Annotated in this window: 60 protein-coding genes, 5 tRNA genes and 2 pseudogenes (2 of these 67 only partly in view); 61 read left to right on the plus strand and 6 right to left on the minus strand. The window is 67.3% G+C overall.

Features of this window, described 5'->3' with window-relative positions:
* A protein-coding gene (locus Sdi02f_RS32160) for a DUF6531 domain-containing protein (RefSeq protein ID WP_108934471.1) crosses the window boundary here: on the minus strand, positions 1-1,106 show its 5' portion. The gene continues 3,424 nt to the left of window position 1, outside the view; the window shows 1,106 of its 4,530 coding nt (coding positions 1-1,106); the start codon lies at positions 1,104-1,106; its stop codon lies off the left edge, out of view.
* 64 nt (positions 1,107-1,170) lie between these two features.
* Between Sdi02f_RS32160 and Sdi02f_RS32165 the strand changes: the two genes are divergently transcribed.
* On the plus strand, positions 1,171-2,361 hold the full coding sequence (locus tag Sdi02f_RS32165; protein ID WP_108934472.1) for a DUF6183 family protein: 1,191 nt from the start codon (positions 1,171-1,173) through the stop codon (positions 2,359-2,361).
* Positions 2,362-2,737: 376 nt separating this feature from the next.
* On the opposite strand, the gene Sdi02f_RS32170 is transcribed toward Sdi02f_RS32165, so the two are convergent.
* A complete protein-coding gene (locus Sdi02f_RS32170; RefSeq protein WP_030404418.1) occupies positions 2,738-4,267 on the minus strand; it encodes a helix-turn-helix domain-containing protein in 1,530 nt (509 codons plus the stop codon).
* Positions 4,268-4,353: 86 nt separating this feature from the next.
* Positions 4,354-4,551, minus strand: a complete 198-nt coding sequence (locus Sdi02f_RS32175; protein WP_076976921.1) for a DUF4236 domain-containing protein — start codon at positions 4,549-4,551, stop codon at positions 4,354-4,356.
* Positions 4,552-4,856: 305 nt separating this feature from the next.
* Between Sdi02f_RS32175 and acnA the strand changes: the two genes are divergently transcribed.
* A complete protein-coding gene (acnA, locus tag Sdi02f_RS32180) occupies positions 4,857-7,571 on the plus strand; it encodes an aconitate hydratase AcnA (protein ID WP_030404417.1) in 2,715 nt (904 codons plus the stop codon).
* Between the two features lie 87 nt (positions 7,572-7,658).
* Here the strand turns inward: acnA and Sdi02f_RS32185 are convergent, their stop codons facing one another.
* Together Sdi02f_RS32185 and Sdi02f_RS32190 are read right to left on the minus strand one after the other, a co-directional pair.
* Entirely contained in the window at positions 7,659-8,588 is a 930-nt protein-coding gene (locus tag Sdi02f_RS32185) for an FG-GAP repeat domain-containing protein (RefSeq protein ID WP_245962256.1), read from the minus strand.
* Between the two features lie 231 nt (positions 8,589-8,819).
* Positions 8,820-9,845, minus strand: a pseudogene (locus Sdi02f_RS32190) (glycoside hydrolase domain-containing protein); the annotation flags it as partial.
* Between the two features lie 23 nt (positions 9,846-9,868).
* On the opposite strand from Sdi02f_RS32190, the gene Sdi02f_RS35725 reads away from it, so the two are divergent.
* The 58 genes from Sdi02f_RS35725 (at position 9,869) to Sdi02f_RS32470 (ending at position 52,337) form a co-directional block, all read left to right on the plus strand.
* Positions 9,869-11,608, plus strand: coding sequence for a recombinase family protein (locus Sdi02f_RS35725; RefSeq protein ID WP_159107676.1), 1,740 nt, complete (start codon positions 9,869-9,871; stop codon positions 11,606-11,608).
* A 342-nt stretch (positions 11,609-11,950) separates the two neighbouring features.
* A complete protein-coding gene (locus tag Sdi02f_RS32205) occupies positions 11,951-12,499 on the plus strand; it encodes a hypothetical protein (RefSeq protein WP_108934475.1) in 549 nt (182 codons plus the stop codon).
* Between the two features lie 116 nt (positions 12,500-12,615).
* A tRNA-Lys gene (locus Sdi02f_RS32210) sits at positions 12,616-12,688 on the plus strand.
* Between the two features lie 96 nt (positions 12,689-12,784).
* Positions 12,785-12,856, plus strand: a tRNA-Asn gene (locus Sdi02f_RS32215).
* A gap of 138 nt (positions 12,857-12,994) precedes the next feature.
* Positions 12,995-13,074 (plus strand) — tRNA-Met (locus Sdi02f_RS32220).
* An 88-nt stretch (positions 13,075-13,162) separates the two neighbouring features.
* A tRNA-Arg gene (locus tag Sdi02f_RS32225) sits at positions 13,163-13,237 on the plus strand.
* 125 nt (positions 13,238-13,362) lie between these two features.
* Positions 13,363-13,438 (plus strand) — tRNA-Asp (locus Sdi02f_RS32230).
* A 160-nt stretch (positions 13,439-13,598) separates the two neighbouring features.
* The gene (locus Sdi02f_RS36785) at positions 13,599-13,892 is read left to right on the plus strand and encodes an HNH endonuclease (protein WP_108934476.1); all 294 of its coding nucleotides are present in this window, start codon (positions 13,599-13,601) and stop codon (positions 13,890-13,892) included.
* Positions 13,893-14,002: 110 nt separating this feature from the next.
* Positions 14,003-14,407 carry a DUF8602 domain-containing protein gene (locus Sdi02f_RS37035; RefSeq protein WP_108934477.1) on the plus strand — a complete coding sequence of 135 codons (405 nt, stop codon included), beginning with the start codon at positions 14,003-14,005 and terminating at the stop codon, positions 14,405-14,407.
* Between the two features lie 194 nt (positions 14,408-14,601).
* Positions 14,602-15,090, plus strand: a complete 489-nt coding sequence (locus Sdi02f_RS32245; protein ID WP_159107677.1) for a P27 family phage terminase small subunit — start codon at positions 14,602-14,604, stop codon at positions 15,088-15,090.
* On the plus strand, positions 15,071-16,789 hold the full coding sequence (locus Sdi02f_RS32250) for a terminase large subunit (protein WP_245962258.1): 1,719 nt from the start codon (positions 15,071-15,073) through the stop codon (positions 16,787-16,789). Before Sdi02f_RS32245 ends, Sdi02f_RS32250 begins: the two co-directional genes overlap by 20 nt.
* A 26-nt stretch (positions 16,790-16,815) precedes the next feature.
* Positions 16,816-18,225: a phage portal protein gene (locus tag Sdi02f_RS32255; protein WP_108934479.1), complete on the plus strand. Its 1,410-nt coding sequence runs from the start codon at positions 16,816-16,818 to the stop codon at positions 18,223-18,225.
* A 10-nt stretch (positions 18,226-18,235) separates the two neighbouring features.
* Positions 18,236-19,282 carry a VG15 protein gene (locus Sdi02f_RS32260; protein WP_245962259.1) on the plus strand — a complete coding sequence of 349 codons (1,047 nt, stop codon included), beginning with the start codon at positions 18,236-18,238 and terminating at the stop codon, positions 19,280-19,282.
* 14 nt (positions 19,283-19,296) lie between these two features.
* On the plus strand, positions 19,297-19,917 hold the full coding sequence (locus Sdi02f_RS32265) for a hypothetical protein (protein ID WP_108934480.1): 621 nt from the start codon (positions 19,297-19,299) through the stop codon (positions 19,915-19,917).
* 54 nt (positions 19,918-19,971) lie between these two features.
* Positions 19,972-20,916 carry a major capsid protein gene (locus Sdi02f_RS32270; protein ID WP_108934481.1) on the plus strand — a complete coding sequence of 315 codons (945 nt, stop codon included), beginning with the start codon at positions 19,972-19,974 and terminating at the stop codon, positions 20,914-20,916.
* Between the two features lie 10 nt (positions 20,917-20,926).
* Complete coding sequence (locus Sdi02f_RS35730) at positions 20,927-21,085, plus strand: hypothetical protein (RefSeq protein WP_159107678.1); 159 nt, start codon at positions 20,927-20,929, stop codon at positions 21,083-21,085.
* A 12-nt stretch (positions 21,086-21,097) separates the two neighbouring features.
* On the plus strand, positions 21,098-21,631 hold the full coding sequence (locus Sdi02f_RS32275) for a hypothetical protein (RefSeq protein WP_108934482.1): 534 nt from the start codon (positions 21,098-21,100) through the stop codon (positions 21,629-21,631).
* A complete protein-coding gene (locus Sdi02f_RS32280; protein WP_108934483.1) occupies positions 21,628-21,969 on the plus strand; it encodes a hypothetical protein in 342 nt (113 codons plus the stop codon). Before Sdi02f_RS32275 ends, Sdi02f_RS32280 begins: the two co-directional genes overlap by 4 nt.
* Positions 21,969-22,205 (plus strand): hypothetical protein, encoded by a 237-nt coding sequence (locus tag Sdi02f_RS32285; protein ID WP_030599766.1) that lies wholly within the window; start codon positions 21,969-21,971, stop codon positions 22,203-22,205. The genes Sdi02f_RS32280 and Sdi02f_RS32285 overlap by 1 nt, the downstream gene beginning before the upstream one ends.
* 5 nt (positions 22,206-22,210) lie before the next feature.
* A complete protein-coding gene (locus Sdi02f_RS37040; protein ID WP_108934484.1) occupies positions 22,211-22,606 on the plus strand; it encodes a phage tail termination protein in 396 nt (131 codons plus the stop codon).
* A complete protein-coding gene (locus Sdi02f_RS32295; protein ID WP_108934485.1) occupies positions 22,596-23,168 on the plus strand; it encodes a phage tail tube protein in 573 nt (190 codons plus the stop codon). Before Sdi02f_RS37040 ends, Sdi02f_RS32295 begins: the two co-directional genes overlap by 11 nt.
* 103 nt (positions 23,169-23,271) lie before the next feature.
* Positions 23,272-23,535: a hypothetical protein gene (locus Sdi02f_RS32300; protein WP_108934486.1), complete on the plus strand. Its 264-nt coding sequence runs from the start codon at positions 23,272-23,274 to the stop codon at positions 23,533-23,535.
* A 35-nt stretch (positions 23,536-23,570) separates the two neighbouring features.
* Entirely contained in the window at positions 23,571-23,915 is a 345-nt protein-coding gene (locus tag Sdi02f_RS32305) for a hypothetical protein (protein WP_108934487.1), read from the plus strand.
* 3 nt (positions 23,916-23,918) lie between these two features.
* On the plus strand, positions 23,919-27,056 hold the full coding sequence (locus Sdi02f_RS32310) for a phage tail tape measure protein (protein WP_108934488.1): 3,138 nt from the start codon (positions 23,919-23,921) through the stop codon (positions 27,054-27,056).
* Positions 27,057-27,263 carry a hypothetical protein gene (locus Sdi02f_RS32315; protein WP_108934489.1) on the plus strand — a complete coding sequence of 69 codons (207 nt, stop codon included), beginning with the start codon at positions 27,057-27,059 and terminating at the stop codon, positions 27,261-27,263.
* Positions 27,264-27,322: 59 nt separating this feature from the next.
* Complete coding sequence (locus Sdi02f_RS32320; RefSeq protein WP_108934490.1) at positions 27,323-29,581, plus strand: hypothetical protein; 2,259 nt, start codon at positions 27,323-27,325, stop codon at positions 29,579-29,581.
* Positions 29,582-29,652: 71 nt separating this feature from the next.
* Complete coding sequence (locus tag Sdi02f_RS32325) at positions 29,653-30,717, plus strand: DUF5047 domain-containing protein (RefSeq protein ID WP_159107679.1); 1,065 nt, start codon at positions 29,653-29,655, stop codon at positions 30,715-30,717.
* Positions 30,714-30,971, plus strand: coding sequence for a hypothetical protein (locus Sdi02f_RS32330; protein WP_108934492.1), 258 nt, complete (start codon positions 30,714-30,716; stop codon positions 30,969-30,971). Before Sdi02f_RS32325 ends, Sdi02f_RS32330 begins: the two co-directional genes overlap by 4 nt.
* A 70-nt stretch (positions 30,972-31,041) precedes the next feature.
* A complete protein-coding gene (locus Sdi02f_RS32335; RefSeq protein ID WP_159107680.1) occupies positions 31,042-31,617 on the plus strand; it encodes a hypothetical protein in 576 nt (191 codons plus the stop codon).
* A gap of 68 nt (positions 31,618-31,685) precedes the next feature.
* Positions 31,686-32,519, plus strand: coding sequence for a CHAP domain-containing protein (locus tag Sdi02f_RS32340; RefSeq protein WP_108934494.1), 834 nt, complete (start codon positions 31,686-31,688; stop codon positions 32,517-32,519).
* Entirely contained in the window at positions 32,516-32,767 is a 252-nt protein-coding gene (locus tag Sdi02f_RS32345; RefSeq protein WP_108934495.1) for a hypothetical protein, read from the plus strand. Before Sdi02f_RS32340 ends, Sdi02f_RS32345 begins: the two co-directional genes overlap by 4 nt.
* Before the next feature lie 45 nt (positions 32,768-32,812).
* A complete protein-coding gene (locus Sdi02f_RS32350) occupies positions 32,813-33,025 on the plus strand; it encodes a hypothetical protein (RefSeq protein ID WP_030599679.1) in 213 nt (70 codons plus the stop codon).
* A 54-nt stretch (positions 33,026-33,079) separates the two neighbouring features.
* A complete protein-coding gene (locus tag Sdi02f_RS32355; RefSeq protein WP_174843427.1) occupies positions 33,080-33,676 on the plus strand; it encodes a deoxynucleotide monophosphate kinase family protein in 597 nt (198 codons plus the stop codon).
* A gap of 393 nt (positions 33,677-34,069) precedes the next feature.
* On the plus strand, positions 34,070-34,444 hold the full coding sequence (locus Sdi02f_RS32360; RefSeq protein ID WP_108934496.1) for a hypothetical protein: 375 nt from the start codon (positions 34,070-34,072) through the stop codon (positions 34,442-34,444).
* Positions 34,445-34,609: 165 nt separating this feature from the next.
* Complete coding sequence (locus Sdi02f_RS32365) at positions 34,610-35,701, plus strand: hypothetical protein (RefSeq protein ID WP_108934497.1); 1,092 nt, start codon at positions 34,610-34,612, stop codon at positions 35,699-35,701.
* A 65-nt stretch (positions 35,702-35,766) separates the two neighbouring features.
* Entirely contained in the window at positions 35,767-36,063 is a 297-nt protein-coding gene (locus tag Sdi02f_RS32370; RefSeq protein WP_108934498.1) for a hypothetical protein, read from the plus strand.
* Positions 36,064-36,526: 463 nt separating this feature from the next.
* Positions 36,527-37,405, plus strand: a complete 879-nt coding sequence (locus Sdi02f_RS32375) for a hypothetical protein (RefSeq protein ID WP_108934499.1) — start codon at positions 36,527-36,529, stop codon at positions 37,403-37,405.
* Between the two features lie 103 nt (positions 37,406-37,508).
* Positions 37,509-37,640 carry a hypothetical protein gene (locus Sdi02f_RS36790; protein ID WP_281262868.1) on the plus strand — a complete coding sequence of 44 codons (132 nt, stop codon included), beginning with the start codon at positions 37,509-37,511 and terminating at the stop codon, positions 37,638-37,640.
* Positions 37,637-37,978, plus strand: coding sequence for a hypothetical protein (locus tag Sdi02f_RS32380; RefSeq protein ID WP_108934500.1), 342 nt, complete (start codon positions 37,637-37,639; stop codon positions 37,976-37,978). Before Sdi02f_RS36790 ends, Sdi02f_RS32380 begins: the two co-directional genes overlap by 4 nt.
* 107 nt (positions 37,979-38,085) lie before the next feature.
* Positions 38,086-38,835, plus strand: coding sequence for a recombination directionality factor (locus Sdi02f_RS32385; RefSeq protein WP_108934501.1), 750 nt, complete (start codon positions 38,086-38,088; stop codon positions 38,833-38,835).
* A gap of 120 nt (positions 38,836-38,955) precedes the next feature.
* Positions 38,956-39,183: a hypothetical protein gene (locus tag Sdi02f_RS32390; protein ID WP_108934502.1), complete on the plus strand. Its 228-nt coding sequence runs from the start codon at positions 38,956-38,958 to the stop codon at positions 39,181-39,183.
* Positions 39,180-39,365, plus strand: coding sequence for a hypothetical protein (locus tag Sdi02f_RS32395; protein WP_108934503.1), 186 nt, complete (start codon positions 39,180-39,182; stop codon positions 39,363-39,365). The genes Sdi02f_RS32390 and Sdi02f_RS32395 overlap by 4 nt, the downstream gene beginning before the upstream one ends.
* Before the next feature lie 83 nt (positions 39,366-39,448).
* Positions 39,449-39,625 carry a hypothetical protein gene (locus Sdi02f_RS35735; RefSeq protein ID WP_159107681.1) on the plus strand — a complete coding sequence of 59 codons (177 nt, stop codon included), beginning with the start codon at positions 39,449-39,451 and terminating at the stop codon, positions 39,623-39,625.
* Positions 39,625-39,933, plus strand: a complete 309-nt coding sequence (locus Sdi02f_RS32400; protein ID WP_108934504.1) for a hypothetical protein — start codon at positions 39,625-39,627, stop codon at positions 39,931-39,933. Before Sdi02f_RS35735 ends, Sdi02f_RS32400 begins: the two co-directional genes overlap by 1 nt.
* Before the next feature lie 8 nt (positions 39,934-39,941).
* Positions 39,942-40,514 (plus strand): phiSA1p31-related protein, encoded by a 573-nt coding sequence (locus Sdi02f_RS32405; RefSeq protein WP_108934505.1) that lies wholly within the window; start codon positions 39,942-39,944, stop codon positions 40,512-40,514.
* 66 nt (positions 40,515-40,580) lie between these two features.
* A complete protein-coding gene (locus Sdi02f_RS32410) occupies positions 40,581-40,775 on the plus strand; it encodes a hypothetical protein (protein WP_030599708.1) in 195 nt (64 codons plus the stop codon).
* Between the two features lie 146 nt (positions 40,776-40,921).
* Positions 40,922-41,461, plus strand: coding sequence for a hypothetical protein (locus Sdi02f_RS32415; protein WP_108934506.1), 540 nt, complete (start codon positions 40,922-40,924; stop codon positions 41,459-41,461).
* A 33-nt stretch (positions 41,462-41,494) separates the two neighbouring features.
* A complete protein-coding gene (locus tag Sdi02f_RS32420; protein ID WP_108934507.1) occupies positions 41,495-43,954 on the plus strand; it encodes a phage/plasmid primase, P4 family in 2,460 nt (819 codons plus the stop codon).
* A 3-nt stretch (positions 43,955-43,957) separates the two neighbouring features.
* On the plus strand, positions 43,958-44,134 hold the full coding sequence (locus Sdi02f_RS35740; RefSeq protein ID WP_159107682.1) for a hypothetical protein: 177 nt from the start codon (positions 43,958-43,960) through the stop codon (positions 44,132-44,134).
* Positions 44,135-44,191: 57 nt separating this feature from the next.
* Positions 44,192-44,851 carry a DNA cytosine methyltransferase gene (locus Sdi02f_RS32425; protein ID WP_108934508.1) on the plus strand — a complete coding sequence of 220 codons (660 nt, stop codon included), beginning with the start codon at positions 44,192-44,194 and terminating at the stop codon, positions 44,849-44,851.
* A 175-nt stretch (positions 44,852-45,026) separates the two neighbouring features.
* Positions 45,027-46,784: a DNA polymerase gene (locus tag Sdi02f_RS32430; protein ID WP_245962260.1), complete on the plus strand. Its 1,758-nt coding sequence runs from the start codon at positions 45,027-45,029 to the stop codon at positions 46,782-46,784.
* Positions 46,785-47,263: 479 nt separating this feature from the next.
* Positions 47,264-48,124, plus strand: a complete 861-nt coding sequence (locus tag Sdi02f_RS32435; protein ID WP_108934510.1) for a sigma-70 family RNA polymerase sigma factor — start codon at positions 47,264-47,266, stop codon at positions 48,122-48,124.
* 46 nt (positions 48,125-48,170) lie between these two features.
* Positions 48,171-48,359 carry a hypothetical protein gene (locus Sdi02f_RS32440; RefSeq protein ID WP_108934511.1) on the plus strand — a complete coding sequence of 63 codons (189 nt, stop codon included), beginning with the start codon at positions 48,171-48,173 and terminating at the stop codon, positions 48,357-48,359.
* Positions 48,360-48,472: 113 nt separating this feature from the next.
* Positions 48,473-48,916: a hypothetical protein gene (locus Sdi02f_RS32445; RefSeq protein ID WP_159107683.1), complete on the plus strand. Its 444-nt coding sequence runs from the start codon at positions 48,473-48,475 to the stop codon at positions 48,914-48,916.
* Between the two features lie 102 nt (positions 48,917-49,018).
* Positions 49,019-49,252 carry a hypothetical protein gene (locus tag Sdi02f_RS32450; RefSeq protein ID WP_108934513.1) on the plus strand — a complete coding sequence of 78 codons (234 nt, stop codon included), beginning with the start codon at positions 49,019-49,021 and terminating at the stop codon, positions 49,250-49,252.
* A 138-nt stretch (positions 49,253-49,390) separates the two neighbouring features.
* Positions 49,391-50,713 carry a hypothetical protein gene (locus Sdi02f_RS32455; protein WP_108934514.1) on the plus strand — a complete coding sequence of 441 codons (1,323 nt, stop codon included), beginning with the start codon at positions 49,391-49,393 and terminating at the stop codon, positions 50,711-50,713.
* Positions 50,714-51,511: 798 nt separating this feature from the next.
* Positions 51,512-51,769: a hypothetical protein gene (locus Sdi02f_RS32465; RefSeq protein WP_159107684.1), complete on the plus strand. Its 258-nt coding sequence runs from the start codon at positions 51,512-51,514 to the stop codon at positions 51,767-51,769.
* Between the two features lie 28 nt (positions 51,770-51,797).
* Positions 51,798-52,337, plus strand: a complete 540-nt coding sequence (locus Sdi02f_RS32470) for an ATP-binding protein (protein WP_108934573.1) — start codon at positions 51,798-51,800, stop codon at positions 52,335-52,337.
* 412 nt (positions 52,338-52,749) lie between these two features.
* On the opposite strand, the pseudogene Sdi02f_RS32480 reads toward Sdi02f_RS32470, so the two are convergent.
* Positions 52,750-55,548 (minus strand): annotated as a pseudogene (locus Sdi02f_RS32480) (GH92 family glycosyl hydrolase); the annotation flags it as partial.
* A gap of 455 nt (positions 55,549-56,003) precedes the next feature.
* On the opposite strand from Sdi02f_RS32480, the gene ngcE reads away from it, so the two are divergent.
* Positions 56,004-56,176, plus strand: partial view of an N-acetylglucosamine/diacetylchitobiose ABC transporter substrate-binding protein gene (gene ngcE / locus Sdi02f_RS32485; protein ID WP_030404414.1) — the 5' end (the start) only. Its footprint extends 1,276 nt past the window's final position; only the first 173 of its 1,449 coding nucleotides appear in the window; its start codon is at positions 56,004-56,006; the stop codon falls past the right edge of the window.

Consider the following 56,176-nt stretch of genomic DNA (forward strand, 5'->3'; position numbering starts at 1 on the left):
TCGACGGGGTCGCCGTTCTTGCAGCGCCCCTTGGCCTGTTTGCTCTTGCCGACCGCGTCGTCGGCTCCCTTGCGCAGGCCTCGTCCCAGGCCCTTGGCCATCGCCTTGAGGCCACCCTTGCCCAGGGCTTTCGCTCCTGTCGCGAGCTTGCCGAGCGTGGTGATGCCCTTGCCGCCGGGGATGCAGTCCAGGGCCGCGAATCCCACGTCCCACAGGGACGCTTGGCCTTTGCGGTATTTGTTGAGTGTGTCGGCGAGGACGACGAGGGCGGCCACGACGACGATCGCGGCCAGGATCGGTCCGCCGATGATCATCGCGATGACGCCGACCACGGTCACGACGATCTTGCAGACCGCGACGATGGTGTCCCAGTTGTCCGAGACCCAGTCGCCGATGTCCTCCCACCACGATCGGTTCTGGATGCCGGCATCGGACGCCTCGTCGATCTTGTTCTTGGCCTCGCGAGCGGCGTCCTCGCGCATTTGGCGGGCGTCTTCGGCCATCTTCTTCGCCGTGTCCAGGGCACTCTGGGCGTCATAGACGGCCGACTGCGCGTTCGTCTGCGCCGTCTTGGCGTGCTGGATGTCCCGGGTGGCCGCCCGCACCTTCGCTTCATCCGGCTTGTCGGCGTCCGACTTGCTGCCGGTCGGGTCGTCCTCGTACTTGTCGGCCTCCTTGGACGCCCGGGTCACCCAGGAGTCGGCCGAGGAGAGCTTCGACTGTGCCGAGGAAAGGTCGGCACGGGCTTCGCGCGCCTTCACCAGCGCCTTGTCCGCCAGAGCCTGGGCGCGCTCCAGCTTCGGCCAGAAGTCCGAGAGGGCGTCGCCGCACATCCCGTACGACTTCTCCAGCTTCTTCAGGTTCTTCGGGACGCCCGAGAACTCCTCCTTGAAGACCGTGGCCGACTTGCCCGCCCACTCCGCGAGTGTGCTCTCGCCAGCCATGTTCTTGACCAGGCGCAGGGCGTCGGACACGTCGTCGGCGAAGTCGTGCAGGACTTTCGCCAGCCTGCGCACTCGTTGCGGATCGCCGGGGGCCGGGTCCTTGTCCAGATCAAGGACATGCCAGTCCGTTGGCCGGTTTCCCACGTACTTCCCCCGTCGCATGGCTCCAGTCAAGGCACGTATGCCTCAGCAAAGTTACTTGATCTCCAGCTCTTAGACTCGGGGCGTGAGCCACAACGAAGAGACACCCGGCGTCGGCGCTTCCGACGGACGGCAAGGGGAGCGGCCCGGGCGGGAGTCGCAGCATCCGGCTGAGCTCGGACCAAGGGGAATGTACGAAGCGGCGGAGAAGCTGTGCCGGACGCCTACCGGCGATGGCCTCCCCCTTGAAGCCTCGGCGGCGCGAGCTGTCGGGCGGATCGCCGAGACTCTGGCCGACACGCGTTCCCGGGACAGTGTGACGTTCGCTGTGGACCTCGTGAGCCGGCTGCTGCTGTCCGAAGGGGCCATGCCTCCCGGCGAAGACGATCGGCTGCTGCGTTCCGTGGCCGCGAAGCTGGCCAAGGCTCAGCATCTGCGCGACATCGAGCCTCTGTTCGGTGAGGTGCCGGAAGCGATTCAGGATCCGGCAGTCGAGCTACGGGCCTGTCTCCTCGGAGAGCTGGCGCTGATCGGCTCGGGGGCCGGTCGCCGCTCCCTGGAGGCGTACGCCGAGAAGCTGCGTGAGCTGGGGCATCCGCTGGCTCGGCTGCCAGGGGCGCGACTGGACATCGAGCACCGTTTCGCCGTTCGTGTCCGGGGGCTGGGGTCGATCAAGACCGCGAAGCAGCTACGGTCGCGTTTCCCGGAGGCTTCCTCGACCGGCTCCGGCGCCGTCGTCGGCCGTGGGGCCGAGGACGCCCGGGACGACGGTCGGGCGAGCGCGGCCGCCCGACCGTTCACGGCCGGCGGCTGGGCCCGTGAGCCCGAGGCACGGTTCTTCACGCTGCCGAGCCCGCTCAGCCCCGACGACTTCGGCATCTCCTTCATCAAGGAACTGCCCTTGCGCTGTCTGGCGGGTGAGGGCAGCCGCCGGGGGAGTGCGCTCGCCTGCGTGACGACACCCGACGATGTGCTCAACGAACTGTTCTCGGCTTCGTACGTCGGCGGAGTGAACGGCCAGGGGCAGGGCGGTGCGTACGCGCGGCTGTATGCCTGGGAGAGTCTCTACGCGCTCATGGGGTTGCCCACCGGTGTACCCCTCTTGGAAGCGGTGCGGCGCGCGGCGGATCACCGGTGGTTGCGTTTCATGGCGTTCACGGACTGGTTCCACCACGACACCTCGGACCTGGCTTTCGCCGTGCTCGATCCCACCCGGACTCGGGTCGTGGTGCTGGCGGCAACCGATACCGATGTCCACCGCGATGCTCTCGGATAGCGGGAAGTCGTCCCCGGCACCTTCTTCGCCTTTGTCGTCAGAATGGTCCGAGAGCCTTCCGGCCCTGTGAAGAATGACGTGGGCGTCACCAGCACCGTGCTGCGGACCCGCCGCCGGATTCCGGCCGCGGGGGTTCGGATACCACGCTGCTCTGGCCGGACGTAACGCTTGGGGGTCTTCGGGCGAGGCGCTCGGAGCCTCGGCCTCTTCGCGCTGGCCTGCGGCTGTATCACCTGGCCCCTGGTGAAAACCGTTGTCAATGAACGAACACGTGGCGTTGCATGTCCCAGAGAAGTCCCAGGGGCAACTGCGAGTCCCCCCTGCCTCGCATCTGTACAGGTCAGGAGGGGTTTCGCGCTGCTTTTCCTCAGACCCTTCAGATGTCCCGGAAGATCTCGATCTGCGCCCCGATCGAGTTCAGGCGCTCCGCGAGGTCCTCGTAACCGCGGTTGATGACGTACACGTTGCGCAGCACCGACGTGCCCTCGGCGGCCATCATCGCCAGGAGGACGACGACCGCGGGGCGCAGGGCCGGCGGGCACATCATCTCGGCGGCGCGCCAGCGGGTGGGGCCCTCGACCAGGACGCGGTGGGGGTCCAGGAGCTGGAGGCGGCCGCCGAGGCGGTTCAGGTCGGTGAGGTAGATGGCGCGGTTGTCGTAGACCCAGTCGTGGATGAGGGTCTGGCCCTGCGCCGAGGCCGCGATGGCCGCGAAGAAGGGGACGTTGTCGATGTTCAGCCCGGGGAAGGGCATCGGGTGGATCTTGTCGATCGGGGCTTCGAGCTTGGAGGGGCGGACGGTCAGGTCGACCAGGCGGGTGCGGCCGTTGTCGGCGAAGTACTCCGGGGTGCGGTCGTGGTCGAGGCCCATCTCCTCCAGGACCGCCAGCTCGATCTCCAGGAACTCGATCGGGACGCGACGGACCGTCAGCTCCGACTCCGTGACCACCGCGGCGGCCAGCAGGCTCATCGCCTCGACCGGGTCCTCGGAGGGGGAGTAGTCCACGTCGGCATCGATGACCGGCATGCCGTGCACGGTGAGGGTCGTGGTGCCGATGCCCTCGACGCGGACGCCCAGGGCCTCCAGGAAGAAGCACAGGTCCTGGACCATGTAGTTGGAGGAGGCGTTGCGGATGACGGTGACGCCGTCGTGGCGGGCGGCGGCCAGCAGCGCGTTCTCCGTGACCGTGTCGCCCCGTTCGGTCAGGACGATCGGGCGGTCGGGGCGGACGGTGCGGTCGACCACCGCGTGGTAGTGGCCCTCGGTGGCGGCGACGTCCAGGCCGAAGCGGCGCAGCGCGATCATGTGCGGCTCGATGGTGCGGGTGCCGAGGTCGCAGCCGCCGGCGTAGGGCAGCCGGAAGCGGTCCATGCGGTGCAGCAGCGGGCCGAGGAACATGATGATGGAGCGGGTGCGGACGGCCGCCTCGGCGTCGATGGCCTCCATGTCCAGCTCGGCGGGCGGCACGATCTCCAGGTCGGTGCCGTCGTTGACCCAGCGGGTGCGCACGCCGATGGAGTTGAGCACCTCCAGGAGGCGGTAGACCTCCTCGATGCGGGCGACCCGGCGCAGCACCGTGCGGCCCTTGTTGAGCAGCGAGGCGCACAGCAGGGCCACGCAGGCGTTCTTGCTGGTCTTGACGTCGATCGCGCCGGACAGCCGTCGGCCGCCGACCACGCGCAGGTGCATCGGACCCGAGTAGCCCAGGGAGACGATCTCGCTGTCCAGCGCTTCGCCGATGCGGGCGATCATCTCAAGACTGATGTTCTGGTTGCCGCGCTCGATGCGGTTGACGGCACTCTGACTGGTGTTGAGCGCCTCCGCAAGCTGGGACTGTGTCCAGCCGCGGTGCTGCCGGGCGTCACGGATGAGTCGGCCGATGCGTACGAGGTAGTCGTCTGCCATGAGGTTGAGGCTATCTCAGATATGAGATTGCGCCTCTCGGGGGGTCCGTTCGGGTGATGTGACGTCAAGTAACCCCCGGTCACGCCTCAGCGGCGCCTGCTCGTCGTCGTGCGACGCCACCCGAAAGGTCCCGGCAAATCCATCGATGTCGTACGACGTCCGGTGCTGCTGCGGGTGTGGCGCGGGCCGTTGCGGCCTCCGGTCGTGATGGACCACGAGCGTTTGTTGATGTTCAGCCGCACTCCGGGGAGGATCCGGAAACTCTTGCGGAACGTGAGCGGCATCGTGCCCCCTTCCGTGTCGCGCCGGGTCGGTCCGGTACGCATCGGATACCCCCGTCCGGCGTAGTGATGGCCGCGCGGGTCACCCGGAGTGGGGCGCACGCCACACGGTGCCCGGACATGACCGGACCGCCCCCATGTACTAGAGTTATCTCGACATCGAGATATCTGCCGAGGCGTGCCGCAGTCGCGCGCCGCTGCCGGTCTGGCGGTAAGGGTTACCTAACTTAGCCTTACCTTAGCGGATCGGCCGGAGTGGCGTGGCGGCAGGATGCGGTGGTACGCGCACATGAATGAAGGAGACTGTCGTGTCGGCGAACAGCTTCGACGCCCGCAGCACGCTGCAGGTGGGCGACGAGTCGTACGAGATCTTCCGGCTGGACAAGGTCGAGGGCTCCGCGCGCCTTCCCTACAGCCTGAAGGTGCTGCTGGAGAACCTGCTCCGTACCGAGGACGGCGCGAACATCACCGCCGACCACATCCGCGCCCTCGGCGGCTGGGACTCGCAGGCCCAGCCGTCGCAGGAGATCCAGTTCACGCCGGCCCGCGTGATCATGCAGGACTTCACCGGCGTGCCCTGTGTCGTCGACCTCGCCACCATGCGTGAGGCCGTCAAGGAGCTCGGCGGCGACGCCGCGAAGATCAACCCGTTGGCCCCGGCCGAGCTGGTCATCGACCACTCCGTCATCGCCGACAAGTTCGGCACCAACGACGCGTTCAAGCAGAACGTCGACCTGGAGTACGGCCGCAACCGCGAGCGCTACCAGTTCCTGCGCTGGGGCCAGACCGCCTTCGACGAGTTCAAGGTCGTCCCGCCCGGCACCGGCATCGTCCACCAGGTGAACATCGAGCACCTGGCCCGCGTCGTCATGACCCGTGACGGCAAGGCCTACCCCGACACCCTGGTCGGCACCGACTCGCACACCACCATGGTCAACGGCCTCGGCGTCCTCGGCTGGGGCGTCGGCGGCATCGAGGCCGAGGCCGCGATGCTCGGCCAGCCGGTCTCCATGCTGATCCCGCGTGTCGTCGGCTTCAAGCTCACCGGCGAGCTCCAGGCCGGCACCACCGCCACCGACCTGGTGCTCACCATCACCGAGATGCTGCGCAAGCACGGCGTCGTCGGCAAGTTCGTCGAGTTCTACGGCGAGGGCGTGGCGGCCACCAGCCTCGCCAACCGCGCCACCATCGGCAACATGTCGCCGGAGTTCGGCTCCACCGCCGCGATCTTCCCGGTCGACGACGAGACGCTGAACTACATGCGCCTGACCGGCCGCAGCGAGCAGCAGGTCGCGCTGGTCGAGGCGTACGCCAAGGAGCAGGGACTCTGGCTGGACCCGAAGGCCGAGCCGGACTTCTCCGAGAAGCTGGAGCTCGACCTCTCCACGGTCGTGCCCTCCATCGCCGGCCCGAAGCGCCCGCAGGACCGCATCGTCCTCGCCAACGCCGCCCAGCAGTTCAAGGCGGACGTCCTCAACTACGTGGACGTCGTGGACGAGGCGGGCAAGGAGTCCTTCCCGGCCTCCGACTCCCCGGCCGTCACCAACGGCGCCCCGTCCAACCCGGTCCGCGTGACCGCCCCCGACGGCACCTCCTACGAGCTGGACCACGGTGCGGTGACGGTCGCGGCCATCACCTCCTGCACCAACACCTCCAACCCGTACGTCATGGTCGCCGCCGCCCTGGTGGCCAAGAAGGCGGTCGAGAAGGGTCTGACCCGCAAGCCCTGGGTCAAGACCACCCTCGCCCCGGGCTCCAAGGTCGTCACCGACTACTTCGAGAAGGCGGGCCTGACCCCCTACCTCGACAAGGTCGGCTTCAACCTCGTCGGCTACGGCTGCACCACCTGCATCGGCAACTCGGGCCCGCTGCCCGACGAGGTCTCCAAGGCCGTCAACGAGCACGACCTGGCCGTCACCTCGGTGCTCTCCGGCAACCGCAACTTCGAGGGCCGGATCAACCCCGACGTCAAGATGAACTACCTGGCGTCCCCGCCGCTGGTCGTCGCCTACGCGCTCGCGGGCTCCATGAAGGTGGACATCACCAAGGACGCCCTGGGCACCGACCAGGACGGCAACCCCGTCTTCCTCAAGGACATCTGGCCCTCCGAGGCCGAGGTCAACGACGTCGTCGCCAACGCCATCGGCGAGGACATGTTCGCCAAGTCCTACAGCGACGTCTTCGCGGGCGACGCCCAGTGGCAGGCGCTGCCGATCCCCACCGGCGACACCTTCGAGTGGGACGCCGAGTCCACCTACGTGCGCAAGCCCCCGTACTTCGAGGGCATGGCCATGGAGCCGGCCCCGGTCGAGGACATCTCCGGCGCCCGCGTGCTCGCCAAGCTGGGCGACTCGGTGACGACGGACCACATCTCGCCCGCCGGTGCCATCAAGGCCGACACCCCGGCCGGCAAGTACCTCACGGAGCACGGCGTCGAGCGCCGCGACTTCAACAGCTACGGCTCGCGCCGCGGCAACCACGAGATCATGATCCGCGGCACCTTCGCCAACATCCGCCTGCGCAACCAGATCGCGCCGGGCACCGAGGGCGGCTACACCCGCGACTTCACCCAGGACGGCGGTCCGGTGTCGTTCATCTACGACGCCTCCCGCAACTACATCGAGCAGAACATCCCGCTCGTCGTCCTGGCCGGCAAGGAGTACGGTTCCGGCTCGTCCCGCGACTGGGCCGCCAAGGGCACCGCGCTCCTGGGCGTCAAGGCCGTCATCGCCGAGTCCTACGAGCGCATCCACCGCTCGAACCTCATCGGCATGGGCGTCCTGCCGCTGCAGTTCCCGGAGGGCCAGACCGCCGAGTCCCTCGGCCTGACCGGCGAGGAGTCCTTCTCCGTCTCCGGCGTGACCGAGCTGAACGAGGGCACCACCCCGCGCACGGTGAAGGTCACCACCGACACCGGCGTCGAGTTCGACGCGGTCGTCCGCATCGACACCCCGGGTGAGGCGGACTACTACCGCAACGGCGGCATCCTGCAGTACGTGCTGCGCAGCCTGATCCGCAAGTAGGCGGCGGCGCACAACGGTTGAGGGCCGCATCCCCGGTGACGGGGGTGCGGCCCTCGCGCTTGCCCCTCACGAGGGGCCGCGTACGGCTCAGAACAGGATGCGGTACGTGTTCCAGCCGCCGCTGCCGATCTTCACGCGGGACTTGTACGGGGCGGCGGCCCTGCCGGTGCCCTTGTACACGTACAGCGCGCCGTCCTTGTCGCGTGCGACCAGGTCGGTGATGCCGTCGATGTCGATGTCGCCGACGGTCACGAGGTTGTTGTACGTGTTCCAGCCGCCGCCGATGCGGGTGCGGGAGGTGAACGGCGCCTTGTAGTTGCCGGTGCCCTTGTAGAGCCACAGCACGCCGGACTTGTCCTTGGCGACGATGTCGTCCTTGCCGTCACCGGTCAGGTCGCCCTTGCCGGCGATGTGGGTGTACGTGTTCCAGCCGCCGCCGACCTTGTAGCGCTGGGTCAGCGTGCCGTTGCCGTAGCCGAGGTACAGCCACAGGACGCCGGACTTGTCCCGTGCGATCAGGTCGTCCGCGGCGGCACCGCCGAGGTTGCCGGCCGACAGGAGCCGGTCGTAGATGCCCCAGCCCTTGCCGACGAGCGTCGAGCCGGTGGTGTTCCACTTCAGGTAGTGGAGCTGGCCGTCGACCACGATCCACAGTCCGTCGGACTCGCCGTCGGCGTTGTGGTCCACCTGCGTGATGAACTTGGTGTCCGGGGAGACCTGGCCCGCGTTGGAGCGTCCGGTGAGCCCACCGTACCCGTCGGGGGCGTAACTGCTCAGGTATCCGCCGCTGTTCATGCCGTACAGGCCGTTGATCGGCGCGTAGCCCTGCACGTCGGCCGTGCTGAACTTCGACGCGTCCGACGGCTTCACGTCGAGCGGCGCCTTCGACGCGGAAGGCACGGGCGCGTCCGCGGCGACGGCGCTGCCCGCGCCGGTCGCCACCAGTGCGGCGGTGAGCGCCGCGGCCGTGGCACGTGCCAGGACGCGACGCGTGTTCAGGCCGGAGGTTTTGGCCACGTGGGTCCTCCATTGGGTCATGCGGAAGGGACCACGGACGGGTAAGTCCGCAAGATCCCGGGATACTTCGTGATCCTTACACACGTCGTTCACAGGTCAACCAGATTTACGGCCGGGGACGAGAGCGGTACAGAACAGGTACGCAAGCGCAACGCGGAACGTGGAACCATGTGCGGGGTACGCCGGTCACCCGGCGTACCCCGCCATGTCATTCCGTGCCCGCCCTCAGGTTCAGGCCAGCAGCTCCACCTCCGCCAGCGTGTGCGCGCCGTCCAGGACCAGCCGGTACTTGGCGTACGAGCCCGGCGACTTCACCGAGAACGCCCGGGTCTGCCGGTCCCAGGCGAAGGATTCGCCCGAGCGCTCGTCCAGCGTCCGCCAGGTGGTGCCGTCGGCCGAGCCCTGGAGTTTCCAGCCGGCCGGGGCCTTCGTGCGGTCCGCCGACGAGGTCAGCGTGTACTGGACCGCCTTGACGCCCTTGCCGGACACGGGCAGGTCCACGGAGGTCACGCTCGCGTCCGTTCCCGACGTGTTGTCGAACAGCGCGCCCGCGCCGGTGATCGCGTCGGCGCGCGGGGTCGCCACCTCGTCGCCCTCGGTGATCGACGCGGGCGCCGCGTCCTTGCCGGTGCCCCACGAGGAGGGCTTCGCGCCCATGTCGAACTCCAGGACGCCGCCCTTGGCGAGCAGCGAGTGGGGGAGCGAAGTGGAGGTCCAGCGCTTGCCGTTGACCTTCAGACCCTGCACGTAGACGTTCTTCGTGCTGTTCTTCGGCGCCTTGACGACCAGGTCGCGGCCGTTCTCCAGGTGGACCGTGGCCTTGGTGAACAGCGGGGACCCGACGGCGTACTCGCCGCTGCCCATCACCAGCGGGTAGAAGCCGAGCGAGGAGAAGAGGAACCAGGCCGACTGCTCGCCGTTGTCCTCGTCGCCGTGGTAGCCCTGGCCGATGTCGCTGCCGGTGTACAGGCGCTGGAGCACCTCGCGGATGTTCTTCTGCGTCTTGTAGGGCTGTCCGGCCGCGTCGTACATGTACAGGGCGTGGTGGGCGACCTGGTTGGAGTGCCCGTACATGCCCATGCGGACGTCCCGGGCCTCGACCATCTCGTGGATGACGCCGTTGTAGGAGCCCTTCAGCTCCGGCGAGGCCGTCTCCGGGGTCGAGAGGTAGGCGTCGAGCTTGTCGCCGAGGCCGTCCCGGCCGCCGTACAGGTTGGCCAGGCCGCGGCTGTCCTGCGGCGCGGTGAAGGCGTATCCCCCACGGGGGCTACACTCGCCCCATGACACTAGGAGTCGTGACCGGTATGGACACCCACGCCGGAGTGTACGGTCGACAGTCCGCCCGACGGGCCAACAAATCAGAGGTCTCTACAGAGGACCAGCTAAAAGAGGGCGTGGCCCGCGCACGTCAGATGGGCGCGACCAAGATTGCCACCTATGAGGACCTGGGCATCAGCGCGTTCTCCGGGGATGAGCGTCCGGACTTTGACCGCCTGATCGCCGACTGCCGAGCCGGCCGAATCAACCTGGTCATCGTGTACTACGTGAGCCGGTTCTCCCGACTGGAGGTCGCGGACGCTCTCCCCGTGTGTCAGGAGCTGTTGAACCTGGGCGTGACCATCGTGAGCCTCACGGAGGGCACGTTCAAGCGGGACAACATCATGGACCTGATCCACCTCATCTTCCGCCTGGACGCTGCCCACCAGGAATCCAAGAACAAGTCCGTAGCTGTGAAGCGGGCCAAGGCTACGTCCAAGGAGTTGGGGGGCTGGAGCGGGCCGGCCCCCTACGGGTTTGAGACCTATGAGGACACCGTGACCCGCACCGGAGAAGACGGACGCACCCGCACGCTGGTAATCAAGCGCCTCCGCCCGAACAAGACGGAGTGCGACGTCGTGTCCACGCACATCTTCCCGCCCATCCTGGAGCACATGGGAAAGCCCTACGCCTCCGGGTACATGAAATTCCACCCGGGCTCCATTTCCGGCGTCACGACCACCATGAACCGCAAGCCCATTCCCACCCGAGGCGCAAAAACCGGCAAGGAACGGAAAGCCTCCCAATGGGACCGGAAGACCGTCACCCGCATCCTCATGGACCCCCGTTTCGCCGGTTACGCCGCTGAAGCTGTCTACAACAAAGAGGGCCGTGGCCGGAAGATCACCGGTTACCGCATCCTCCGGGACGAGGACGGCCAACCCATTCCCACCCCGTGGCCGCCCATTATCAACCCCGCCGACTGGTGGCGAGTCCAGGAGTGGCTCCAGGGCCGCAAGGACTCCAACCCCAACAACAAGGGCGACTCGTTGCTGTCCGGCCTGGGCATCATGCGCTGTACGTGTACAGCCACGTGGAAAGCCACCCGGTACCCAGCGACCAAGGACCACCCGGAGGGGCAGCGTGCCTACCGGTGCAACATCGGACAGCGCACCACGACGGCCCACACGGGAACCCCCACCATCACCATGGACGCCCTGGACAACTACGTGGCGAACCGGATCTTCGGACTGATCCGGGCAGCGGAGGACGATGAGGACACCCTCCTCATCCTCATGGAGGTCACGCGCCGCTACGGGAGGCTCAGGGAGGCCCCGGAGACGGCCGGCGAACGGGACCAGATCCTCACGGAGAGGGCGGAGGTCCGGGACGGCCTGGCGAGCCTGTTCGATGACCGGGATGCGGGACTGTTCCGCACGGAGTTCGCCCTGGCCCGGTTCCGGAAGTCCGCTTCAGCCCTTCAGGACCGGCTGGAGGCCCTGGACGCCCGCCTGGCGGCCCTGGAGGAGGCCAGCGCACCCAAGTTGCCGCTGGCGCAGTGGCAGGCGTGGGACCAGGACCCGACCGGGCCGGGGAGCTGGTGGGCCAGGAGGACGCTGGAGGAGCGGCGGGAGTTCGTGAAACTGTTCGTCAAGCGCATCACGATCCGTCCGCTGAGGCGGGCCCGGGTGGCAGAGCCGTTGCACCAGCGGGTGACCATCGAGTGGCACCGGCCCACGGAGGAGTTGGACATGGTGGCCTAGGTCACGTTCACATACGAGAGGGTCTCTGCTCACCTGAGCGGGGGCCCTTTCTTTCTGACCTTTAGGTCACGAAACGGTAACGGCCCCGTGGGTCCGGGTGACGTTCGGCGGGGCCGATGACGTTCAGCGGGCGGGGACGGGGCGTCCGCACCCCCTCTGACCTGCATGAATGGTGGTAGTGACGTTTGAGGTAGTGATCTCAGTACCACATAAGAAAACCTATAGGCATCCCGGGATGACGGCCACGTTCGTCACTCCGTCACTCGGCCCTCCGGCCCCCGCACGCTGGGCCGCCGGCCCCGGATCACCAGGCGCACACACGCGAACCCCTGGAGGTCCCCAATGCGCGTCTTCCGCGTCTGCCACCGTTGGCACGACCGCTCCGGCCACGGCATCGGCACCGGTCCCTACGCGTTCGGCTACACGTCGTTCCCGGAGTACGCGGCCAACCTGGTCGACCCCATGCGCTGGTGCCACCAGGGCGGGACACACCCCTCGCCGTGGGTGGACGGCATCGAGGACTACGAGCGTCACGACGTCTGCGGGTTCCTCTCCATGGAGGACCTGAACACCTGGTTCGAGCACCACTGGCGCCTCCGCCTCCACCAGGCGGGGTTCCGGACCACGGAGTTCGAGGTCCCGGAGGAGGCCGTGAAGCGAGGCGGCTTCCAGATCATGTTCGACGCCCGCAAGGCCGTGGCCAAGCGCCACCACACGCTGGCCCACGGCTGCGACCTCCTGCACGAGGGGAGCGACCTCAAGGCGGAGGACCAGATGTGCACGTCCACGTTCCACCTTGCTGGAGGGCGGGACCGGGACCTGCGCCCCGGTCCGGAGGACGTCCAGATGCGCATCCCCCGTCGGCCTCGCCCGGTGGCCTCGCTGGTCTGATCCCAGGCCGCTGACACCAGACAACTACTCAGAGGGAGCCGGGGGCTTGATCGCCACCCGATGGCCCTCCGCCCCCAGGCTCCCCGCCTCTCTCCCGGGTTGAGCCTGGGGGCCTCGCATCCGTAGCTCAGTTGGTAGAGCACTGGATTCTTAATCCATGCGTCGCTGGTTCGAGTCCAGCCGGATGCACGCTGGGAAGACACGCATCGGTCCGTGGACCAGGGCGCAAGCCCGTAAGTGGCAGACGGGGCGTGTCATGGGGGCGGGTGGTTACCGTCCCTGCCATGGCTTGTGGCGCAACGGCAGCGCACCGGGTTGTTACCCCGGGGGTTCCTGGTTCGAATCCAGGCAAGCCAGCAAGGCTCCGCCGGACCGGCCCTTGACCGGGAAGCAACGCGGAGCCCAGGGGGTACTCATGAGGAGTCCGTCCCTAGTACGTCGCCTAGTCAGCGACCGAACCGGAGGGCTAGCCGGTAAGAGTCCGGCCCCCCGCCTACCTCCGTAGCTCAGTTGGCAGAGCGGCCCCCTCATAAGGGGTGACGGTTGATGCGCTGGTTCGAGTCCAGCCGGAGGTACGGAGCAACCAGCGAACCCTCACGGGTCAACGATCGGCACGCACTCCGATGTCCGGGACCAGGGAACTGGACCGGGGCCTGGTTGCAACCCTCTTCTAGCTCAGTAGGTCAGAGCGCCGGGCAACGTACCCGGAGGTCGCTGGTTCGATTCCGGCGGGAGGGACTGGAGCGGACGGAGCGATCCGGACGCTTGCACGGTAGCTGGTTGGCGCAGCGCTGGCCCCCAGGGATGGCCTTGGGCTTGCCGGGACGGGGGTTCGAGTCCCCACCGTGACGCCCGCTCCTCATGCTCCGTTCGCCCAGTCTGGCCCAGGGCGCCGCCTTGTCATGGCGGAGGTCACCGGTTCGAATCCGGTACGGAGCGCTGGAGGCAGCGTGCGCAGTGTGCTGGCTATGTTTCGGCGCGACCAGCGGGGACGCAATCCCCAACCCCTGAGGGGGTGCCGGTTCGAATCCGGATCGCACGCTGTCTCCGCTTACCACCTACTCACGTGAGGTGGTGCCCCGGAGAGAGGACCCGCAGCATGGCCACGCGCAACACGCGCTCACAACGTAGACGACGCGATGTCATCGCGCACGGGCCTAACGCTGCGGCCCTCCTCCGGAGGCACATCCGTGAGGAGTACGCCAAGCATGGCCGGCGCCCTCAGTGCGCACGCTGTCCCGCACAACCGTTGCCCTCGCTGGTGGACGTGGACCACGTGGTCCCGATCCACAAGGGCGGTACGGACACGAGCGACAACGTACAGGTGCTGTGCAAGCCGTGCCACCGGGTGAAGACCCACCGGGACTGCGGGTACTCCACCCCCCTGTTCTGATACCCCCTGGGTGGCCGTGTGCCACCCCCCTAGCTCCCCCTCCCCTGTACGGCCCCCACATGCCACCCCGGTGGTATCACTGGTCCAGGGGAGGGGTTGAGGCGTACACCATGCCTGCACGTCCACGCAAGCCATGCTCACAACCCGGGTGCTCAGAGCTGACACCAAGCGGTGGTCCATGTGCTGAGCACAAGAGGCAGCGTGAGAAGCTGAGGGCTGAAGCTGGTAACGCTGTGTACTCCACGACACGATGGCAGCGAGTACGCAAGCGGTTCCTCTACTTGAACCCTTGGTGTTCGCTGTGCGCACGCCAAGCGACCGTAGCCGACCATTGGCCAGTGTCCAGGCGCGACCTGGTTCGGCAGCAGGTTGACAACCCCGACGCGCACAAGCACTTGCGTCCGCTGTGCACGCTCTGTCACAACAAGGAGACGGCCCGTTTGCAGCCTGGTGGCTTCATCGCTGCCAACGCGCGACCGGTCGTCCGCCTGCCGGCCTCGCCCCCTGGGGGGTGACCCCCGCCCGTGCCCGAGACCACTCGGCAGGGAGGGCGGCGTACGACATGGCCGATCGGAGCGTTCCTGCGGGAACCTCGCCCTTCTGAGCATCGCCCCAGGTAGGCGACTCGGCACCCCATCTGACCAGGCAAGACGGCACCCCACCTTGCCCCGGTATGTCCGCCGCTCCCACCGCACGCAAGGAGGCGTCCATGAGCGTCTCCGGCGCCAAGCCTATGCCTCACCTCCAGGCCGTCCGTGAGGGGTCCTTCCGTCCCGACCGCCAGAACGAGGGTGCCCGGTTCGCCCCGGTGGACCCCGTGGAGCCGGCGTGGGACGACGTGTTCCCCGGGCGGACCAAGGACGTCAAGGAGACCCGCGCGTACGCCGCTGCCCTCTGGGCGCGCATCGTGCCGGCCCTGGTGGTGTCCACCGGGCTGACGGAGACCCAGCGGGAGACCGTGACGGACTACGTGGTGACCGCTACCCGCATCTGGCAGGGGGAGCGCGCGCTGTCCCTCCAGGGCCTGGTGGTCCAGACGGAGCGGGGCATGGTCAAGAACCCTTGGACCTCCATTCTCAACGCGTACCGCTCGCACTTCCGTTCCCTGACTGGCGAACTGGGTCTGTCTCCGTCGGCGGCCTCCCGCATTGCGGCCCCCGACACAACAGGAGACGACGATGACGACACCTTCGACTGACAGCCTGGGCCTCTGGAAGCAGGATCTTCCCGTCCCGTACGCCTCGCTCCTGGAGCTAGGCATGACGGAGGAGGAGATCCTGGACGGGTGGGAGCGCCGGCCGCTCCACTGGACGTGCCAGGCCCCCGAGCACCCGGGCGCCTACTTCTCTGTTGAGCACGCTGCGCGGGCCCTCAGGGCGGTGGAGTCCTTCAAGCACACCAAGGGCCGATGGGGCGGTACGCCGCTCCGGCTTCAGACCTGGCAAAAGGTCTGGGTGATCTTCCCCATCTTCGGGTGGGTCTACTTTGACACGGAGATCCAGCGCGTCCTCCGGGTGATCCGCTCCGCGTGGGTGGAGATCCCCCGCAAGGCCGGCAAGTCCACGCTGTCCTCCGGCATCGCCCTCACGCTCCTCCTGGCCGACCGGGAAATGGGTGCGGAGGTCTACGCCGCTGCGGGCTCGCTCGAACAGGCCGGCCGAGTCGCTGAGGACTGCAAGCGCATGGCGATGACGTCCAAGGCCGTACGTGGTCGCGTGGACGTCCTCCGCAACGTCATCCGGGTGCCCCGTACCGGTGGCCTCTTCAGACCACTGTCCAAGGTGGCAGAGACGGCCCACGGACTGAACGTCTCCGGTGCCATCGTGGATGAGGTCCACGTTCACAAGTCCCGAGACCTCATCGACGCTATCGAGACCGGTGTAGGTGCCCGTGACCAGCCGCTGATTGTGTACATCACCACGGCTGATGAGGGCGTGGAGGGCTCCATTTACGACGAGAAGCACACGTACACCCTCCGGTGTGCTGAGCGTGTCGTCACGGACACCCAGCAGTATGGCGTTGTATGGGCCGCCGCTGCGGACGCTGACCCGTTCGCGGAGGAGACCTGGCGCAGGGCCAACCCTGGCCTGGGCGTCTCGCCCTCGCTGGCGTACATCCAGCGCGAGGCCAACAAGGCCAAGGCGACACCTTCGTACCTCCCGACGTTCCTCCGCCTCTCGCTCAACCGGCGCATGCGCGCGGCCACCCGCTGGTTGCCGCAACCGCTCTGGGACGCGAACGCCGGCACCGTGGACGACAAGCGGTTCCGCTACCGGCGCGCGTGGGGAGGAGTGGACCTCTCCGCCGTGTCCGACCTCTCCGCCTGGGTCCTCGCTGTCGAGTCCCGACAGAAGGGCGTGGAGCTGGAGCTGGTGGCCCGGTTCTGGCTACCGGAGGAGCGACTGGACGAACTGGAGGCACAACTCCACGTCCCGCTCCGCCAGTGGGCCAAGGAGGGATGGCTGACTCTCACGGAGGGCGACGCCATCGACTACACGGCTATCGAGAAGCAGATCATCGCTGATTGCCGCCGGCTGGACGTCCAGCGCGTTTCATACGACCGCATGTTCGCTGGCCAGATGGTCCAGCGTCTGGAGTCCAAGACCCGGGGCGTGGACGTAGTGCCCGTGGCGCAGACCTACTTGGGCATGTCCCCAGGCTCCAAGGAGCTGGAGCGACTCCTCCGCGAGGGCCAGGTCCGTCACGGCGGAAACCCCATCCTCCGCTGGAACGCCCTCTGCTGCGAGGTCTACACGGACGGAAACGACAACATCCGTCCCGTGAAGCCGGACCGCAACAAGTCATCGTCCCGCATCGACGGCATCGCGGCCTCCGTGATGGCCCTGGACGGATACGTCCGTCGTCCGATCCGCAAGGCCAGAGCGGCCAGCGCGTAACCCTACTCATCCCCCTGGAGGTGACCATGGCGGAAACGCCCCTGGCAACCGTCCGGCGCCTCCACGCCAAGCTGGTGAAGCGCAAGGCGTACGCGGACAAGTGGTCCAGTTACTACGAGGGGCAGCGTCCCCTACTGTTCGCGTCCCCTGAGTTCTCCCAGATGTCCGGGGGCCTGTTCAACGGGTTCTCTGACAACTGGTGCCAGGTGGTCCCGGACGCCATGGTGGAGCGCCTCCGACCGGTGGGGTTCCGCCTGGAGGACGGCACGCTGGACAAGGCGGCGTGGAAGGCATGGCGCGCGAACGAGTGCGACGTGGAGTTCGGACTGGCCGCCCTGGAGGCCCTCCTGGCCGGACGCTCTTTCGTCATGGTCTGGAAGCCGGACGGCATCAACACTGAGATCACGTTCGAGCATGCCTCCCAGGCCATCGTGGACTACATCCCCGGTCGCCGGCGGGCACGCCGCGCAGCGCTGAAGGTCTGGACGGACGGCACGCTGGACTACGCCGTATTGATCACGCCCACGGTCGTGTACCGGTACGAACGTCTCGCGAACGGAACGGACGAGTGGAAACCCCGCCGCACCGGACTCGCCCCCAAGGAGACGGCCCACCTGGCCAACCCGATGGGCGAGGTCTTCATGGTGGAACTCCCGAACCGGTCCCGCCTCCGGGGGAAGCCGCGCAGCGAAATCGAGTCTGTGGCCCCTCTCCAGGACGCCATCAACACTCTGTGGGCCCACCTCCTCACCGCTGCTGACAACCTGGCCGTGCCGGCCCGTGCCGTCCTGGGCATGGACCGGCCTACCCGGGAGATCACGGATGAGGAGGGCGAGGTCATCGGGGAGGAAGACCTCCCCATCGCGCCGTTCCGTCGTGACCGTCTCCTGTGGCTGGAGAGTCAGAACGCCTCCATTGCCGAGTTCTCCGCAGCGGACCTCACGAACTACACGAACGTCATTGAGGTTGCGGTCCGTCACGTTGCCGCACAGACACGTACCCCCGCTTCGTACCTCACGGGGGAGATCAGCAACGTCTCCGCCGACACGCTGACAGCCACGGAATCCGGCCTGGTGGCCAAGGTCCAGGAGGTCCAGCGCCACCTAGGGGCCGCCCTCAGGGAGGTCATGCGCCTGGAGGCCCTGGCCGCCGGAGACGTGGCCCGTGCTGAGGCCCTGGCCCTGGGTGACGTCGTGTGGCGTGACGCCCAGTTCCGTTCGGACGCGCAGTACGCGGACGCGCTCACCAAGTACAAGGCCATCGGTGTTCCCGATGAGGCGCTCTGGGAGCGCATGCCGGACGTTACGCCGGACACGGTGGAGCGCTGGAAGTCCATGAGGACCGACCAGGCTGCGGCCATCGTCGGCGGGGACCTGGCCTCCATGTTCGGCGCCAAGCAGGAGTCCGGTGAGGAGGACGTCCCTCCCGCTGAGTAGGGAGTGACGGGTGGCTGACGAACGCGACCTGGCGGGACTCACCATGAGTACCGCCAGGGAGACCTCACCGGCCCGCTCACGGGCTCTGGCGGAGGCAAGGTACCGACAGGTCCAGAACCTCGTGCGGGGCGTCCTGGAGGCCGTACAGGCGCTCTGGACAAGCGCTACCCCGGACCGAATCCTGGCCGCCATGGCGGGGGAGGTTGGCGCGGGGATTCTGAGCGCCGTTGTAGCGGGTCAGCTTGCCGTCGCCCAGGGAGCTAGCGCCTTCGTGGCCAACGCGATGTTGGCGCAGGGTGCCTCTCCCGCTGCGGCGGGACTGCTGGTCCCCGGGCAACTCGCAGGGTACGCGGCCGATGGTCGGTCCCTGGCCACGCTCCTGTACCTCCCAGCGCTCACCACCGCCCGTGCACTGGCCGCCGGCATGGCGGCCCAGGCGGCCTCCGTGCTGGGCCTGAGCCAAATGGCACGTCTGGTATCCACCACTCTCACGGACACGGCTCGGACAGCTACCACGGTCGCGATGACCGCATCGGAGCGTTGCGTGTCGTACGTGCGAGTGGTGAAGCTGCCAGCGTGTGACCGGTGCATCATCCTCGCTGGCCGGCAGTACAGCTACAGCGAGGGATTCAAGCGCCACCCAGGGTGTGACTGCGGCATGGAGCCGATGACCGACCGGGAGTGGAAGGCATCGGACGGCCCAGAGGAACTCTACGCAGCCATGTCACCGGAGGAGCGAGTCCGCCGGTTCGGCAAGGACGCCGTGGAGGCCATGGACGCCGGCGCGGACATGGCCCAGGTCGTCAACGTGACTGGCCGCAAGGGTGGCGTGTCCACCGTGGAGATGTTCGGAAAGAAAGTGCAGGTGACCCGAGAGGGCACCACCAAGCGTGGACTTGCCGCAAGTTCCATGCGAGAAAGCTTCGTGAAGGTCCAGGGAGAGCGCTACACGCGCACGAAAGCCCCCCGGCTCACCCCTTCGGAGATCCTCCGCCAAGCCAAGGGCGACCGCGAACACCAGGTCCGCCTACTGACCAAGTACGGATACATCCAATAAGGAGCGATTCCAGGATGACCACGAACCCGAACCCCAACGGCCCGACCGACCAGGGCACCAAGGACGGAGACCCGGCCAAGGACGGCCAGGGTAACCCGAACCCCAACGGCCCGGACGCCTCCAAGGACGGGGACCCCGCCAAGGACGGCCAGGACGGCAAGGGCAAGGACGATGCGCTGGGGGAGGGTGGGCTCAAGGCCCTCCAGGCCGAACGTGCGGCCCGCAAGGAGGCGGAGACCAAGCTCTCGGAGCTGGAGGCTGAGGTCAAGCGGCTCCAGCGGTCGAACGCTGCGGTCAAGGGTCATGACCTGGAGGCCATCCGGACCGAGATCCGGGCCGAGTTCCAGACTCAGCTTCTGGAGTCGGAGATCCGCGTGGAGGCTACCGGCAAGGTCGTGGAGGCCAGCGAGGTCGCCAAGCGCTACCCGGAGTACTTCAAGGACGTGAAGGCCGGTGACGCCGACGGGATCGGTAAGGCCGTGGCGCAGCTCCTGGAGGACAAGCCCTACCTGGCCGCCAAGACGGACGACAACCCCGCGTGGGGTGACGTCGGTGGGGGTCAGCGTGAGCCCGTGGAGGACGAACCGGCCTCCCCCACGGACCGCCTCCGCCGCGCGTACGGCGCCAGCAAGTAACCACTCGCCACCTCCTCACGTGAGGTGGTGGTCCCATCTCATGAGGAGTAACACATGGCACTGACCCTCCCGGAGGCGGCCAAGCTCTCCCAGGACGACCTCCAGCGAGGCGTCCTGGAGGTCTTCGTCCAGGAGTCCAGCATCCTGGACCGCATCCCGTTCCTCACTATCGAGGGCAACGCGTACGCGTACAACGAGGAGGACAGCCTCCCGGGCGTGGAGTTCCGTTCGGTGAACGAGGGCTACGCGGAGTCCACCGGCACGGTCAACCCCAAGTCGGAGCGGCTGGTGATCCTCGGTGGTGACGCCGACGTGGACACCTTCATCGTCAAGACCCGGGGCAACCTCAACGACCAGCGGGCCATCCAGACCCGTATGAAGGTCAAGGCCGTTTCGTACAAGTTCCAGGACCACTTCTTCAACGGTGACACGGAGGTGGACCCGAAGGGGTTCGACGGCCTCAAGAAGCGTCTCACTGGTGCCCAGGTCCTGGCCGCCGACGCCAACGGCATGGGTCCCGTGGCCGGCGGGCACGACTTCATGGACGCGCTGGACGCCCTCATCGCCTCCGTTCCCGGCCTCAACGGCTCGAACGGCGCCCTCTACGCGAACCGCTCGGTGATCGCCAAGATCAAGTCCAGCGCTCGGCGCCTGGGTGGCGTGGAGTTCATCAAGGAGGCCATGACCTCCAAGATGGTCGCCACGTACAACGGCATCGCCCTCCTGGACCCGGGCCAGACCCCCGCCGGCGCGGACATCCTCCCGATGACCGAGACCCAGGGCACGGCGGAGGACGCCTCCAGCATCTACGCCGTGAAGTTCGGCCAGGACGAGACCGACCAGGCCGTGACCGGCCTCACCAACGGTGGCGTGACCGTGCGCGACCTGGGGGAGCTGGACTCCAAGCCTGTGTACCGCACCCGCCTGGAGTTCTTCACCGGCCTCGCGGTGTTCGGCGGCAAGGGTGCCGCGCGCCTCACCGGCGTCCAGGCCAAGTAAGGAGGAGGGCATGGCAACGGCACGCAAGCCCAAGTCTGCCCTCCCCGACCCGCACGGCGACACCAAGTGCGACACCCCCAGGCTGGAGGGCTACAAGGCCGTCCGGCCCGGGGGTGAGCCGGTGTCCGTCGTGCGCTGTCAGGAGTGCGGCGCACAGAACGTCAAGTAAGGAGGCCGGGGAATGGCTCTGCCTCCTCTCGCCACTCCGGAGCAACTGGCCGCCTGGATGCAAACCGACGTGGCAAGCCTCCCCGGTGACCCCGCGCTGGTCCTGGCCGTGGCCTCCCAGGTCGTGCGCAAGCGTGCGCGCCAGTGGTTCACGGTCGGGACCACCTCTCCGGAGCTGTACCCCCGGGACGGCTACGTGGAGCCCCCGCAGCGTCCAGTGCGGTCCGTCGCGTCCGTAGTGGACGCCGACACGGGCGCCGCGCTGAAGTGGAAGCTGCGCAGGGGCCGCGTGTACGTCGGCCCCGGTGTGGAGGCCGTGCGGCTCACCTACACGCACGGGTATGCGGATGTGCCGGCGGATGTCCTGGGCGTCGTCCTGGGCGCAGCCTCCCGGGCGATGAGTAACCCGGACAACCTCCGCCAGGAGACCGTGGGGAGTATCTCCCTCACGTACTCCGTGGAGACCCTGGACGCCTCGCTGTCCGAGCGTGACCGGGACCTCCTGGACGCGTACCGGCGCGGGGTTTCGGTGGTGAGCACCGGATGAACGCGTACCTGGACTCAGCGGTTCGCCTCCGGGCTCCGCTGGTCACGAACAAGTACGGGGACACCACGACTGACCGGGACTGGTCCCGCGCGGAGCGGTACCAGATCACGGACGTCTCCATCCAGCCCGACGGCTCATCGGAGACGAACGGTGACCGTGAGCTGGTCCTCACGGGCTGGAAGCTGTACACCCGGCGGGGCCGTGACCTGGACCTGGTGAAGACGGACCGGGTGGAGTGGGACGGAATGACCCTGGAGGTTGACGGCGAGGTCGCTCGCTGGCGCTGGGGAGGCCGTGTCCACCACGTGGAGATCCGACTCAAGAGGGTGACGGGCTAATGGCAAACCGAATCCGTGTCAACTGGGACGCTGTCCATGATCTCCTCAAGAACCAGGGGACCCAGGACGTGATCCGGGAGCACACGCGCCGGATCGACCAGGCCGTCACTGGCCAGTCCCGCGTGGACTTCAGCGCGGAGGGAGAGCGAGCCCGTGGCGCCGTGATCGCCGGCTACGAGCCGGGGGCTACGGCGGAGTCCACGCGCGCACAGCTCCTCCAGGCGCTGGACGGGTGAAGCCGATGCCCCGTCCAGTAGCCCGGTTCCCGGATGCCGTCCTGGTGGTCGTGGAGTACCTCCGTGCGGCCCTCTCCGGGCCTCACGTGGGCGCCAGGGTCCCAGACCCCATGCCGGGTGAGTTCGTCCGTGTACAGCGCATCGGTGGCCTCCGTGGCCCCATCACGGACCGGCCCCGGGTGGACATCCAAGCCTGGGCAACGACGGAAGACGATGCCTGGGCCCTCTGCGAGGACGCCAGGGCGTACGTCATGGCGATGGCAGGCAAGCGGGGCGAGACGACCGTATCCCACGTCTCGGAAGTAAGCGGCCCCATGTGGCTGCCCGACGCCTCCACCGGCCGACCCAAGTACGCGTTCGCCGTGGAGTTCACAACAAGAGGAGTTCAGTATGGCCGGTGACATCGCAAACCCCCGCCTCTGGGAGGGTGCGGACCTCTGGACGGCCCCGGTGGGCACACTGCTTCCCACCGATCTGTCCACGGACATGACCGACGTCGCAGCCTGGAAGGCCGTCGGCCTTCTGTCGGAGGACGGGGCCAGCGAGGGCCGAGACGAGGACACGTCCGATTTCTACGCCTGGGGCGGAAAGCTGATCCGGGTCCGGCGCTCCAAGCACAAGCGCACCATCACGGTGACGTGCCTGGAGGACAACCTGGTGGTGTTCGGGCTGGTGAACCCGGGCTCCAGCGTGTCCACGGCCAACGGCGTCAACACGCGGAAGATCCGCATTCCCAAGTCGGAGCGAGTCTCGTTCTGCCTGGAGCTGATGGACGGGGACATCACGCGTCGGCGGTTCATCCGCCAGGGCGAGGTCACCGCCGTGGGTGAGGTCGCGCTGAGTGACTCGGCCCTCCAGGCGTTCGAGCTGACCATCACCATCTACCCGGATGCGGACAACGTCCTTTACGAGGACATCGACAACGACCCGCAGGGGGCGGCCCCGGAGGCCCCCGCCGGCTGACCTCCACCTCCTCACGTGAGGAGGTGGTCCCCGTAGGGCCCGTGTTCTGGGTGGGACACGGGCCCTACGTATCCACCCACGCCACCCGACCAAGGAGACCATCATGGCCGCGAACGCCAAGAAGAACGACGCCACCGGCACCCCGACCCCGGTCGAGTTCAACGGAGAGACCTACACCGTGCCGCCGGCGGATGACTGGGACATCGACGTGTTGGAGGCGATCGATGACCAGCGCATCACTCACGCGCTGAAGGCCCTCCTGGGCGAGGACCAGTACGCGACGTTTCGCAAGCACAACCGCAAGGTGACCGCGCTGGGTGACTTCATGAACGCCGCCCAGGAGGCCGTGAAGGCGGGAAACTCCTAGGTCTCCTCCCGCTCCTGGAGGAGTACGGGGATGAGGTGGAGGCAGACCTGGCATTCCGCCAGGTAGACCTCCTGGACCTCTGGCGGGGGAAGATCACGCCACGGAAGTTGGACGTGATGATCCGGGGTCTTCCCCCCGATTCCGCTACCCGTATCGCCATGAATGGCAAGGAGCCTCTGTGGTCCCGCACGGATTACATCCTGGCGGACCTCATCGACAGCAACAACGCGGTGGCGTGGCTGGTGGCTAACCAGGACGTACCCGCAACCAGGAAGAGCACCTTCCCGGACCCGTACCCCCGTCCGGGGGACCAACCCCGTAAGCGGGAGATCACAGCGGCGGACCTCCAGGCGTTCCGCGAACGAACCACTAAGAGGTGACCGATGCCCGCCCCCGAAATCGCAGTAGCGTACGTCTCCATTGTCCCCTCTCTCCAGGGGTTCCAGGGAGACCTCCGGCGCCAGGTCGTGGGCCCGACCCAGGACGTTGGCCAGGAGGCGGGGGCCGGGTTCGGTGGAAAGCTGAAGGCCGGCATCGTGGCCGGGGCCATCGCTGCCGGCGCCGTGGCCGCCAAGGCGCTCACCGACGCGTTCGCACAGGCGGACGTGACCAAGAGGCTCCAGGCACAGCTAGGGGCGACCGGCAAGGACGCTGCCCGGTACGGCAAGGTGGCCGGGCGCCTGTACTCCCAGGGCGTGGTGGATACGTTCGAGGAGGGTGCGGAGGCCATCCGGGCCACGGTCCAGGGCGGCCTCGTCCCGCCGGACGCCACGAACGCCCAACTGGAATCGATCGCGACCAAGATGTCCGACGTCTCCACGACGTTCGGCACGGACATGAGCATGCAGACACAGGCCGTGTCAGCCATGCTCAAGAACAAGTTGGCGCCCGATGCTGAGTCAGCGCTGGACGTCATCGCGTACGGGTTCCAGAAGCTGGGCCCCAACGCGGAGGACCTCCTGGAGACGTTCCAGGAGTACTCCATCCAGCTCCGGAAGCTGGGCATCGATAGCCACACTGCTCTTGGCCTGTTCCAGCAGGGCCTCCAGGGTGGCGCGCGGGACACGGACATCGTGGCCGATGCGCTGAAGGAATTCTCCATTCGGTCCATCGACATGAGCGACAGCTCCCGCGAGGCGTACAAGGCCCTGGGGATGGACGCCAAGGCCATGGAGTCCCTGATTGGCAAGGGTGGCGAGTCTGCCACCAAGGGGCTGGATATGGTCCTGGACAGACTCCGGGGCATGAAGGACCCCGTGGAGCGCGAGGCCGCAGCGGTCGGACTTTTTGGCACCCAGGCTGAGGATCTCGGCAAGGCGCTCTTTGCCCTGGACCCGTCCACGGCGGTGTCCACGCTGGGCAAGGTAGGAGGTTCTGCCAAGCAGATGGGGGACACGCTCCGCAGCGGCCCCCTGTACGAACTCCAGACGCTCAAGCGTGAGCTACAGCAGGGCCTTGTGGAGGCCCTGGGGTCCTACGCCATTCCGGCACTGAAGGACGGCATCCAGGCCGTCAAGGACATGGCCGCCTGGGGTAAGGACGCGTTCACCTGGGCCCGGGATGCCTCCCCGTGGCTGCTTCCGCTGGCTATCGCCATCGGTGGCGTAGCGTTCGCGCTGAATGCCCAGGCCATCGCCGGCGCCCTCGCGATGGGCGTGATGGGGCTGTACGGAGCGGCCATGCGTGGCGTGACCCTGGTCACCCAGGGGTGGGCCGCCGCACAGGCGCTCCTCAACGCGGTCATGGCCCTTAACCCGTTCGTGCTGGTGGCCATCGCCGTAGCGGCGTTCGTCGCAGCGGTGGTCGTGGCGTACAACAAGGTCGGGTGGTTCCGGGATCTGGTGGACGCGGCTTTCCGCGCTATCGGAGACGTCGCCATGTGGCTCTGGAAGGTGGCCATCCAGCCTACCTTCAAGCTCATCGGCAACATCTTCATGTGGCTGTACACGCTGGTGGCAGTCATCGTGATCGCGCCCCTCATGCTGGCCGTGAAGGCCCTGGGGTTGCTATTCGGGTGGCTGTACAAGTCGGCGGTTAAGCCGGCCGTGGACGCCATCGTGGCCGCAGCCAAATGGATGTGGGAAAAGGCCCTCAAGCCCACGTGGGGCTACATCCAGGCGGGTATCTCCACCCTGGGCGGAGTCGTCAAGTGGCTGTACGACAAGGCGTTCAAGCCTGCCATGGACTCCATCGCTGCCACCGGCAAGTGGGTGTGGGACAAGGCGCTGAAGCCCACGTTCGGGTACATGCGCAGCGGCGTGGAGGCCATCGCCCAGTCCTTCAAGGACGGCAAGGACCTCATTGCCAAGCAGTGGCACAAGCTGGAGGACATCGCCAAGGCGCCCGTTGAGTTCGTGATCGATACCGTCTACAACAAGGGAATCGTCCCCCTCTGGAACAAGGTGGCCGGTGTCGTTGGCGGTAAGAAGCTGGGTGAGTTCAAGGGGTTTGCGCGAGGCGGCATCCTGCCCGGCACGTCCTCCTGGCGCGATGGGGACGACCAGCTTGTCCCCATGCGCAAGGGCGAGGGCGTCTACGTCTCGGAAGCCATGAAGGACCCGTACGAGCGGGCCCGCCTCCACGCCGTGAACCAGGCGGCCATGCGCGGGCAGTCGCTGGCCAAGTACCAGGGCGGCCAGGGCTACGCGCTGGGCGGCATCATCGGCTCTGTCAAGGGACTGGTGTCCAGCGCCTGGGACTGGGGCAAGGACACCGTGGGCGGGTTCCTCTCCAAGGGGTTCAACAAGGTGACCGGCGCCCTGGACGGCATCCCCGGTGCCAACACCGGGTGGGGCAGCCTCATCAAGGACGTCCCGCTGTCCTGGGTCAAGAGCCTTACCTCTCTGGGCAAGGACAAGGAGAAGAACCTCACCGGGGGCCCTGGTGTTCAGGCTGCACTCGCCTGGGCCAAGACCCAGGCCGGCAAGCCGTACCAGTGGGGCGGAGCGGGCAACCCTTCGTGGGACTGCTCCGGCTTCATGGCCGGTATCCAGAAGAAGATCATGGGGCAGAACCCCAATGGTCGTCTGTGGGCTACCGGCGCGTTCCGTGGGGACACGGCCCCTGCCGGGTGGGTGCGCAACCTCAAGTCACCGTTCATGATCGGCATTACCAACGCCAACAAGGGCCACACGGCCGGCACCCTCGCGGGTGTCAACGTGGAGTCACGCGGAGGCGCGGGTGTGGTGGTCGGGTCCGGTGCCCGGGGGTACAACTCCAGCCTGTTCACCGACGTCTACGGATTCGCTCCGGCCAAGAAGTACGACAACGGCGGGTGGCTCATGCCCGGCGCCCGGCAGACCCGGAACGAGACTGGCAAGCCTGAGCCCGTGTTCACGGCCTCCCAGTGGTCCAGTATCCACACGCTGGCCTCCCGGGGGGCGTCGAACGGCCTCACCGACGGCGCACGGCTGGTCCTGGTGACGGAGGGCGGGACGTTCGAAGCATACGTTGACTCGCGCGCCGATGGGCGCATTCACAAGGGTCTGGTGGAACCAGCCGACCTGGGAAGGAACCTGTAAGTGAGTACACCCGACGAGGGGTCCATCGTCATCACGGACCCGTACGAGATCCCCCGCACGGAGGAGACCGTCAATGAGAACGGGGAGACCGTGATCATCGGCTACCCGTCGGACGGGGCCATCCCGGTGAGCACAGAGGGCGACACATCCGGCGATGAGGTCCCGGGGCCCGTGCCCGGAGACGGCAGTGAGCCGATCGGGGTCTGAGTCTCCAGCCTGGCCACCTCCTCACGTGAGGAGGTGGCCCCTACCTTGAGGGGAAGCTAGTGGCGTTCGCCAATCCCAACCTGCTGCCGGTGGACGCCTCCACCTTCGAAGGAACCGCGCACGCGTGGATCGATCCCGTCAACGCCACGCTGGCCGTCGTAACCAACACGTTCCTGTCGGGCGCCAAGTCCCTCAGGCTCACGGCCACCGCTGCGGGCACGATGAGCGCGTCCACGCCCTACGTGACCAGCACGGTGCAGGCGGGTAAGACGTACGTCTCCAGAGTCCCGCTAAGAGTCAACACCGCCAGCGCGGGCAAGACGGCCACGGCCCGCATGGCGTTCTACGGGGACGGAAGTACGGTCCTTGGCTCTACGGACGTGGTTGTCAACCTGCACGCCACCAGCACCGGATGGGTCACCAACAACTTCCCCACGGTGTCCATGGTGGCCCCCGCCGGCGCCACGCGGGTACGGGTGATCCTGACCATCACCGGCCTCGCTGCTGGCGAGATCATCAACGTTGATGACGTGTACCTGGGGGAGGCCCCGGTCATCCCGGGCAACCTCTACCCGTACACGGTCCAGTCGATGGAAACCGGCGTGTCCGACTGGGTATCCAGCGGCTCCACGTACGCCACGCTGACATGGGGGTCCGGTACGCGGAGCGACGGGTACCGGTGCCTGGGCATCACGGCCAACACCGTGGGATTCCAGTACGCCCGGACCGTCAACCAGGTCCCGGTCACCCCCGGCAAGGAGTACGTGGGGGAGTTCTGGTTGTACTCAGCGGTGGCCACCAGCGTGGATCTGCTCATCCTGTGGTCGGACGCCTCGGGTGCGGAGGTCGGTCGCCTCACAGTAAGCCGGCCGGCAAGCGGGGGCGCCTGGGCGTACCTGGTGGGTGTGGGGACTGCTCCCAGCAACGCCACCCAGGCACGCCTCTGGTGCCGTCCCACCTCCACCGCCGTGGGTGACACGTTCTACCTGGATGAGGTCGCCCTCAAGCCGTCCCCCAGTCCCGCCAACAACCTGTTGACGTACGACGAATACTCCACGGAATCCACGCTGCCCCCGTGGACCTGGAGCGGGGGCACGAACGAGCGGAGCTACTTCACGTCCAACCTCACGGACGGCAAGTACGTGCACCGTATCAACCCGGACGGTCCTGGCGTCATCACGGGCACCATGGATCGCCTGGTCCCCGTGACGGAGGGCGAGACGTACCAGCTCCGCACGCTGGTGCTCCACCGGAACAACACCGGCCAGGTCACCAACCTGACAGCGCGCGTGCATATCGACTGGTACGCCGAAGACGGGACCATGGTCCAGGCGGACAGCCCGGATCAGTACGTCACGGTCTCGTCGGCAGACCAGTACTACGGGGTGCTTCTGGGGGAGACTCGGACATGCCCGAAGGGGGCCACCCGGGCCCGCCTGGGGGTGGACATCGACCACCGGAACACGGTGGCAGAGTACTACCTCCTGGACAAGTTCGAGTTCTTCGCGTCTGACTCGCTGTACTCCATCACGGTGAGCGACGACAAGGGCTCTGTGGTCCTCCAGATCGGCCATTCGCCGGCGGGGGCGGCCACCCTCTCCATCCAGCGCGTGGACGAGGACGGCTCCATCACGTTCATCCGTGGCTACGGGCAGGAGTACAACCGGGCCCCGTTCGCGGCACCCACTCTCGCGGAGGACCATGAGGTCCCGCTGGGTAGCCGCGTCTGGTACCTCCTGGAGTGGTTCAACGCGTCGGGGTCGATGGTCAGCCGGATTCTCACCCAGACCATCACGGGCCCCGTCCTGGGGGACGGGGATTACGTGTGGTTCAAGTCGCCAGGGCTGCCGGCGCTGAACGTCACCGTGATGATGGAGGACGCTCCCACGTGGGAGCGTGCCGCCCGCAAGACGTCGCTGGCCATCGTGGGGCGCCGTAACCCGGTGGACATCAGCGACGTGCGCGGGGGCCGGACCGGGAGTCTGTCCGTGCTGGTGTGGGACGAGTCCAGCAACACCATGTTTGACCAGCTCCTGGACTCGGGCCTCCCGGTGCTCATCCAGGCCATGCCCGGGTACGGCATCCCGGGGAACCTCTACCTCTCCATCAACGACGTCTCAGCGGCCAACGTCCTGGGTGTCGCGAATGAGGAGGGGTGGCGCTGGACCCTGGCCGTCAACGAAATCGATCGGCCGGAGGGTGGTCTCCAGGGGTCTGCCACGCGCACGTGGCAGGACGTCATGGACAGTAACGCCGACTGGGCCGCCGTGGACGCCAAGTACCCGTCATGGGCGGGGGTCCTTACCAACAACATCTGATCCGGAGGGCACTGATGCTTCCCACCTCCAGCCGCTGGGCTCCAGCCCTCACCGGGGCCCACGGCCTGGCCGTGAAGGTCAGTGCCCTCTTGGGCGGTGTTGTCACCAAGGAGTCCATCCGGTTCTCAGACGGCTCCGTGAAGGTGGACCGGGGCAGCGAGACGCGCCGTTCGCTCACCCTCACCGTGCCCAACCCGCGAGACTTCCCCGTGAGCCCCACGGACACTTTCGGGGTGTACGGGCAACAGCTCTACGTGGAGAGGGGCGTCCGGTACCTGGACGGCACTGAGGAGCGCGTCCCGCTCGGCGTGTTCGTCATCACGGCCGTATCCGGCAACGTCCATGAGGGCCCGCTGACCATCGCGGGGGCCGGCATGGAGGTCCTGGTCCGTCGCTCCAAGTACGAGACCGCAGCGAGCACCGGAGGCCGCACGGCCACCCAGTTCGTCCAGGCGGCCCTCCAGGAGGCCATCCCGGGCGCCTCGCTGGTGTCCACGGCATCGCGAGGTTCGTCCTCGCTGGCCACCAAGACGTGGGACCCGGACACCGATCGCTGGACGGCCATTCGCGAGGTCGCGACCTCCATCGGAGCGGAGGTCTACTGCGACGCCTACGGCACGTTCCGCATGGTGGACATCCCGGACCCCGACGTCCTTGGTTCTCCCGTGTGGAACGTGAACGCCGGCCCCAGGGGCGTCATGGTCTCAGCGGAGATTGCGCTGTCCAGTGATGACGTCTTCAACAAGGTGATCGTGACGGGGGAGAACTCCTCCGACAACACGCCCCCCGTGATGGGTACGGCCACCATCACGGACGCCACGGACCCACTCCGGTACGGAGGGGCGTTCGGCAAGGTCACCAAGCGCGTGTCCTCCAGCCTGGTAACCACGGCAGTCCAGGCCACGAACATGGCCAACTCGCTCCTTCGCAAGTACCGGCAAGCGAACCGGTCCGTCACCCTTCGGGCCGTACCGAACCCCGCCCTGGACGCCGGCGACTGGATTCGCGCTGACTACGGTCCCGTACTCCCTCCCGAACTCCACCTTGTCCAGTCGTTCGAAATCCCGCTGTCTGTGAACGGAGGGGCGTCCACCATCGCCACCGTGAGCGGGCGCACTGACCAGGGGGCCACGTGACCACCCAGTTTGACCGCATCGTGACCGCCGTACTCCGGGCCGTGAGGACCTCCGGCCTCCTGGAGGCCAACACCCTCTCAGCGGTCGTGTCCGTCGTGAACTCGGACGGCACCGTAGACGTCACCCGGAACGACAGCACCTACCCACGGGTCCGGCGCCTCTCCGGCTACTCATCGCCCTCCGTCGGCCAGCGCGTGATCATCCAGAAGACCTCCGCCGGCTGGGTGTGCCTGGGCGCGTACCTCACCTCTTGACCACCTACCACCCGGGAGTGCTTCCGTGGCTCTGACAGACCCGTACGGCCAGAACGTCCCATACTCCACCATGACCGACCAGGCGAACGCTCAGACGCTGGGCCAGGGCCTGGTGGAGAACATCGTGCCCCGCACCGTGATGCGGTTCCCGTCCGCCAACGTGCGCGGGGCAACCATCTTGAAGCCTGTCGCCGGCATGCTGTCCTGGCTCCAGGACGTCCGGAAGCTGGAGGTCTACGACGGCACCGGCTGGTCCACCGTGACCGCCGGCACATCAGCGTGGAAGACCATTACTCCGGCCGCTGACATCTACACCCACAACGGCAACTCGCAGGGGACGTTCCAGTACCGGCTTGTGAACCTGTTCGGGGAGTTGGGTCTCATGTTCCGTGGGGGCCTGAACGTGTCCTACCCGACCCCGAACGGAGTGCTCCCCGGCGGTGGCCGGTTGAACCAGGCGGTTCTCCCCGTGGAGGCACGTCCGGCTTCCCTCCGCACGGTGGTCGTGCCGTGCTCCGACGTCAACTCCACCCGCATCACGCTGAAGCTGGACATCACCAAGGACGGCATCCTCAACCTCGTTGGTACGGACTCAAACAGTAAGCCGCCGTGGGTGGGCTTCAACGGCGTTTTCACCTCACTCTGACCTACCCCCACACCCGCACGCCCTGGTCCAGTCGGCCAGGGCTTTCTCATGCCCAGGGAGGGCCACCCATGAGCAACGCTTCGAAGATAGTCAGCATCGCCAAGGGAGAGGTTGGCTACCGGGAGGGCAAGACCGGTTCCAGCTACAACAACAAGCAGAAGTACTCCGGCCAGGTCCCGGGCCTGGAGTGGTCGAACTTCCAGCCGTGGTGTGCCACGTTCGTCTCCTGGGCGGCCATGAAGGCCGGCGTGGAGTCGCTGTACCCGCGCACGGCCTCCTGCCTGGTCGGTGCTGCCTGGTTCAAGAAGCTGGGCCGCTGGAGTGAGTACCCTGCCGTCGGCGCCCAGGTCTTCTACGGACCGAACGGTGGGACCCACACCGGCCTGGTCTACGACTACGACGCCACGTACGTCTACACCGTGGAGGGCAACACCAACGACTCCGGCAGCGCGGAGGGCAACGGCGTGTACCTCAAGAAGCGTCGGCGCCGGGACGCGTACGTGTACGGCTACGGCTACCCCAAGTTCTCCGACGGCATCAAGTCGGCGGACCCCAAGTACGCCAAGGAGGCCCCCAAGGCTCCGGCCAAGCCCAAGCCGGCGTCCAAGCCGTCCGTGTCGCTGGCCCACATCAAGGCAGCGCGCGCCAAGGACATGCCGGCCAAGACCGGCCACACCACCTACCCGGCGGAGGTCAAGCTGGTGGAGGCCGCGCTGAAGGCGGAGGGCCTCATGGCCGGCACCTACGCCAATGACGGCTCCTGGGGCACTACGACCCAGAACGCGTACGACACGTTCCGGCGCCGGGTGATGGGCCTCACGGGCAAGGATGCCGTGGGTGAGCCCGGCATGGCCTCGCTGTCCAAGCTGGGCAGCCGTCACGGATTCACGGTGAAGGCGTGACCGAACGCGAACCCCAGGACCCGCTTGGCGTACACATTGGCGCCCGTGAGATCTACGACCAGTTGGTAGGGATGCGTGAGGACGTGCGCTCCCTGGTCCAGGACCGGGAAGACACGGACCGCACGCTGGCCGATCATGAGGAACGCATCCGCAAGGTGGAGCGCCTCCAGTACGCGGCGCCCGTGGGGGCCATCACCGGCCTCCTGGGCGGGCTCGCTGCCGTAGCTAAGGCAATGGGCATCATCTGACCCCACCTCCTCACGTGAGGTGGTGGCCCCCTCTGAAAGGAACACATGACTGACAATCAGCGACGCACAGCGCGTACCATCTTCCAGACAGCCGTGACCCTGGCCGCCGCAGTGCCGGCCCTGGTGGAGGCGTCCGGCCTCGCGCAGACCTCCGGCGCCGTGGTCCTGGCCCTGGCCGTCTCCGGAGCCGTGACGCGCATCATGGCCCTCCCGGTCGTGGATCAGCTCCTCCCGGGCTGGCTCCGCAAGGAGGCGTGAGGCCGCTCGCACCGGAGTACCTCCGTGGAAACATCGGAAACCACGGAGGTACTCATGGCGCCCAAGGCCCCGCACATCGGCCTCATCGGCAAGGCCCGGTCCGGTAAGGACACCGCAGCGGCCCGCATGGTTCGCACGTCGGCGTACACGAGCCTCGCGTTCGCTGACCCGCTCCGGGAGGCCGTGCTGAAGCTGGACCCCATCGTGGACAATGACTACGGGGTGGAGATCCGGCTCAGTGAAGAGGTGGCGCGCGTCGGATGGGACGGAGCCAAGGAGCTGGAGGAGGTCCGCCGGCTCCTCCAGAACTACGGCCAGACCATCCGCGAGGTGGACCCGGAATTCTGGGTCCGCGCACTGTCCAAGAAGGTGTCCGCCGCGCACGGCTGGAACATGCCGGTAGTCGTCACGGACGTCCGGTACTGGAACGAAGCGGTAGCCCTCAAGAACGCGGGGTTCTACCTGGTCCGGGTGGAACGCCCCGGCGCTGGCCTCAACGGCGAGGCCGCCCAGCATGCCAGCGAAACCGAGCTGGACACCTGGCCGGCGGACCTTCTCCTCCACAACAACGGCACCCTGGAGACCTACCTCCGCAACGTGGATATCACCCTCCAGTGCGCCCAGGCATGGTACGACGCTGCGCAGCGCTGAGAGACCGACGCCCCCACTGGCCAACCGGCTGGTGGGGGCGTTTTTGTGTCTGGAGGGTTGCGTGAGTAGGTGGCCCCGTGGGAGAGTCCACGCACCGACCAAAGAGGAGTACACGATGGAGCGCTGGGTAGTTGAGAGTGCGCGTGCTGGTGTCACGCGGGAGGTCTTCAACGATGGCATGGGGACTCTGGGGGTGCCGGGCACGTGGTACCGAGTCAGCGGCGGAGCGAATCGGGTCCCCCTGGTCACCCGGAACCGGGGTGACGCACTGCGTGACTTCCAGCGACGCGTCATGCTGCGCTGAGCGCCAAGACTCTACGCCCCCTCTCCGGAGGGGGCCTTTTCTGTGTGTTACCATCAAGGGCTCATCAGCGTGACCAGGGGAGGGGAACCATGTTCGGTAGCAAGAAGACGCCGGAGGAGAAAGCGGAGGCCACCAGGCTGCGCAATCTGCGCATCGCTGCGGGCGTCCTAGGTATCCGGGTGGTGGACGACGGAGCCACGTTCCGAATCTTCGGGCAGAACGACGTCCCGGTGGCCGGCGCACGGGTCACCGTGGACCGGGGTGAGGCCGCCAAGCGCATTACGGCGACGCGTGTTGTCCTCACGGGGGTGTTCGCGCTGGCCCTCAAGAAGGACAACACCAAACTGTTCGTCACGGTGGAGGGGGCTGACGGATCAGCGCTGATCGTAGAGGTAGGCGCCGGCAAGGAGATGAAGGCGCGGACGTTCGCCACGATGGTGAACGGCGGAGTGTCCAAGGAGTAGGACCCTTACGGGCCCCTGGTGAGTCGACATGGCTCGCTGGGGGCCTTTCGTCGTTTGGGGTCACCGCCTCACGTGAGGTGGTGCGCGTTTCCGCTTGACCCGATCCCCCGACCTCTGTAACGTCGTCCCCGCAAGCCACCGCAGCGCCCAACAAGGGGAGAGAACATGGCCGCCAAGTCCGACACCAAGCCCACCACCGCCGAAATCAAGGCCGACGTGGAGGCCGCCCTCACCGCGATGGAGACTGCGGATTCGCAGGAAAAGGTGGAGGGCCTCAGCGCACACATTAAGGACCTCCTTAAGGGTCTCCGCGCGAACCAGCGGGTGGGTCTGGAGATGCGCCGCAAGGAGGCGGTGGTCACGGCCGGTGAGCGCCTCGCGGAGGCCGCCAAGGCCCAGTCCAAGGCCCAGTCCAAGGCCCTGGCCAAGCCCACGGCGTCCGCCTCCTGGGAGGACATGGAGGGCGGCCCGGAGGAGGCCCACCGCCTCATGGACGCCGGCGTGGAGCGCATCCGCAAGGGTGCGGAGATCGGACTGAAGGCTGCTGACCTCTTCAAGGAGGTGGCGAACGTCATCTTCCTGGGCCGGTTGAACCTCCGCAACAAGGAGGGTCTCCCCGACATCACGGCCAAGTCCGACGCGGCCAAGAGTGTGTCCAAGGTCATGTTCGCCAAGGCCAAGGAGTCAGTTTCGGAGGACCAGGTGGACCTCCTGGAGTTCCACGACAGCCTCGCCAAGGGCGTGACCAACCGTATGCAGGACGTGTCGGTGGAGTTCCTCCGGGGCATCGCAACCATGAGCCTGGAGGAGGCCGCCAAGGCGTTCCCGTTCCTCACGGACGGCACGCTGGACGCGCTGGTGACAGCGGAGGGCGTGGAGTTCCCGGAGGGCGCCACCCCGGAGGACATGGTTCGCTGGGTGTATTCCGTGAAGGGCATCTCCCTCCCCTCCCAGACCCGCGCGGAGGTCGCAGCGGAGTACCGGGAGCGCAAGGCGCTGGAGGCCAAGGAGGCCGCCAAGGCTGCGGAGGAGGGCACGGAGGGCGAGGGCGAGGGCGAGGGCTCTGAAGAGAGCGCCGAGCACCCGCACTCGCCGGCGGAGGACAAGCTGCTGTCCACCGTGGACAAGATGGTCAAGGACGCCAAGCGCGTGGGTTCCCAGGGCAAGAAGGTGGACCCGGAGGTGAAGGCGGCCCTTAAGTCGAAGCTGGACGACCTGATCCGGGAACTGGCCCTGGCCTCCGCTGCGCTGAGCTAGCCCACACCCACCCCCAGGGGCCCCTCCGCTGACTGGAGGGGCCCCTCCCTGAATGGAGGTACACGATGAGTGGTCGTGAGTCAGCGGCGGAGGACAGCGGGTACGACCCTTTCCGCCAGGAGGTGAAGGCGGCCATGTCCAGCGCGTATCGGGAGAGCGCGAGCGACCTGGAGGGGGCCACGCCTGAGGAGGAGAGGCCCAAGTTCATGGCCGTGGAGGTCCACCGCAGCGAGGACGTCCACCTGGCCAAGAACTGGGGGCTGGAGACCCTCTGCGGGGAGCGCGTGGACTTCCCCGTGGGCAAGCGCGAGGCCACGTGCACGCCGTGCCGTGAGGCCGCTGGACTGGAGGAGGGCGCGTGAGCGACCAGCGCAAGCGCAAGTGTGATCTCTGCGGGAGGGTGCGCCCCGTCCAGGACCTGGAGGAGGTGACCGGAGGCACCTATGGGTGCCGGCCGGACCGGCCAGGCTACGACCAGTGCGTGAACACCTTCGGAGACTAGCCAGGAGGCTCTCCGCCGCCCTATCCGCCCCGTTGGGTCCCCCAGGCCCAGCGGGGCGTTCGCATGCCCGGAGGCGGGCACCCAGGGCCCCGTGGTGGGGGAGTGACGGAGGTCAGCGCGAGGATTGGCCGCTCCGGCCCTCTGACCTGCAAGAATGGTGGTAGTGACGTTTTGCTAGCCAATCTCAAACCACATAAGAAAACCTATAGGCAAGCCGGATTGACCATCCGTTCCGTCATTCCGTCACTCGCCCCCACGGCGCCGGCCTCGCTGGCCGCTGGCCCCCGATAACGGGAGGTACCAGCAACCAGAAGGGGGCCACCGTGGCCATCCGTACCGTCCGCAAGGGCGGGTCCCGGTTCTACGTGAACCCGGAGACCCGCATCAGCTACCCCGGTGTCACCAGCATCCTCGGCATGCAGCCCAAGACGTTCCTGGGGTACTGGCGCTCCAAGATGACGGCCGAACTGGCCGTGAAGTCGTTCCCGTTCCTCCAGGAGATGGTGGAGACGGCCGGCGAAGAGGCCGCCGTGGCGTACCTCAAGGGCGCCGCTGACCGCTACACCAAGGCGCGCGCCTCCATCGGCAGCGAGGCGCACGACATCTTCGAGCGCATCATCAGGGGGGACACCTACTACACCAAGCGGGACCCGTTCGAGCCGACGCGGTTCCTCAACTCCCTCCGCAAGGACCTGGAGCCCTACCGGGCCAACTTCATAGAGTTCATGGAGATGGTCCAGCCGGAGATGGTCTCGGCGGAGGATATCGCCTGGAGCGATACCCATCAGTACGCCGGTTCGTACGACGTCATCCTCCGCGTACGCCTCTCCAAGGACGCCAAGGGGAACCTGTACGCCGACCCCGTGAACGGCGCCTGGTACCTCATCATCGGGGACTGGAAGACGTCCAAGGACACGTACCCGGACGTCGCTCTCCAGATGTCCGCGTACGCGCACGCTGACAAGCTGATTGCGCCGGACGGCACGGAGAGGCCGGTTCCGGAGTTCGACGGAGCGGCCGTCCTCCACATCACCGACACCAAATGGTCGTTCAAGCCGGTGGACGCCGGCGCCGACGTGTTCCAGTACTTCCTGGCCCTCCGGAAGTACTTTGACTGGGACCGCGAGGTCTCGAAGACCGTCATCGGCCGCCCGCTGGCCCAGGGTGGCCGCCTCACCACCGGAACGGAGCGCCGCAAGTGAGCAACTGCCTGTGCAACCCCCAGAAGCCGGGCCTGTGCACCACCTGTTCGGGTGGTAAGTGAGGTCCCGCCGACGTCACCAGGGCCTCCGGGACGCCTCAGCGGTGGTCCTGGGGGCCCTGGCCCTCATCCTGGTCATCGGCAACGCCGTGGCCTACTACACGGCCCCCTGCGGGTGGCTCAAGAGCATGCCGACCAAGTCGGCGCCACTGCGATGCATCGTGGAGGGAAAGTGAACGCGGACGTGACAGCGCTGGAGGAGACCCTGGTGGCCGGGGAGGAGACCCTCCGGGGACGCCACGGAGCCACGGACCGGGCCGTGGAACTCCTGGTGCGGTACCGGGCGGCCATCGCGGAAGAGGTCACGGCTGCGCTGGGCAAGGAGGACCCCAACCCGCCGACCCCCGCCGGCATGGCCCGCGCGGAGGCCGTGGAGACGGCCATCAAGCACGTGGAGAAGATGTCCACGAACGCCCGGGGTTACCAGAACGGGACGAACCTGGCCGCCAAGACCCAGGCCGTGGCCACGTTCGTGGAACTCCTCATGGGGGAGGGCACCTCCTCACGTGAGTAGGTGCTGATTCCAGGCCGCTGACCCCAGAGAACTAGGCAGAAACCGAGTGAGACCCGGAGGGTGACACACCAACCCCTCCGGGTCTCCGCCTAGTTACTGGAGAGCGCATGGCCATGAAGCTTTGGGTCACGGACCCGGAGAACAAGCCGCAGGAGTCCGCGAACCGCAACTCCGACCTGGACGGCCTGGTGTCCATCGGCACCCAGGACGACGAGGGCAACCCGGTCGCCCTGGACACGTTCCGCGTGGCCACCTCCGACCCCAAGACGGCCGATGCCGTGGCCGAACTCCTGGGCGGCACGCCCAAGGAGACGGAGCGGACGTCCGACCACTTCATTGACGTCATCACGGACCAGGACAAGCTCCTGGTGATCGTGGACGGCCCCAAGGGCCTGTACAGCGACATGAAGCGGTGGCACAACGGCAAGCTGGTCCACCACTGCGACGGCATGACGTTCCTGTCGCACACCAAGGAGAACATGGTGGGCAAGGCGTGCGGCTGCCCGGAACTGTTCGTGGAGCGCAAGGACGCCGACCGGGACGGCATCGGCCCCCGTCCGTCCATCGACCTCACGTTCCAGTTCGCGGATGACCCCGACCTGGGCACCTTCAAGTTCCACACCGGTTCCTGGGGCCTCGCCAAGGTCCTCCACCAGGCGGAGGACAAGTTGGCCCGCATCGACGGGCCGGCCCTGGTGGAGCTGTCCCTGGAGCTGGTGGAGTTCAACATCTCCAAGGGCCCCAAGAAGGGCACCAAGGTCTCCTACTACCTCCCGAAGATCCGTCCCATCAAGGCGTACGCGGACGCCGTGGAGGACGACCCCACGGAGGAATACGCGGACGAAGCGCCGTTCTAAGCCTCACCTGCCGGCCCGACCTCTCCACTGCGAGGGGTCGGGCCCTGAGGCAGTAGCGGGGCCGCTGACCCCCGACAACCTCTTGCACCACCCCAACCCACAATCTCCAAGGAGAGACCCATGGCGTTCTACCTCGTTTCGAACCCCGCCAACCAGGAGGGCACCAACGGGGAGTTCCTCGGCGCGGTGGTCCGTGCCAGCGGACGCGTCCAGGCGCGCAAGCTGGTCCTCGCGGCCAACCCGGCGGAGACCTCCACGTCCCTGGTCGTCACCAAGCTGGAGGACGGGCGCAACGTCGACAACGGCGTGATCCTGTCGGAGTACGCCGACGTCTCCGGCGACGAGTGAGCGCCGGCAACCCGGGTCTGGAGCACTTCAAGGACGCCCTCCGGTTCGCCTCCGATGAGGCCCTGTCGGTCCCGCTATGGGTCTTCAAGCCCGCAGCGCGCAAGGCCGTCATCAGTGAGCGACGCCGGCGGGGCATCCTGCCGGACCCGGACGAGACCACGACGGACCCCACGTACAGCTAGCCGACTGGCCCCATTCCCTCTCCGGAGGGGGTGGGGCCTTGAGGTGGTAGGGGCCCCGTTCGGGGCTGGAGAAGGAGAGACGTATGGCGACGGTACATAGCCACCCCACGGTGGTGCTTGAGGTCACGGAGGAGGAGCTGGTGACCATCCGGGAGGGCCTGCACTCCCTCCGGTTCAACGCCAGCGGGCCACTGGTGCCCAGGGCCACCAAGCTCCTGAACGACACGGAGCGGGACAACTGGAAGCCGGTGAACGCCTGATGGCCAAGCGCGGCATCATCACCGACTACGCCGGCGAGCCGATCCGGCCCGGTGACCTCATCAGCTACGCGTGCCGGGAGTCCAACCGGGTGCGCATGGGGGACGCCTACCTCCTGGACGTGAAGGTGGAGCGGTTCAAGGGCCGCCTCATCCCGTTCCTCCTGGTCAAGCCCACCGGGGCGGAGTCGGGGTTCACCCGCCGAAAGACGCTCCGTAAGACCTGGATCTTGCTGGAGCATGTCCGGCTCATCGAGTCGGAGTCCATGACCCCCGAAGAACTGGCCACCGCGCTGAATAGCGGGAAGTGAGGATCGCCATGGGAGAGCAGACGTTCAAGGTCGACACGGAGGTCAAGCGCGCCGGGTTCGCCCACGTGTACACCGTGGCCGCCGGACCGTTCCAGGGTGTGACCACCCAGTACTACGTCCTGAAGCGGGAGGACGGGACGCACACGTGGGCCGGGGGAGACACCCTCACGGCCTACACCCCCAAGCCGGTGGGTTACCGCAAGGGCGACCGAGTGAGGGTGGGACTGTTCGGCGCCCTGGGCATGGGTGAGATCATGGACGGCCCGTTCCCCGTCCATCAGAGCGCTCGCACGGGGTGGATGGTCCGCCTGGGCAGCACGGGCGGCCACCTCCTGGTCCCGGAGGGCTCGCTGGACGTCGTGGAGCGTCCGGAGAGCCCGGCGGGCTACGTGACCATCAAGGGCACCCGGTACCACGTCGGGAGCGGATACCGCTACAAGGACCGGGACGGGGACGTCTGGGTCACCCGCTCTGTGGGGGGCATGGCCCGCGCGTGCCTCCGGGAAGACGGTACGCCCGGCCGGAACTCCTTCACGCTGGCGCACGTCGTCAACGCCCACGGCCCGCTGACCCGGGCCTGACACACCACCCGCAGGGGGCCACCTACTCACGTGAGGAGGTGGCCCCCTTTCGTGTTTGGAGGACGCATGGCAGACACCATCATCACGACACTCACGGCCACCCACGTTCCCGCGCTGGGAGACATCCGGGACATGGGGCCGGAGGACCACGTGGTGGTCCACCCCGACACCACCGGCCGCACGGACTGGCCCCGCATCTGGGAGGCGCTGGGCGTGGCCTACGTCCGTGGTGCATCCGTCTCGCTTCTGTGGAGGGCGTGACGTGGACCTGGGCAAGTGGAGGGTTCGCAAGCACAACGGTGTGTGGCGCGTTCATGCCCCCGGGTACGGCCTCCGCACCGTGTACGCCGGACGGAGCTGGAGTGAGGCGTTCGCCGTGGCGCACTACTACGCAACGAGGGGGAACCGTGGCTAACCCATCCAAGGCCCGGGGGACGGCCTGGGAGTCGTCCATCCGGGACTACCTCAATGAGGCCCTGGGGCTCTACTGGTCCGACTGGAGGGAGCGCCGGCGCAACGGCCTCACCCAGTGGGTTGACCCCATGGACCCCCGCAACATCAAGCGCCAGGCCCAGGAGGGCGCCAAGGACGTGGGGGACATCCACGCCTGGCCGTTCATCCTGGAGGCCAAGGACGTCAAGAACCCCGCCGTGCCCACGTGGATGCGCCAGGCCAAGGCGGAGGCGTTCAACGCGGGGTTCCCGTACTACGTGGTGGTCCACAAGTACAGGAACGCCAACGTGCGGTTCGGGCGCGTCCACGTGGACGTCCGGACCTTCACCGCCGTGCGTCGGCACCTGGGGCTCACCTCCAGGGAGATGTGGGAGTTGTACAGCTTCACGCTGTCCAGCCGGCTCCGGGGTCTCGACACATCCCGCTGGTACTTCACCACCAACCTCTGGCACTTTGCGGCCCTCCTCCGGGCCGTTCGTGCAGTGAGCCGCTGACACCCGAGCACCCCAGCGAACGGAAGGACTCAAATGATCTTCAAGGACATCCTGGCCAAGTTCGCTGAGGTCACGGAGGAGGCAGACGGCGGGTACCTCGCCCTCTGCCCCTCCCACGGGGACAGCAACCCCTCCCTCCGCATCTGGCGCGGGGACGACCTTAAGGTGCGGCTGACGTGCCGCTCCGGTTGCGCCAACAAGGACATCATCAAGGCCGTGGATCTGGAGTGGGGCGACCTCTTCAACGCGGAGGGGGAGGGCTCCACGGTCGCCAAGGAGCCTCCGACGCTGGCCCGTCCGGCCCTCATCGCCTCCCTGGCCCGCTACGTGGACGAGACGTCGGAGGCCCTCCAGGGCATCGCGGACGACGTGGCCGCCAAGGCACGGACGTACATGGCCGTGCGGTTCGGCGTGGACCTCCGGCTGGCCCAGGAGCTGGAACTGGGCGTGGACGACGGCACGTTGGCGCCGTACTTCCAGGCCCGTTCCGTCTCGTACCGGTCGTTTCCCCGCCTCACGGTCCCGCTCATGGACTTTGACGGCCGGCCGCATGGCCTCCAGGGGCGCGACCTCTCCGGGGACTGCCCGGGACGCTGGGTGTCGCTCAAGAACCCCAAGGGCCAGCGCTGGGGCCAGTACGGCGTGTTTCGGGGCGAGGGTGGCTACGGGGTCACCATCGTGTCGGAGGGTCCGGGGGACGGCCTCACGGCGGTGGCCGTCGGGTATGACGCTGTATGCATCCGGGGGGCTGCGTTGACGGCCTCCCCTGAACTGATCAAGGAGTTGGCGGATGGGCTCAAGGGTTCTCTCGTTGTCGTGGCCGGAGATGGTGACAAGGCTGGTCAGCGCTTCAACCGTGCCCTTGCGGAGGGGCTTGGCGCGCACGGAGTACAGGTACGCGCCCTGGACCTCCCTGGGGGTGCCAGTGACCTCACGGCCTGGCGCGAGGCAGACCCTCAGGGCTTCCCGTTCGCGCTCCACAAGGCAGTCAAGGAGGCTGGACCGGTCCCGCCGGCGGGAGATCACGGAGGCGAAGATCCGGGCAGTGCGGGCAGCCGCGCAGTGGAGCGAACTGGCACCGTAACCGTCTCCTCCGATCAAGGCGTGGAGGCGCTGGACCTCCTCAAAGCCCTCACGAACCGGTACGGGGCGTCCGACACGCTCAACGCTCACGCGCTGGTGGCGTGGACGGACGGCCGTATCAAGTTCGCCCCGGGCCTGGGGTTCTACGTGTGGAACGGGAACGTCTGGGAGCGATCGGAGGTCAAGGTCCGCCAGGAGATCCACCGCATGGGGGCCGCCCTCATGCTCAGCGGGTCGGAGGAGGGCCGCAAGGCGTCGCGCGGGTTCACCATGCGGACCAACATCGACAACCTCATGGTGGAACTCCGCAGCGTCCCCAGCGTGTACGTGGACGCCGACCAGTTCGACAACCGGCCGGAGTTGCTCAGCTTCCGGAACGGAACGGTGGACCTCCGAACCGGCACGCTGCGCCCCCACGCCAAGGAGGATATGCTCACCTACCTCCTGGGGGTGGACTTCAACCCGGACGCCGAGTGCCCTCGCTGGGACCAGTTCCTCACGGAGATATTCCCGGAGAACCCCGACCTGGTTCCGTACGTCCAGCGGCTGGTGGGCTACGGCATCACCGGCTACACGGACGAACAGTGCTTCTGTGTCCTGTGGGGCAAGGGGGCCAACGGCAAGTCCGTCCTCACGGACACCCTCACGGACGTGTTCGCGGCGATCTCCAAGACGACCCCGTTTGCCACGTTCGAAGAAAAGCCGTCCGGCGGCATCCCGAACGACATCGCCGCCCTCCGGGGGAGTCGGCTGGTCATGGCCAGCGAGGGCGACTCCGGCAAGGCCATGTCGGAGGCCATCCTCAAGCGGGCGTCCGGTAAGGACAAGATGACGGCCCGCTTCATGCGACAGGAGTTCTTCACCTTCACGCCGACCTTCCTCATCATGCTGGCGACCAACCACAAGCCCAAGTTCCGGGGCCAGGATGAGGGCCTCTGGCGACGCGTCAAGATGATCCCCTTCAAGCGCTGGTTCGCCCCTCACGAGAGGGACCACGAACTCCCCAACAAGCTACTGGCGGAGGCGGAGGGCATCGCAGCCTGGGCCGTACGCGGGGCCGTGGAGTGGCTGGCCAACGGCCTCCAGGACCCGGAGAGCATCACGGCGGCCAGCAAGGAGTACCGGGAGACGTCGGACTCCCTGGCGGGGTTCTTCCCGGGCGTCATGGTCAAGGACGACGCTGCGCCGGCCCTCAACGGGACGGAGGCGTTCAACGCGTACCTGGACTGGTGCGAGGCGGAGAACCTTCCTGCCCGTGAGCGCTGGACCAGGCGGACGTTCTATGACGCCATGGAGGAGCGGGGCATCACCCGCAAGAAGACAGCGAAGGGGATCGCCCTGGTGGGCGTCGCCATGGCACACGCTCCGGTGGCCGTAGCGGGCCCCGGGATCTTCAACCAGGAGAGGTGACCGATGGACATCAGCGAACTTATCCACGTCCTTGAGACGGCTAGCGAGGAGTCCGGGGACCTGGCAACGGTGGTCCTCCAGGACGATTACGGAGCCGTGTACGACGTCGAACAGGTCCACGTGTCCGCTGAGCACGGGACCGTGACGCTCATCGCCAAGGACTCCGGCCACTTCAGCTAGACCCGTAACACCAGACCACCAAGGGCCACCACCTCACGTGAGGTGGTGGCCCGACTCATGAGGAGAGACATGGGCATTCGAGTTCTGGACCTCTGCTGTTGCTCTGGGGGAGCCGGGGTGGGGTTCCGTGATGCTGGCGCGGACTACGTGGAGGGGTGGGACATCGTGGACCGGCCCCGGTATCCGTTCGCGTTCCGCCAGGGGGACGCGCTGGAGGTCCTCCGAGACGTAGCGTACCTCCGTACGTTCGACTTTATCCACGCCTCCCCGCCGTGCCAGGCCAAGTGCACGCTGACCAAGGGGACGAACGCCAAGTTGGCGGGCCGATACGTTGACCTGTACCCGGAGGTCCGGGACCTCATGTACGCCTCCGGCGTGCCGGGGAGCATCGAAAACCCCAGTAGTCGACCGGACATGGTGTTGTGCGGGGAGATGTTCGGCCTGGGCGTCATCCGTCACCGCAAGTTCGAACTGGTCAACTGGTCCGCCCCCGCTCCGGAACACGTCAAGCACCGTGGACCGGTGCGCGGCTGGCGACACGGGGTGTGGCGTGACGGCCCATACGTCGCCGCGTACGGCAATGGGGGGGGCAAGGGGACCGTGGTGGAAATGCAGGACGCCATGGATATCCGCTGGACCGACGTACGCGAGGAACTCACGGAGGCCATACCGCCGGCGTACACGGAGTGCGTCCTCCGGCAGTTCCTCAACGCCTGACACACCAGACCACCAAGGGCCACCTCCTACACCAGGGGGTGGCCCTTTCGCGTAGGGAGAGCCAATGCGCACGTACCGCCATGCCGTCGCTGGTGACAACGTAACGGTGTTCGTGCCGGAGACCCCCGGTGATCTGGTCCACTTTAAGGACTGGTGGGTACACAGCAACGGGGACGTGGCCCTGGACACGGAGACCACGGGCCTGGACGTGTTCTCCGACGGCCACCGGCTCCGCACGGTCCAGTTCGGCGACCGGAACACTGCCTGGGTCATCCACTGGGAGCGTGGAGGCCGGTTTGTGGAGGCCGTGGTGGAGTTCTTCCGCCGCTGGCGCCGGCGCCTGTACATTCACAACGCCCCGTATGACTGGATGGTGCTGTGCCGCCATGCTGGCCTCCGGCTGGAGTACCTGGTGGGCCGTACCCGTGACACCCAGGTTATGGCCAAGCTGGTGGACCCCCGGCAACCTCAAGAGGGCGGCATCGGGGCGTCGCTGAAGCCGCTCAGCGCGTTCTACATCGACCCCACGGCGCCGGACACCCAGGGCGACCTCACGGCGGTTTTCCGCTCGCTGGGCCTCACCAAGGCCACCGGGTGGGCCGGTATTCCGCTGGACCACCCCACCTACAACCTGTACGCCGGCCTGGACGTCATCCTCACGGCCCGCCTGTACCCCAGGCTGGAGGAGGCGCTCAGCACGGTGGGCGTCCGCCAGGTCCTGGTGGACTACGAACACGAACTCCTCCACATCTGCGCTGAGATGACGCGGAAGGGGATGGTCCTGGACCGGGAGTACGCCGAGACCCTCTCCGGGAAGCTCACGGAGGTGGAGGACCGGTACCTGGCCGTGGCCCAGCGCTACGGAGTGACCAGCGTGAACGCCCCCAAGCAGATTGCGGAGGCCCTCCTGGGCATGGGGGAGGACCTCATCCTCCCGGGCGCCACGGCGCCGGAGATGACTCCCAGCGGGGCCTACAAGCTGGACAAGAACGTCCTGTTCTTCCTGGCGGACCTGGACGTCAAGGACGGCACCAGGGCGAATGTCCGCAAGCCCAACCCCCTGGCGGAGGCCGTCATCCGCTCCAAGCGGGCCGGCAAGTGGCGCAAGACCTACGCGGACACGTTCCTGGAGACCGTGGACCCTGACGGCAGGGTTCACCCGGTAATCAACTCACTCCAGGCGCGCACGGGCCGGATGTCCGTGACTCGGCCGGCGCTCCAGACCCTCCCCTCCAGTGACCAGATGATCCGACGTGCCCTCCTGGCGGAGGAGGGTGGAGTCATGATCTCCACCGACTTTGCTGCCATCGAAATGCGCGTCCTGGCCGCGCTGGCCGACGTCAAGCAGATGAAGCGGGCCATCCTGGCGGGGGAGGACCTCCACGAGTACACGGCCCGCCTGGTGTTCGGGGACGACTTCACCCCAAAGCACCGGAAGCTGTGCAAGGGCGTGGGGTTCGGCAAGGTGTACGGCGGTGGCGCGACCACTATCGCCCGGCAGACAGGCGCCCCCATGGAGGACGTCCAGCGGGCCATCCGGGCGTACGACCGGGTATACCCGGAGATCAAGCGGGCGTCCGCTCGCTGGCAGCGTGAGGCGTACGCCAACCGAATGGTCACGGTGTCGGCCACCGGCCGGCAGCTCCCGCTTGACCGGGACCGTGCGTACGCCGTGGTCAACTACCAGTGCCAGAGCGCTGCCCGTGACTGCCTGGGCCAGGCCCTCATTGACATGAAGGAGCGGGGGCTCATGGAGTACCTCCGGCTTCCGATCCACGATGAGGTCCTGGCGTCCGCTCCCAAGGAGGACGCGGAGGACGTGGCCCGCGCCATCAAGGAGTGCATGACGTTCGACCTCTTCGGCGTCCCCGTGGCCGCCGATGCGGAGATCGGTAAGCGTTCGTGGGGCTCGCTATACGGCGCGGATGTCTGACCCCTACTTGTGAAGGACGTGTGACGACCCCTCCGTGACCAGCCGGTTACGGAGGGGTCACCTCCTCACGTGAGGTGGTGGTGGGGTGCGTCACGTTTCCAAGATTCTTTAGCGAGAGGGCCGAACAGGCTTCCGAAGGTAGTTGACCAGTGAACCGAAGGTAACGGCCCGCCTGGAACTGATCCCTCCATCGTTCGCAAGGCGGAACCCGCGTCACGCCTTGGATTCTTCACGCATCCATCACACTCGCCCCCACGTCTCACGTGTGAATCGGGGTTGTGTCCACCTACTCACGGGTGGTCCTATCCCTTCATCAACAGATCACGGCGTGCGCACGCCGTGAGCGGTTGGGTCCGGATCAGGGCTTGGTTCCCTATGCCCTGGCACGCCCTTAGCTCACGCTGCGCGCTGCCAACTCTCGCCCTTGTCCGGGCCGCTGACACCAGATCACTGGCCACACACGGACACGGGAGAGACTCATGGCGCTTACCGCCGACACGATCACGAACGCGAAGAACGGCGACCTGGAGGCCGTCCAGGCCGTCACGGCGGCAACGGACCGGATCATCGCCTCACTGGCCCTGGAGGCCGCGAACAAGGGCGGCAAGGGCCACCTCCACGTGGCCACCCTCAAGGAGGAGTTGGAGGCGGAGGGGCGCCTGGCGCTCTGGGAGGCCATCAGCCGGTACGACGCCGACCACCACTCCGGCGCAGCCGTGGAGACGTTCCTCTTCCAGCGCATCCGTGGCGCCATCCATGAGTGCCTCCAGCGCACGGTGAACCCGGGTGCAGACCTGGATGCCCTCCGGGTGTTCGTCCAGTGCCTCCGGACCCTTAAGGAGCCGAACCTGGACCAGGCGGCCCAGCTCTGCACCACCCTGCCGGAGAAGGGGCGCCGGCTGTCCCCGGACCGGGCTCAGGCGGCCAAGTTGGCGTACCAGGGCGCCAAGAGCCTGGACGCCCCCCTCCCGGGCTCTGAGGACGGCTCCACGACGCTGGGGGACACCCTGGCGGAGCTGGTCCCCTACGACGTCCCGGAGGACCTCCTGGAGGCCAACGACCGGCACGCCCGCCAGCGCCACATCCGACTCACCGTGTTCCGGGCGGTGTTCGGCTCGCTGTCCGACTTCCGCCAGGGCGTCCTCCGCATCCGTTCGGAGTTCGGCCAGGGGTCGGACCTGGAGATGCCCACCGATGACATCCGCCGGCTGGCCCGGGACCGGGGACTGAAGGGGGAGGGCATCCTCCCCACGGCCACCGAGGTGAACGACGCGTGGCGCAAGGGCATCCAGCAGCTCCGGGACTCGCTCCCGGTGGACGTTCTGTACCCGGCCAATTGAGCCGCTGACCCCCGAACACACGTCACACCAAGGAGAGGGATTCACAATGGGCCGCAAGACGTACAAGCTGGAGAGTGGTGGCACGGTGGAGGTCACCATCCTCCAGGGCGTGGACAAGAAGGTGGCGGACCTCCACCTCCGCACCCGGGACGGTGACTCCATCGCCACGCTGTACCGCTCCGTCCGGGAGGCGGAGGAGATGGTGGCCGACCTGGAGGAGGTCCCGGCGCCGTGAGCGACGCGCGCCGGCTGGGGGACGGGATCCGGAGCAAGTACTACCCCGGGTCCCGCCCGATGACCTACTGCCCGCCTGGACTACAGGACGCAGTCAACAAGATGGTGGCTGACATGGCCGCCGAAACCGGGGTGCCGCTGGCCGTGCTGGCCGACCCCCCGGAGCCAACGGAGTGGAGCCCCACGGGTCGCATGATGGTCCTGGGCTCGCCGATGACTGTCACACCAAGGAGAGAGACCATGCTCAACATCAACGACATCACCGAACTGGAGATGACCACCCACGGCGGCCAGCGCATCCTCGTGCGGGAGGTGAACGGCAAGGTAACCCTGGCCGTGCCGAACCACACGGACGCCAAGCTGACCCTGGCGGAACTCCAGGCGCTGGGTACCGCGCTGGTCCAGATCGCGCAGCGAGGTCGGGAGAGCCGGGACACGCTCTTGGAGGCCGCCAAGGAGGCGGAGGACAAGATGTGGGCGGGCATGGGACTCTCCAAGTCGGACGGCTTCCGGCGGATGTACGGGGAGTCCCCGACCGGTCGCCAGTCCCGGAGGTGACCGCTGGGTAACACCCTCTCACTGTGCGGGCCTCCACCTCATCCTTGGGGTGGAGGTCGCCACCTCGAACCACCTACCGCGTTACCTGGAGGTCACCACCCGATGAGAAAGCCCACCACGACCACCAACTACTTCCGCCATGGCGCCGCAGCGTCCGCCGTGATGCTGGCCGCCATGGCCGTGCTGGCCGGCTGCGACGACGGCCCGGAGTGCCTGGACTACGACACCCAGATGGTCCAGACGACGACCATCGTGAACGGCAAGGTGGTCCCCGGGTTCTCCACCGTAACCGTGTGTACCCGGTACGCGGAACCGTCGGAGTCCACCAGCGAGTGACCCGCTCGGCCCCCACCTACTCACGTGAGGAGGTGGGGGCCTCTTGCGTTTGCGTGAGTAGGTGGCTTGACCAGCGCCGTGGGCACGTATAGTCTGAGGCTCCGCCCAGCGGGGCGGGGGAGACAAGGGGAGACGGGTATGGCGGACATGGTTGCGAGTCTGGTGGCAAGCCTCACGCCGCGCATGGAGGTCGCCATCAAGGGGGCCGCCAAGAACTCAACCGGCGGGATCGGCCGGCGCAACCTCGGCAGGGGTGGGGGTACACACGGAGCCCTGGCACGCCGTGGCCTCATTGCCCCCCGTGAGGACGGTTGGTTTGCCCTCACGGAGGCCGGGTGGTCCGTTGCGGAGGCCCTGGGTGTGGATGTCCCCAAGGCGCCGGTGTCCGAGACCCCCGCCCGTGATGAGTGGTTCGCCACCATGTGCACGGCGGATGGTCAGGAGCACCGTGAGGACGTGGACCAGGAGGCCGTCGTGGCAGCGTGCGAAAACGCGGATGACACATCCGTGGAGCGGGGGTTCTCTGACGCGTCGGAGGAGTGGTACACGGTGGCGCTGGCCACGTACCACATGATGCGCGTGGAATTGGCCAACGAACGCCAGGCGGAGGCGGACCTGGCGGCCCAGGACGACGAACAGGCTCACATGGAGGAGGAACCGGTGGAGACCCAGGAGTTGACCACCCCCAAGGGCATCAGGTTCGCCAAGGGCGAGGCCGGCCGTGAGGCTGCGGACGCGTACGTGAACCTCATGGCGGATCGCATGGCCGTACCGGCCGTGGACATCAGGAAGGGCGACCACATCCGGCCGGAACCGAACGGCCTCTGGTTCCGAGTCACGGCGGACGCGCACCAGTCGCGCATGCGAGGCCACGTGTTCATCCGCAGCGGCCGGTACCTCTTCACCCGCCCCGCCGGCTCCAAGGTGGTGCGCCACAACAAGGAGGCGCAGCTCCAGGTCATGCGCGACGTGGCCGACCAGTACCCGGGTGCGGAGCTGGAGTTCCCGGAGGTGCAGGAGGAGGCCGTGGAACCCACGCCCGTGACAGTGACAATCACTCGACACAAGCTGTACCCGGAGGTTGCGCGCCCCGGCCCCGCGTGGCGATGGTCGTACAACTACCGGGTGGACGGTGGCCCGGTGTGCCAGTATGGGCCCGGCTTGGTTTCCCTGCGTGACATGCTGCGGTTCAAGTTCCGGGATGTCCGCATCGTGGAGACCTGGCAGAAAGCCCAGAAGCGTACGGTCGTGACCCTGCGCGACAACGAGGGCTACCGGTTCCGCCTGGAGGTCGCCACGGAGGGCTCCGGCGCCCTGGTCACGGCCAGCGACTGGGAGCCCGGCGCGGAGGACCCGGAGGTCACGACCACCCGGTTTGCCACCACCGAGGAGGCGTCCGCGTTCGTCAAGGAGACCGTTGAGGCCCTCGTGGCCGACGGGTACAAGGAGGTAGCGCAGTAGCCCTCCGGGGCCACGTCCCGTGTAGGCAAGCCCCAGGCGGTGCCCCCAGCACCAGGGGCGCGGGGTTCGAATCCCCGGCGGGACTCCACCAGACCACCACCTCACGTGAGGTGGTGGTCTTTCTTGTGCCCACTCATCTGACGACCCGTCAGTAAACGGGGGTGGACTCGTACGGGCGTTCGAGAGAGGATGGCCGTTCGAACGCGTGAGCGAACGATTCCGCCGTGGCGTGTTTGAGTAGTCACTCAGCGGTAATCCAGGGGGTTACGTGGCCGTAATCGGTATGAGAGGGTCCGATTACCGGTGACACATATCACCTGGTGAACCATCCGTGGGGGAGGTAGTTATGGCCCGCATATTCCCAAAACTGGACACACCCACCGTGCGTATCACGGTGGAGTCACTGGAGAGACCGCCGGGGCCTGGTGCTGCAACCTCCTGGAGAGCGCTGGAGGTACCCGCAGCGAGTGACGAGTATGTGTACACAATGGGGGAGCTTCACCGTATTTTCCTGGCCTACGGGGCCGCAGTGGGCTGCATGCTGATCAAGGCCCACGTGACTGAATTCCGCCTTGTGGCCCGGGGGTTGTTTACTGGGCGTTTGCTGGGTGTTTACGGCCTGTGCTGGTCCTGGGACCAGCGCAAGTTCATTCCCCGGGGCCGGCCGCTCATCAGTTGGCCCCCGCCTCAGGAGCTGCCTCAGGAGGTGGTGGTGGGCGCCGCACTCCACGCGGGTGAACCTCTCGTCCCTTTCCCGCCCCACCGCCGGCCGCACTTGGTGCCAGTAGCCTCTAGCGCATGAAACTCACGTGGGTGGTCGCCGGCCACGGCGCCGGAGAGACATCAGCGGACACGCTGGAGGAGGCCGTGGGTCACCTCCAGGGAGGCTTACGGGAGGTCGGGGTGGGCCTGGACCAGGAGGTGGCCGCCAGGCTGTTGTACAGCCACTGGGGGCCGCTCCGAATGGCCCTGCTGACGGACGGAGCGACAGCCGTCAACGCGGGGGAGTCGTGGTCCTCCACGTCCGGAGGAATAACGGTGAACGTCTACCCCTGAGCGTGAGTGTGTGGATAGCCTGGGCCCCATGACGACAAGACAAGAGGGCAACGCCCACCTGTTAGTCCAGGGCCCGGTCCATGCCCAGCGCTGGGGGTCAGTCGGGTTCCGGATCGATGACCCCCAGGCCGTACGCGAGTGCCGTCGGGCAGCGCGCTGGATGCTGGGGGAGTGGCGCCTCACCTGGGTGCCGGAGCTGGTGGACGACGTGGGCCTCATGGTCAGCGAGCTGGTGACGAACGTCCAGCGCCACGCGGGGGATTCGTACCCGGCGGGCTCGTTCACGCTCTGGCACCCGGGGCGCCGGCTGGTCCTCACGGTCCACGACAAGGGGGAACTCCCCTGGAGGAGCGGGTGGTGGTCCCGCGCCGAGTCTGCCACCGACTGGGAGACGGGGCGGGGCCTGGCGCTGGTACGCGCCCTGGCCGCTCAGCACATCGGTGAGGTGGACGTGGTGGACGACAAGGACCGGGCACGCCCCGGGAAGGTCGTGCGGGTGTCCATGCTGCTACCGAACCGTGAGTATGCCCCGGTGGCTGACCCCTTCAAGGCCCTGGCCAAGGCTTAGGCTGGATGGATGACCAGGGTGGAATTTGACTGCGACCTCTGCGGGCACTGCCAGACGTGTATGGACTTCCGGGAGGCCAAACGCCTCCGGCGCCTCGGGTACAAGGTGGAGGACCTCCCTCCTGCGGAGCGAGAAGCATTCCGGGCGTACAAGCGGCGTGCTGCCGCACGGAGCCGGGAAAGACAGCGCGCTGCGGACCCGGAGGCCACCCGGGAGCGCAAGGCGGAAGAGGTGAGGGCCTGGCGCGAGGCCAACCCGGAGCGGGCACGGGCCCTGAATGCGGAGCACAACCGGGACTACCGGAGACGACAGCGCAAGCGGCCGGCGACCAGCGACGAATAAGAGAACCCCCGTCCAGGAGGCGGGGGTTTCGTCATTTCCGCTGGTCAGCGGGTGGTGTACCCTGTGGGGAAGCCGTGAAGGCGTAGCCCCAGCCGTTGGTCTCCGTGTAGTCGTAGCCCCACACGCGCGGGTCGTACTTCTCGGAGTCCACGCGCCAGTTGCCCTTGGCGTCCTTGCCCTGGAAGAAGCCGGCCTTCGCGTCGAAGAGGTTCACGTAGTCCTGGGCGCGGTTGAGGAAGTACGCGGCCTCTTCCTTGTAGTGCCGCTCGCCGGTCTCCTTGTAGAGCTTCTCGCCCATCCTGGCGATGCCGTAGTCGTTGAGGTAGCCCTCCAGCGCCCACGACAGGCCCTCGTGCGTCTCGCTGCCGGTGTAGCCGAGGAAGGGGGAGGTCGCCATGCCCTTGCGGCCCACGCCGGACGACGGGGGCACGACGGTGGCGTTCTTGAGGGCCGCGTCGTACGCCGCCTTCGCGTCGAAGTCGACGCCCTTGACGTAGGCGTCGGCGAACGCCACGTCGGAGGAGGTCCCGGTCATCAGGTCCGCGTAGCCGGGGGAGGACCAGCGCGAGGTCCAGCCGCCGTCCTTGTAGTGCTGCACGAAGCCGTCGACCAGCTCACCGGCCTGCGAGGGGGTCAGGAAGGAGTACGCGGGCCAGGTGGTGCGGTACGTGTCCCAGAAGCCGTTGTTGACGTAGACCTTGCCGTCCACGATCTTCGAGCCGGTCTCGGTCGGCGTGTCCTCCTTCACCGCCTTGGAGAACGGGGAGGCGTACCTGTACTTCCCGTCGACCTTCTCGTGGCCCGAGTTCGGGTACAGGTACAGGCGGTAGAGGCTGGAGTACAGCGTGGTCAACTGGTCCTGCGTGGCGCCCTCGACCTCGACCTTGCCGAGGATCCGGTCCCACTGCTTCTGGGCGTCGCGCTTGACCTTGTCGAAGGAGGTGCGCCGCGGGATCTCCTGGCGCAGGTTGTCCTTCGCCTGGTCCACGCTCAGCAGCGAGGTCGCGATGCGCAGCGTCACGGTGCGGTCCCGGCCGGCGTCGAAGCGCAGGTGGCCCTTGACTCCGTCGGCGTCGCCGTCGGTGACCCTGCTGTCGAACTCGCCGTAGACGAAGAGGCGGGTGGCGCCCGTGGAGCCGCCGGACTTGACGTCCGAGTAGCCGGTGAAGGTGCCGTTCTCCTTGTCCAGGGTCAGGCCGGCCTGGTCCTCGACGTTGTCGAAGATCACGCTCGCGTCGTCACCGGGGTAGGTGAAGCGCATCATCGCCGCGTGGTCGGTCGGCGTCACCTCGGCCTTGAGGCCGTTCTCGAAGCGCACGCCGTAGTAGTACGGCCGGGCGGTCTCGTTCTCGTGCCGGAAGGCCAGTTCGCGGGCCTCCCGGCCGGTGTCCGGGGTGCCGGAGGCGGCCGAGGGCATCACCTGGAAGGTCTGCCGGTCGCCCATCCACGGGCTCGGCTCGTGGCTCGCGCTGAACGCCTGCAGGGTGGGCAGGTTGTCGTCGTTGTTGCCGCGCGCGTACTCGTAGAGCCAGCTGAGGGAACCGGCGTTGGTCACCGGCGTCCAGAAGTTGAAGCCGTGCGGCACGGCGGTCGCGGGGAAGTTGTTGCCGCGCGAGAAGCTGCCGCTGGAGTTGGTGCCGCGGGTGGTGAGCGCGTAGTCGGACAGGTGGGCCTTGGGCCGCTCCGGCGCGGCCCGCTTGATCTCGACGTCGTCCAGCCAGCCGCGGAACTTCGCCGGGCCCTTGGGGGAGTCGTACGCCAGCAGGATCCGGTCGACGGTCTTGCCCGCCGCGACCGAGCCGATGCCCGACTCGACGCTGTTCCACTGGTTGACGTAGAGGACCTTGGCGTCGCCCTGACCGCGCGGCGTCAGCGGGAACCCGTGCTGGTCGGTGGCCTTGAGGTCGCTCAGGTAGGTGCCGTCGGTGAAGGCGAGGTCGACGGAGACGTTCGTGGCGTCGTAGTCGAGGTCGCCGTCCGCCATCGACGGGAAGATCTTGTACGACAGTTCGGTGCGCCGGTCGACCTTGACGTCGACGTCGAAGACCTTGTTGTAGGAGTAGGCGCGGCCGTCGGCGGTGTGGCGGCCCGCGTAGCGCAGCGCGTGGATGCCGGTGAAGCCCGCGTCCGCCTTGGCGGTGGGCGAGCCCGCCGGGCCGTCGTCGACGGAGGTGAGCATGTCCTCGGGGACGGGGACCTCGGTGTCGCCGGTCGCCAGTTGGACGTCGGCGAGCTGAAGGGCGTCGCCGGCCCCGTTGTTCCGGGTGATCTCCAGCCGGAAGTGCCGGAACTCGGCGGTCTGCGCCAGTTCGTACGTCTTGGTCTGGAAACGCTCGCCGAAGGATTCCCCCGAGCGGGTGTCCAGCGTCTGCCAGGTCTCGCCGTCCGCCGAGCCCTTCAGCGTCCAGTCCTTCGGGTCGCGCTCGTCGTGGTCGTTGGCCGAGGTGAGCGCGTACTTGGCGATCTTCTGCGGGGCGTCCAGGTCGAACTCGACCCAGCCGGTCGGGGCGAAGGTCAGCCACTTGGTGCCCGGTTCGTTGTCGACGAGGTTCTCCTTCACCTCCCCGCCGCCCGTGTTCTCGGCGCTGGCCCGCACCCCGGTGACCTTCTCGGTCACGTTGCCCGGTATGCCGGTGCTGAACCCGCCGTCCACCCCGGAGGCCCGCTTGCCGCCGTCCGCGCCGGTGTCCACGGTGTCGGTCCAGTCCGGAGCCGGGTCGCCCGCCTCGAAGGAGGACGCGAACTCCCGGTCGGCCTTCGCGGGCGCGCCGGGCAGGGCGACCGCCGCCCCCTGAGAGCCCACGGCCAAAGCGAAGGCGGTCGCCGTCACGACCGCCGGACCCCATCTGTGCCGAACTCTGTACTGCATGTCCTGGCCACCCTCCCAGCGCTGGGGACAACGTTGTCAATTCAACTGCGCAAGGACCAGTAGGGGTCAAGTGGCAAGTGATGTCAAGGGTGTTGGATGTGGCGTTCGGGGGTTGTGGCGGGGATTTCTCCGGCATGCGATACACAGGGCACTCATATTTCCGGGAGGTCTCAACTCGGAAAAGACGTGCCGGGAACCTTGCATTCGATCTTGCTCCGTCAGCGGAAAGTGGACTATACCTGTCGGCCACCGGGGGATACGGGGGGAACCACGACGAGGAACCGCCCAAGCGCCCGAACAGCAGTGACAGCGATGAGAGCATCGGTGACTGCACAGCAGTACCCGCGTTTCCCGTACGGCCCAGCACGAACCAGCACGACCCAGCGTGACCCGATCGCGGTGCCGGGGAGGATCCGGTTCACCGCCTGAGTCCTGGAGAAGGCGAGGACTTGAGCATGGGATCCACTTCCGCCGAGAACAACGGTACGGGCGTCGGCCGCCGCGATCTGATCAAGCGGTCCGCCGCGCTCGGCCTGATCTCCGTACCCGCCATGGGCTTCCTGTCCGCCTGCGCGAGCGGTGGCGGCGACGACCAGAAGAAGGCGGAGGCGGGCGAGAAGTCCGCCAA

The organism is Streptomyces ardesiacus, from assembly GCF_003112575.1.
In the GTDB taxonomy this organism is placed as follows: Bacteria; Actinomycetota; Actinomycetes; order Streptomycetales; family Streptomycetaceae; genus Streptomyces; species Streptomyces ardesiacus.

Coding starts and splice junctions, on each gene's coding strand:
- Sdi02f_RS32170 (WP_030404418.1), bottom strand. CDS start 4,267: ATGGCAGACGACTACCTCGTACGCATCGGCCGACTCATCCGTGACGCC.
- Sdi02f_RS32175 (WP_076976921.1), bottom strand. CDS start 4,551: ATGCCGCTCACGTTCCGCAAGAGTTTCCGGATCCTCCCCGGAGTGCGG.
- Sdi02f_RS35725 (WP_159107676.1), top strand. CDS start 9,869: ATGACACTAGGAGTCGTGACCGGTATGGACACCCACGCCGGAGTGTAC.
- Sdi02f_RS32205 (WP_108934475.1), top strand. CDS start 11,951: ATGCGCGTCTTCCGCGTCTGCCACCGTTGGCACGACCGCTCCGGCCAC.
- Sdi02f_RS36785 (WP_108934476.1), top strand. CDS start 13,599: ATGGCCACGCGCAACACGCGCTCACAACGTAGACGACGCGATGTCATC.
- Sdi02f_RS37035 (WP_108934477.1), top strand. CDS start 14,003: ATGCCTGCACGTCCACGCAAGCCATGCTCACAACCCGGGTGCTCAGAG.
- Sdi02f_RS32245 (WP_159107677.1), top strand. CDS start 14,602: ATGAGCGTCTCCGGCGCCAAGCCTATGCCTCACCTCCAGGCCGTCCGT.
- Sdi02f_RS32250 (WP_245962258.1), top strand. CDS start 15,071: ATGACGACACCTTCGACTGACAGCCTGGGCCTCTGGAAGCAGGATCTT.
- Sdi02f_RS32255 (WP_108934479.1), top strand. CDS start 16,816: ATGGCGGAAACGCCCCTGGCAACCGTCCGGCGCCTCCACGCCAAGCTG.
- Sdi02f_RS32265 (WP_108934480.1), top strand. CDS start 19,297: ATGACCACGAACCCGAACCCCAACGGCCCGACCGACCAGGGCACCAAG.
- Sdi02f_RS32270 (WP_108934481.1), top strand. CDS start 19,972: ATGGCACTGACCCTCCCGGAGGCGGCCAAGCTCTCCCAGGACGACCTC.
- Sdi02f_RS35730 (WP_159107678.1), top strand. CDS start 20,927: ATGGCAACGGCACGCAAGCCCAAGTCTGCCCTCCCCGACCCGCACGGC.
- Sdi02f_RS32275 (WP_108934482.1), top strand. CDS start 21,098: ATGGCTCTGCCTCCTCTCGCCACTCCGGAGCAACTGGCCGCCTGGATG.
- Sdi02f_RS32280 (WP_108934483.1), top strand. CDS start 21,628: ATGAACGCGTACCTGGACTCAGCGGTTCGCCTCCGGGCTCCGCTGGTC.
- Sdi02f_RS32285 (WP_030599766.1), top strand. CDS start 21,969: ATGGCAAACCGAATCCGTGTCAACTGGGACGCTGTCCATGATCTCCTC.
- Sdi02f_RS37040 (WP_108934484.1), top strand. CDS start 22,211: ATGCCCCGTCCAGTAGCCCGGTTCCCGGATGCCGTCCTGGTGGTCGTG.
- Sdi02f_RS32295 (WP_108934485.1), top strand. CDS start 22,596: ATGGCCGGTGACATCGCAAACCCCCGCCTCTGGGAGGGTGCGGACCTC.
- Sdi02f_RS32300 (WP_108934486.1), top strand. CDS start 23,272: ATGGCCGCGAACGCCAAGAAGAACGACGCCACCGGCACCCCGACCCCG.
- Sdi02f_RS32310 (WP_108934488.1), top strand. CDS start 23,919: ATGCCCGCCCCCGAAATCGCAGTAGCGTACGTCTCCATTGTCCCCTCT.
- Sdi02f_RS32335 (WP_159107680.1), top strand. CDS start 31,042: ATGACCGACCAGGCGAACGCTCAGACGCTGGGCCAGGGCCTGGTGGAG.
- Sdi02f_RS32340 (WP_108934494.1), top strand. CDS start 31,686: ATGAGCAACGCTTCGAAGATAGTCAGCATCGCCAAGGGAGAGGTTGGC.
- Sdi02f_RS32350 (WP_030599679.1), top strand. CDS start 32,813: ATGACTGACAATCAGCGACGCACAGCGCGTACCATCTTCCAGACAGCC.
- Sdi02f_RS32355 (WP_174843427.1), top strand. CDS start 33,080: ATGGCGCCCAAGGCCCCGCACATCGGCCTCATCGGCAAGGCCCGGTCC.
- Sdi02f_RS32360 (WP_108934496.1), top strand. CDS start 34,070: ATGTTCGGTAGCAAGAAGACGCCGGAGGAGAAAGCGGAGGCCACCAGG.
- Sdi02f_RS32365 (WP_108934497.1), top strand. CDS start 34,610: ATGGCCGCCAAGTCCGACACCAAGCCCACCACCGCCGAAATCAAGGCC.
- Sdi02f_RS32370 (WP_108934498.1), top strand. CDS start 35,767: ATGAGTGGTCGTGAGTCAGCGGCGGAGGACAGCGGGTACGACCCTTTC.
- Sdi02f_RS32385 (WP_108934501.1), top strand. CDS start 38,086: ATGGCCATGAAGCTTTGGGTCACGGACCCGGAGAACAAGCCGCAGGAG.
- Sdi02f_RS32390 (WP_108934502.1), top strand. CDS start 38,956: ATGGCGTTCTACCTCGTTTCGAACCCCGCCAACCAGGAGGGCACCAAC.
- Sdi02f_RS35735 (WP_159107681.1), top strand. CDS start 39,449: ATGGCGACGGTACATAGCCACCCCACGGTGGTGCTTGAGGTCACGGAG.
- Sdi02f_RS32400 (WP_108934504.1), top strand. CDS start 39,625: ATGGCCAAGCGCGGCATCATCACCGACTACGCCGGCGAGCCGATCCGG.
- Sdi02f_RS32405 (WP_108934505.1), top strand. CDS start 39,942: ATGGGAGAGCAGACGTTCAAGGTCGACACGGAGGTCAAGCGCGCCGGG.
- Sdi02f_RS32410 (WP_030599708.1), top strand. CDS start 40,581: ATGGCAGACACCATCATCACGACACTCACGGCCACCCACGTTCCCGCG.
- Sdi02f_RS32420 (WP_108934507.1), top strand. CDS start 41,495: ATGATCTTCAAGGACATCCTGGCCAAGTTCGCTGAGGTCACGGAGGAG.
- Sdi02f_RS35740 (WP_159107682.1), top strand. CDS start 43,958: ATGGACATCAGCGAACTTATCCACGTCCTTGAGACGGCTAGCGAGGAG.
- Sdi02f_RS32425 (WP_108934508.1), top strand. CDS start 44,192: ATGAGGAGAGACATGGGCATTCGAGTTCTGGACCTCTGCTGTTGCTCT.
- Sdi02f_RS32435 (WP_108934510.1), top strand. CDS start 47,264: ATGGCGCTTACCGCCGACACGATCACGAACGCGAAGAACGGCGACCTG.
- Sdi02f_RS32440 (WP_108934511.1), top strand. CDS start 48,171: ATGGGCCGCAAGACGTACAAGCTGGAGAGTGGTGGCACGGTGGAGGTC.
- Sdi02f_RS32445 (WP_159107683.1), top strand. CDS start 48,473: ATGGCCGCCGAAACCGGGGTGCCGCTGGCCGTGCTGGCCGACCCCCCG.
- Sdi02f_RS32450 (WP_108934513.1), top strand. CDS start 49,019: ATGAGAAAGCCCACCACGACCACCAACTACTTCCGCCATGGCGCCGCA.
- Sdi02f_RS32455 (WP_108934514.1), top strand. CDS start 49,391: ATGGCGGACATGGTTGCGAGTCTGGTGGCAAGCCTCACGCCGCGCATG.
- Sdi02f_RS32465 (WP_159107684.1), top strand. CDS start 51,512: ATGAAACTCACGTGGGTGGTCGCCGGCCACGGCGCCGGAGAGACATCA.
- Sdi02f_RS32470 (WP_108934573.1), top strand. CDS start 51,798: ATGACGACAAGACAAGAGGGCAACGCCCACCTGTTAGTCCAGGGCCCG.